53 protein-coding genes, 6 tRNA genes and 2 pseudogenes (1 of these 61 cut by a window edge) are annotated in these 55780 nt (G+C 67.7%); 45 read left to right on the top strand and 16 right to left on the bottom strand.

The window, feature by feature from the left end; all coding sequences use genetic code 11:
* The 11 genes from AGI3411_RS24360 (at position 1) to AGI3411_RS24410 (ending at position 6378) form a co-directional block, all read left to right on the top strand.
* Positions 1-76, top strand: a tRNA-Ala gene (locus AGI3411_RS24360).
* A gap of 40 nt (positions 77-116) precedes the next feature.
* Positions 117-192 (top strand) — tRNA-Glu (locus AGI3411_RS24365).
* Positions 193-261: 69 nt separating this feature from the next.
* Positions 262-338, top strand: a tRNA-Asp gene (locus tag AGI3411_RS24370).
* Between the two features lie 103 nt (positions 339-441).
* Positions 442-517: transfer RNA gene (locus AGI3411_RS24375), tRNA-Ala, on the top strand.
* Positions 518-553: 36 nt separating this feature from the next.
* Positions 554-629, top strand: a tRNA-Glu gene (locus AGI3411_RS24380).
* A 69-nt stretch (positions 630-698) separates the two neighbouring features.
* A tRNA-Asp gene (locus AGI3411_RS24385) sits at positions 699-775 on the top strand.
* Positions 776-1023: 248 nt separating this feature from the next.
* The gene (gene dctP, locus AGI3411_RS24390; protein ID WP_129529904.1) at positions 1024-2079 is read left to right on the top strand and encodes a TRAP transporter substrate-binding protein DctP; all 1056 of its coding nucleotides are present in this window, start codon (positions 1024-1026) and stop codon (positions 2077-2079) included.
* Between the two features lie 19 nt (positions 2080-2098).
* The gene (locus AGI3411_RS24395) at positions 2099-2614 is read left to right on the top strand and encodes a TRAP transporter small permease subunit (RefSeq protein WP_043544402.1); all 516 of its coding nucleotides are present in this window, start codon (positions 2099-2101) and stop codon (positions 2612-2614) included.
* Complete coding sequence (locus tag AGI3411_RS24400; protein WP_129529905.1) at positions 2614-3933, top strand: TRAP transporter large permease; 1320 nt, start codon at positions 2614-2616, stop codon at positions 3931-3933. Before AGI3411_RS24395 ends, AGI3411_RS24400 begins: the two co-directional genes overlap by 1 nt.
* Before the next feature lie 77 nt (positions 3934-4010).
* On the top strand, positions 4011-4886 hold the full coding sequence (dapA, locus tag AGI3411_RS24405) for a 4-hydroxy-tetrahydrodipicolinate synthase (protein WP_129529906.1): 876 nt from the start codon (positions 4011-4013) through the stop codon (positions 4884-4886).
* Between the two features lie 10 nt (positions 4887-4896).
* Positions 4897-6378 (top strand): aldehyde dehydrogenase, encoded by a 1482-nt coding sequence (locus tag AGI3411_RS24410; RefSeq protein ID WP_129529907.1) that lies wholly within the window; start codon positions 4897-4899, stop codon positions 6376-6378.
* A gap of 53 nt (positions 6379-6431) precedes the next feature.
* Here the strand turns inward: AGI3411_RS24410 and AGI3411_RS24415 are convergent, their stop codons facing one another.
* Complete coding sequence (locus AGI3411_RS24415; protein WP_129529908.1) at positions 6432-7088, bottom strand: GntR family transcriptional regulator; 657 nt, start codon at positions 7086-7088, stop codon at positions 6432-6434.
* 269 nt (positions 7089-7357) lie between these two features.
* Between AGI3411_RS24415 and AGI3411_RS24420 the strand changes: the two genes are divergently transcribed.
* The 3 genes and pseudogenes from AGI3411_RS24420 (at position 7358) to AGI3411_RS24430 (ending at position 10959) form a co-directional block, all read left to right on the top strand.
* On the top strand, positions 7358-8851 hold the full coding sequence (locus AGI3411_RS24420; RefSeq protein WP_129529909.1) for a helix-turn-helix transcriptional regulator: 1494 nt from the start codon (positions 7358-7360) through the stop codon (positions 8849-8851).
* A 244-nt stretch (positions 8852-9095) separates the two neighbouring features.
* The gene (gene bioB, locus AGI3411_RS24425; protein WP_129529910.1) at positions 9096-10115 is read left to right on the top strand and encodes a biotin synthase BioB; all 1020 of its coding nucleotides are present in this window, start codon (positions 9096-9098) and stop codon (positions 10113-10115) included.
* Positions 10112-10959, top strand: a pseudogene (locus AGI3411_RS24430) (EamA family transporter). The gene bioB and the pseudogene AGI3411_RS24430 overlap by 4 nt, the downstream one beginning before the upstream one ends.
* Before the next feature lie 16 nt (positions 10960-10975).
* On the opposite strand, the gene AGI3411_RS24435 reads toward AGI3411_RS24430, so the two are convergent.
* Together AGI3411_RS24435 and AGI3411_RS24440 are read right to left on the bottom strand one after the other, a co-directional pair.
* Positions 10976-12337 (bottom strand): MFS transporter, encoded by a 1362-nt coding sequence (locus AGI3411_RS24435; RefSeq protein ID WP_129529986.1) that lies wholly within the window; start codon positions 12335-12337, stop codon positions 10976-10978.
* Between the two features lie 86 nt (positions 12338-12423).
* Positions 12424-12927, bottom strand: a complete 504-nt coding sequence (locus tag AGI3411_RS24440) for a peroxiredoxin (RefSeq protein ID WP_129529911.1) — start codon at positions 12925-12927, stop codon at positions 12424-12426.
* 239 nt (positions 12928-13166) lie between these two features.
* On the opposite strand from AGI3411_RS24440, the gene AGI3411_RS24445 reads away from it, so the two are divergent.
* Positions 13167-13589, top strand: a complete 423-nt coding sequence (locus tag AGI3411_RS24445) for a hypothetical protein (protein WP_129529912.1) — start codon at positions 13167-13169, stop codon at positions 13587-13589.
* Positions 13590-14113: 524 nt separating this feature from the next.
* Here the strand turns inward: AGI3411_RS24445 and AGI3411_RS24450 are convergent.
* Positions 14114-14992 carry a dienelactone hydrolase family protein gene (locus AGI3411_RS24450; protein ID WP_129529913.1) on the bottom strand — a complete coding sequence of 293 codons (879 nt, stop codon included), beginning with the start codon at positions 14990-14992 and terminating at the stop codon, positions 14114-14116.
* Between the two features lie 60 nt (positions 14993-15052).
* Entirely contained in the window at positions 15053-18631 is a 3579-nt protein-coding gene (locus AGI3411_RS24455; protein WP_129529914.1) for a DUF748 domain-containing protein, read from the bottom strand.
* A gap of 171 nt (positions 18632-18802) precedes the next feature.
* Between AGI3411_RS24455 and moaC the strand changes: the two genes are divergently transcribed.
* From moaC to AGI3411_RS24480, 5 genes and pseudogenes are all read left to right on the top strand, one after another.
* Positions 18803-19291: a cyclic pyranopterin monophosphate synthase MoaC gene (gene moaC / locus AGI3411_RS24460; RefSeq protein WP_129529915.1), complete on the top strand. Its 489-nt coding sequence runs from the start codon at positions 18803-18805 to the stop codon at positions 19289-19291.
* A complete protein-coding gene (locus AGI3411_RS24465) occupies positions 19272-19523 on the top strand; it encodes a MoaD/ThiS family protein (protein ID WP_129529916.1) in 252 nt (83 codons plus the stop codon). The genes moaC and AGI3411_RS24465 overlap by 20 nt, the downstream gene beginning before the upstream one ends.
* Positions 19524-19528: 5 nt before the next feature.
* Positions 19529-19981 (top strand): annotated as a pseudogene (locus AGI3411_RS24470) (molybdenum cofactor biosynthesis protein MoaE); the annotation flags it as partial.
* A gap of 107 nt (positions 19982-20088) precedes the next feature.
* Positions 20089-20610 (top strand): molybdenum cofactor biosynthesis protein B, encoded by a 522-nt coding sequence (moaB, locus tag AGI3411_RS24475; RefSeq protein ID WP_129529917.1) that lies wholly within the window; start codon positions 20089-20091, stop codon positions 20608-20610.
* A gap of 3 nt (positions 20611-20613) precedes the next feature.
* Entirely contained in the window at positions 20614-21819 is a 1206-nt protein-coding gene (locus AGI3411_RS24480; protein WP_129529918.1) for a molybdopterin molybdotransferase MoeA, read from the top strand.
* Between the two features lie 64 nt (positions 21820-21883).
* Here the strand turns inward: AGI3411_RS24480 and moaA are convergent, their stop codons facing one another.
* Positions 21884-22987: a GTP 3',8-cyclase MoaA gene (gene moaA / locus AGI3411_RS24485; RefSeq protein ID WP_129529919.1), complete on the bottom strand. Its 1104-nt coding sequence runs from the start codon at positions 22985-22987 to the stop codon at positions 21884-21886.
* A 7-nt stretch (positions 22988-22994) separates the two neighbouring features.
* Positions 22995-24095, bottom strand: coding sequence for a substrate-binding domain-containing protein (locus tag AGI3411_RS24490; protein ID WP_129529920.1), 1101 nt, complete (start codon positions 24093-24095; stop codon positions 22995-22997).
* A gap of 136 nt (positions 24096-24231) precedes the next feature.
* Here AGI3411_RS24490 and AGI3411_RS24495 point away from each other — a divergent pair, with 136 nt between their 5' ends.
* The 6 genes from AGI3411_RS24495 to AGI3411_RS24520 all read left to right on the top strand — a co-directional run bounded on the left by AGI3411_RS24495 (position 24232) and on the right by AGI3411_RS24520 (position 31603).
* Positions 24232-24789, top strand: a complete 558-nt coding sequence (locus AGI3411_RS24495) for a formate dehydrogenase subunit gamma (RefSeq protein WP_165359263.1) — start codon at positions 24232-24234, stop codon at positions 24787-24789.
* The gene (locus tag AGI3411_RS24500; protein WP_129529921.1) at positions 24786-26357 is read left to right on the top strand and encodes a formate dehydrogenase beta subunit; all 1572 of its coding nucleotides are present in this window, start codon (positions 24786-24788) and stop codon (positions 26355-26357) included. The genes AGI3411_RS24495 and AGI3411_RS24500 overlap by 4 nt, the downstream gene beginning before the upstream one ends.
* 13 nt (positions 26358-26370) lie before the next feature.
* Positions 26371-29247 (top strand): formate dehydrogenase subunit alpha, encoded by a 2877-nt coding sequence (fdhF, locus tag AGI3411_RS24505; RefSeq protein ID WP_129529922.1) that lies wholly within the window; start codon positions 26371-26373, stop codon positions 29245-29247.
* 29 nt (positions 29248-29276) lie between these two features.
* On the top strand, positions 29277-30101 hold the full coding sequence (fdhD, locus tag AGI3411_RS24510; RefSeq protein WP_129529923.1) for a formate dehydrogenase accessory sulfurtransferase FdhD: 825 nt from the start codon (positions 29277-29279) through the stop codon (positions 30099-30101).
* A gap of 17 nt (positions 30102-30118) precedes the next feature.
* The gene (locus AGI3411_RS24515) at positions 30119-30376 is read left to right on the top strand and encodes a formate dehydrogenase subunit delta (protein WP_129529924.1); all 258 of its coding nucleotides are present in this window, start codon (positions 30119-30121) and stop codon (positions 30374-30376) included.
* Between the two features lie 108 nt (positions 30377-30484).
* The gene (locus tag AGI3411_RS24520) at positions 30485-31603 is read left to right on the top strand and encodes a methyltransferase (RefSeq protein ID WP_129529925.1); all 1119 of its coding nucleotides are present in this window, start codon (positions 30485-30487) and stop codon (positions 31601-31603) included.
* Between the two features lie 18 nt (positions 31604-31621).
* On the opposite strand, the gene AGI3411_RS24525 is transcribed toward AGI3411_RS24520, so the two are convergent.
* The 3 genes from AGI3411_RS24525 to AGI3411_RS24535 form a co-directional block, all read right to left on the bottom strand.
* On the bottom strand, positions 31622-32308 hold the full coding sequence (locus tag AGI3411_RS24525) for a DUF1345 domain-containing protein (protein WP_129529926.1): 687 nt from the start codon (positions 32306-32308) through the stop codon (positions 31622-31624).
* Positions 32309-32378: 70 nt separating this feature from the next.
* Positions 32379-32903 (bottom strand): chromate transporter, encoded by a 525-nt coding sequence (locus tag AGI3411_RS24530; protein ID WP_129529927.1) that lies wholly within the window; start codon positions 32901-32903, stop codon positions 32379-32381.
* Positions 32900-33475, bottom strand: coding sequence for a chromate transporter (locus tag AGI3411_RS24535; RefSeq protein WP_129529928.1), 576 nt, complete (start codon positions 33473-33475; stop codon positions 32900-32902). Before AGI3411_RS24535 ends, AGI3411_RS24530 begins: the two co-directional genes overlap by 4 nt.
* Positions 33476-33671: 196 nt before the next feature.
* Between AGI3411_RS24535 and AGI3411_RS24540 the strand changes: the two genes are divergently transcribed.
* The 4 genes from AGI3411_RS24540 (at position 33672) to AGI3411_RS24555 (ending at position 36434) form a co-directional block, all read left to right on the top strand.
* Positions 33672-34592 carry a LysR family transcriptional regulator gene (locus AGI3411_RS24540; protein ID WP_129529929.1) on the top strand — a complete coding sequence of 307 codons (921 nt, stop codon included), beginning with the start codon at positions 33672-33674 and terminating at the stop codon, positions 34590-34592.
* A 62-nt stretch (positions 34593-34654) separates the two neighbouring features.
* Positions 34655-35458 (top strand): glutamate racemase, encoded by an 804-nt coding sequence (gene murI, locus AGI3411_RS24545; RefSeq protein ID WP_129529930.1) that lies wholly within the window; start codon positions 34655-34657, stop codon positions 35456-35458.
* 104 nt (positions 35459-35562) lie between these two features.
* Positions 35563-35988 (top strand): universal stress protein, encoded by a 426-nt coding sequence (locus AGI3411_RS24550; RefSeq protein WP_129529931.1) that lies wholly within the window; start codon positions 35563-35565, stop codon positions 35986-35988.
* 17 nt (positions 35989-36005) lie between these two features.
* Positions 36006-36434, top strand: coding sequence for a universal stress protein (locus AGI3411_RS24555; protein ID WP_129529932.1), 429 nt, complete (start codon positions 36006-36008; stop codon positions 36432-36434).
* Positions 36435-36449: 15 nt separating this feature from the next.
* Here AGI3411_RS24555 and AGI3411_RS24560 read toward each other — a convergent pair whose 3' ends face one another.
* From AGI3411_RS24560 to AGI3411_RS24575, 4 genes are read right to left on the bottom strand one after another with little or no spacing between them, the layout of a single operon-like run.
* Positions 36450-37829 carry a sensor histidine kinase gene (locus AGI3411_RS24560; RefSeq protein ID WP_129529933.1) on the bottom strand — a complete coding sequence of 460 codons (1380 nt, stop codon included), beginning with the start codon at positions 37827-37829 and terminating at the stop codon, positions 36450-36452.
* Positions 37826-38488, bottom strand: a complete 663-nt coding sequence (locus AGI3411_RS24565) for a response regulator transcription factor (protein ID WP_129529934.1) — start codon at positions 38486-38488, stop codon at positions 37826-37828. Before AGI3411_RS24565 ends, AGI3411_RS24560 begins: the two co-directional genes overlap by 4 nt.
* Entirely contained in the window at positions 38488-38835 is a 348-nt protein-coding gene (locus tag AGI3411_RS24570; protein ID WP_129529935.1) for a PepSY domain-containing protein, read from the bottom strand. Before AGI3411_RS24570 ends, AGI3411_RS24565 begins: the two co-directional genes overlap by 1 nt.
* Positions 38822-39028 carry a hypothetical protein gene (locus tag AGI3411_RS24575; RefSeq protein WP_129529936.1) on the bottom strand — a complete coding sequence of 69 codons (207 nt, stop codon included), beginning with the start codon at positions 39026-39028 and terminating at the stop codon, positions 38822-38824. Before AGI3411_RS24575 ends, AGI3411_RS24570 begins: the two co-directional genes overlap by 14 nt.
* Position 39029: 1 nt before the next feature.
* Here AGI3411_RS24575 and AGI3411_RS24580 point away from each other — a divergent pair, with 1 nt between their 5' ends.
* The 5 genes from AGI3411_RS24580 to AGI3411_RS24600 all read left to right on the top strand — a co-directional run bounded on the left by AGI3411_RS24580 (position 39030) and on the right by AGI3411_RS24600 (position 44581).
* A complete protein-coding gene (locus AGI3411_RS24580; RefSeq protein ID WP_208748167.1) occupies positions 39030-39341 on the top strand; it encodes a PepSY domain-containing protein in 312 nt (103 codons plus the stop codon).
* Between the two features lie 57 nt (positions 39342-39398).
* Positions 39399-40715: a PQQ-dependent sugar dehydrogenase gene (locus tag AGI3411_RS24585; RefSeq protein WP_129529938.1), complete on the top strand. Its 1317-nt coding sequence runs from the start codon at positions 39399-39401 to the stop codon at positions 40713-40715.
* A gap of 104 nt (positions 40716-40819) precedes the next feature.
* Positions 40820-41524, top strand: coding sequence for an SDR family oxidoreductase (locus AGI3411_RS24590; protein ID WP_129529939.1), 705 nt, complete (start codon positions 40820-40822; stop codon positions 41522-41524).
* A 100-nt stretch (positions 41525-41624) separates the two neighbouring features.
* Positions 41625-43193, top strand: a complete 1569-nt coding sequence (locus AGI3411_RS24595; RefSeq protein ID WP_129529940.1) for a DUF1800 domain-containing protein — start codon at positions 41625-41627, stop codon at positions 43191-43193.
* A gap of 14 nt (positions 43194-43207) precedes the next feature.
* Positions 43208-44581, top strand: coding sequence for a DUF1501 domain-containing protein (locus AGI3411_RS24600; RefSeq protein ID WP_129529941.1), 1374 nt, complete (start codon positions 43208-43210; stop codon positions 44579-44581).
* On the opposite strand, the gene AGI3411_RS24605 is transcribed toward AGI3411_RS24600, so the two are convergent.
* Entirely contained in the window at positions 44578-45546 is a 969-nt protein-coding gene (locus AGI3411_RS24605; protein WP_129529942.1) for a Bug family tripartite tricarboxylate transporter substrate binding protein, read from the bottom strand. The genes AGI3411_RS24600 and AGI3411_RS24605 overlap by 4 nt on opposite strands.
* A 108-nt stretch (positions 45547-45654) precedes the next feature.
* Positions 45655-46770, bottom strand: coding sequence for a 4-oxalomesaconate tautomerase (locus AGI3411_RS24610; RefSeq protein WP_129529943.1), 1116 nt, complete (start codon positions 46768-46770; stop codon positions 45655-45657).
* Positions 46771-46831: 61 nt separating this feature from the next.
* On the opposite strand from AGI3411_RS24610, the gene AGI3411_RS24615 reads away from it, so the two are divergent.
* The 10 genes from AGI3411_RS24615 to AGI3411_RS24665 all read left to right on the top strand — a co-directional run.
* Positions 46832-47758 carry a LysR family transcriptional regulator gene (locus AGI3411_RS24615; RefSeq protein ID WP_129529944.1) on the top strand — a complete coding sequence of 309 codons (927 nt, stop codon included), beginning with the start codon at positions 46832-46834 and terminating at the stop codon, positions 47756-47758.
* Between the two features lie 9 nt (positions 47759-47767).
* A complete protein-coding gene (locus AGI3411_RS24620; RefSeq protein WP_129529945.1) occupies positions 47768-48229 on the top strand; it encodes a GNAT family N-acetyltransferase in 462 nt (153 codons plus the stop codon).
* A 97-nt stretch (positions 48230-48326) separates the two neighbouring features.
* Complete coding sequence (locus AGI3411_RS24625; protein ID WP_129529946.1) at positions 48327-48695, top strand: COG4315 family predicted lipoprotein; 369 nt, start codon at positions 48327-48329, stop codon at positions 48693-48695.
* A 26-nt stretch (positions 48696-48721) separates the two neighbouring features.
* Positions 48722-49234, top strand: a complete 513-nt coding sequence (locus AGI3411_RS24630) for an RNA polymerase sigma factor (RefSeq protein WP_129529947.1) — start codon at positions 48722-48724, stop codon at positions 49232-49234.
* Between the two features lies 1 nt (position 49235).
* Positions 49236-50051 carry an anti-sigma factor family protein gene (locus AGI3411_RS24635; RefSeq protein ID WP_129529948.1) on the top strand — a complete coding sequence of 272 codons (816 nt, stop codon included), beginning with the start codon at positions 49236-49238 and terminating at the stop codon, positions 50049-50051.
* A 654-nt stretch (positions 50052-50705) separates the two neighbouring features.
* The gene (locus AGI3411_RS24645; RefSeq protein WP_129529949.1) at positions 50706-51119 is read left to right on the top strand and encodes a DUF2946 domain-containing protein; all 414 of its coding nucleotides are present in this window, start codon (positions 50706-50708) and stop codon (positions 51117-51119) included.
* A gap of 179 nt (positions 51120-51298) precedes the next feature.
* Positions 51299-53500, top strand: a complete 2202-nt coding sequence (locus AGI3411_RS24650; RefSeq protein WP_129529950.1) for a TonB-dependent receptor — start codon at positions 51299-51301, stop codon at positions 53498-53500.
* Between the two features lie 24 nt (positions 53501-53524).
* Complete coding sequence (locus AGI3411_RS24655; protein WP_129529951.1) at positions 53525-55057, top strand: PepSY domain-containing protein; 1533 nt, start codon at positions 53525-53527, stop codon at positions 55055-55057.
* 65 nt (positions 55058-55122) lie between these two features.
* The gene (arsC, locus tag AGI3411_RS24660; RefSeq protein WP_129529952.1) at positions 55123-55551 is read left to right on the top strand and encodes an arsenate reductase (glutaredoxin); all 429 of its coding nucleotides are present in this window, start codon (positions 55123-55125) and stop codon (positions 55549-55551) included.
* A gap of 91 nt (positions 55552-55642) precedes the next feature.
* Positions 55643-55780, top strand: partial view of a phosphatase PAP2 family protein gene (locus AGI3411_RS24665; protein WP_129529953.1) — the start only. 468 nt of this gene lie beyond the right edge of the window; the window shows 138 of its 606 coding nt (coding positions 1-138); the start codon lies at positions 55643-55645; its stop codon lies beyond the right edge, outside the window.

The following is a 55780-nucleotide window of genomic DNA, read 5'->3' on the forward strand; positions in this document are numbered from 1 at the left end:
GGGGGTATAGCTCAGCTGGGAGAGCGCTTGCATGGCATGCAAGAGGTCAGCGGTTCGATCCCGCTTACCTCCACCAGCCCAAAGCGAAGAACGCAGTACGAGTTTTGCAGGTCCAGGTCCCCTTCGTCTAGAGGCCTAGGACATCACCCTTTCACGGTGAGTACAGGGGTTCGAATCCCCTAGGGGACGCCAGTTCGCTGGCACGCAGTACGCAGTACCTAGATGCAGTTGAAGTGACCAAGTTGTTGAGTAAGCCGCTGCGGAGCGGTAGTTCAGTTGGTTAGAATACCGGCCTGTCACGCCGGGGGTCGCGGGTTCGAGTCCCGTCCGCTCCGCCAAAAGCTCTCGTTCAGGGTCTTTCAAGAGCTCCGTATTCGGGGCTTTTTGCTTTTTAGGGTGTAAGGCCTGGTTGCCGGCAGTTTGAGGCAGCAAGGATTCCTGGGGGGTATAGCTCAGCTGGGAGAGCGCTTGCATGGCATGCAAGAGGTCAGCGGTTCGATCCCGCTTACCTCCACCAGTAAGCAGTACGGTAGTAACATTGCTGTTTGTTCAGGTCCCCTTCGTCTAGAGGCCTAGGACATCACCCTTTCACGGTGAGTACAGGGGTTCGAATCCCCTAGGGGACGCCAGCTTGCTGGCACGTAGTACGCAGTACCTAGATGCAGTTGAAGTGACCAAGTTGTTGAGTAAGCCGCTGCGGAGCGGTAGTTCAGTTGGTTAGAATACCGGCCTGTCACGCCGGGGGTCGCGGGTTCGAGTCCCGTCCGCTCCGCCAAAGATCAAAGAAAGCCTTGTAAGCCGTTGCTTACAGGGCTTTTGTCATTTCCGGGCCCGATTCGCGCGGCAAGCCCCCCCCCCTCCCCGGCTTACCCCTCCCTCCCTCTCGCAGGCCGCGCTGCCGGCATCGGCACGGTTCAAGCCCGCGCCTAGGGCTTACCCTTAAATATGTTGTTAATATATTTAATGGATATTAGACTGTGCCCGCAAAGACCGGTTCGATGTCCACATCCACAAGGGGAAACCATGAAAACACTGATCCGCGCACTGGCCGCCACCGTCATTTCGGCATGCGCCGCCGGCTCCGCCGCCGCGGCGGAGGTCACCTGGCGAGTGCCGACCTCCGTTCCGGAGGGCTCGCCTTTCTACAAGAATTTCCTTGAACGCTTTGCTTCCAATACCAAGACGCTGACGGGCGGACGGGTGGAGATCCAGCCGTTTGGCGCAGGCGTGATCGTGCCAGCGCTGAAGGTTTTCGATGCCGTGCAGGATGGCGTGGTCGAGGCAGGCCATTCCACGTCCAGCTATCTGGTCAACCAGAATCCGGAAAACGCCATCTTCTCGGGCTTCCCGGGCGGCATGGGCCCGGATGCCTACAAGGCCTGGCTGTACGAAGGCGGCGGCAGGCAGAAACTCGAAAAGCTGCGCGCCCATCAAGGCTTGAAGACCATGATCGTGGGAATCGGCTCCTCCGAGATCATGGCGCACGCCAACAAGCCGATCCGCAATGCGGAAGACCTGAAGAACCTGAAATACCGCACCTCCGGCCCCTGGGCGGAAGTGATGCGCGACTACTTCGGCGCGGTGCCGACCGTGGTGCCGCCGGGCGAAACCTACACCCTGCTGCAGCGCAAGGGCGTGGATGCCGTGGAATGGGCACCGCCGTCGGCCAACATGCCCGAAGGATTTCACCAGGCCGCGAAGTACATCGTGGTGCCAGGCGTGCACCAGCCCACGTTCATGTGGGAAGTGGTGGTGAAGCAGGAGACCTGGGACAAGGTGCCGGCCGACCTGAAACCGCTGATCGAAGCCGCCGCCGAGCTCACCACGCAGCAAGGGCTGGACTCGTTCTACGACGCCGACATGAAGGCCATGGCGAAGTACCGCAGCGGCCGCAACGAGATCATCACGCTCGGCCCCGAGTTCGTGAAGCAGCTTTCCGATGCGGGCAACGACTGGATGCGCAAGACCGCCGAAGCGCAGAAGGCCGCCGGCAAGCCGGACATGGCCGAGGTGCTGGCTGATTACCAGGCCTATCACGAGCGCTGGAAGGCCGAGAGCGGCTACCTGGTTCGCAACTGACGCGGCGGGGAAGGCGATCATGCTCGATGTCCTGGCCCGGTTTGCCAACGGTGTGTCCCGATTCGCTTCTCTGCTGGCCAGCATATCGGCGGCAGTGCTGACCCTGGCGATGGTGTACGAAGTCTTCGCGCGCTATGTGTTCGATGCGCCGACGGTGTGGGCGTTCGACATCGCCTATATGAGCAACGGCGCGGTGTTCCTGCTGGGCATGGCCTATGTCCTGCGGGAAGACGCCCATATCCGCATCGACGTGCTGCGCAACCGCCTGCCGGCCCGCTTCAACAACGCGGTCCAGGGCGTCGCCTACCTGCTGATCCTGGCGCCGCTGTTCGGCGTGCTGTCCTCGATCGCCGTCTCGCACACCTGGCGCGCCTGGGTGCGCCACGAAGTCGAGACGGTCAGTCCCTGGGCGCCGGTGATGTGGCCTTTCTATCTGCTGATCGCGATCGGCCTGATCGCGATGACCCTGCAACTCGCGTCCGAGGGCCTGCGCGCCTTTGCCGGCCAGCGCTCCCCCGCCGCGAAGGAACATTGATGAATCCGACTGTCGCAGCGCTGATGTTCCCGGGGATGTTCCTGCTGATCTTCCTGGGCATCCCGGTTTCCCTTTCCCTGATCATCCCCGCCCTCATCGCCGGCTGGTTCGCCTTCGGCGGGAATGTCTTCAACCAGCTCTACGGCGGGCTTTACTCGGCCGCCACCAACTACATCCTGTCCGCGATTCCCATGTTCGTGCTGATGGGCGCGATCCTGGAACGCTCGGGGATCGCGGCGCGCCTGTTCCGCACCATGCAGCTCTGGCTGGGGCGCCTGCCGGGCGGTCTGGCCGTGGCGACCATCGCCATGGGCGCAACCTTTGCGGCGGCCGCCGGCGTGGTCGGCGCGGTCGAGGTCATGGTGGGGCTGATGGCCATCCCGGCGATGCAGCGCTTCCGCTACGACAACTCGCTGATCGCGGGAACCATCTGCGCCGGCGGCTCGCTGGGCACGATGATTCCGCCGTCGGTGGTGGCTGTGGTGTATGCCTCGCTGGCGCAGGTTTCAGTGGGCGAACTGTTCGCCGCCATGCTGTTCCCCGGCCTGATCATGGTGGGGCTGTTCGTCCTGTACATCATCGGCGTTTGCGTGCTGAACCCGAAGAAAGGCCCGCCCGCCGACGCCGAGGACATGCGACTGCCGCTGGCGTCCAAGCTGCGCATCACGCTGAGCGGGCTCGTGCCCACGATGCTGCTGATCTTCGCCGTGCTGGGTTCGCTGATGGCGGGCATCGCCTCGCCCACCGAGGCGGCCGCCGTGGGCGCCGTCGGCGCCTTGATCCTGTGCATCTGCTACGGCCAGTTCAGCCTGTCGATGATGCGCGAATCCCTGGCGATCACGGTCCGCATTTCGGCGATGATCCTGCTGATCGTGGCCGGCGGCATCATGTTCACCGGCATCTTCGCGGCCAACGGCGGCTCGCGCCTGATCCAGGGCCTGACGGCGGACCTGGGCCTGGGCGTCAACGGCACGCTGGTCCTGTTCCTGTGCATCGTCTTCCTGCTGGGCTTCGTCCTGGACTGGACGGCCAACGTGCTGATCTGCGTGCCGCTGTTCCTGCCCGTCCTCACGGCCGCGGGCGTCGATCCGATCTGGTTCGGCGCGCTGGTGATCATCGTGATCCAGACGAGCTACCTGACACCGCCCATGGCCTCGTCGATTTTCTACCTGCTGTCGATCGCCCCGCCGGACATGAAGTACGGCCAGGTGTGCAGGGGCGTGTTGCCCTTCATCCTGGTGCAGTTCGTGACGCTGGCGATCGTGGCGCTGTTCCCCGCCTTGGCGACCTGGCTGCCGCAGCGCATCGTGGGCTTCTGAACAAACCTGGTTTGCGGGCCCGCGGGGCCTCGCTTTTGCCCGGCGATACGGGCGCTTTTTCTGCAATAGGAAGACGTATGAATATCGAAGGAGTCCTGGTACCCATCGTGACGCCGTTCGGCGCGGACGGCCGCGTGAATGCCGATGCCCTGCGGCAGCTGGTGGAACGCTTCGTGGAAGCGGGCGTGGCCGGCATCGTGGCCTGCGGCACGACCGGCGAGTTCTACGCCCTGGAGGACGCCGAGCGCGAGCTGGTGCTGCGCACGGTGGCGGAGGCCGCAAGCGGACGCATCACGCTGATCGCCGGCATCAATGCGCTCTCCACGCCCGAAGCGATCCGCAACGCCCATCAAGCCCGGGAACTGGGCTATGAAGGCCTGATGCTGACCGCCCCGCCGTACAGCCTGCCCGAGCAGGCGGGCATCCTGCAGCATTTCCGCACCGTGGCGGCCGCCACGCCGCTGCCCATCATCCTTTACGATTTCCCGGCCCGCATCGGCGTGCAGATCGCAGTGGAAACGGTGATCGAACTGGCCCGCGTCCCCAATATCATCGGCATCAAGGAAAGCAGCGGCAACTTCAACCGCGCGCTCGCGCTGATCCAGGCCCGCATTCCGGATTTCCAGATCATCAGCGGCTCCGACGACATGGCCGCCGACTTCCTGTTCTGGGGCGTGCGCAGCTGGATCAGCGGCGGCGCCAACGTGTTCCCCGCCGAACAGGCAGCTATGGTCAAGGCGGCCGCCGAACAACGCTGGGATGACGTCCGCGCGCTGATGAGCGGCATGTACCCGGTGATCCAGGCGATGGAATCCGGCGACTATAACCAGAAGGCCAAGCTCGGCTGCCGCCGCCACGGCGTCGACGCCGGGACGGTGCGCCTGCCGCTGGCGCCCTTGTCGGCCGAGGACGAGCGCGCGTTCCTGGCCATGCTCGATGCCTACCAAGGATAGGGGAACCGCCATGCCGCAAGCCAAAGAGCAGATTTTCGAGCAGGCCCGCGCCGGGCAGCTATGGGCGGGCAACCTGATTCCCGGCCATGCTGCGCCGGGGGCCCGTCTCGAGAACACCACGCCCATCGACAACAGCGTGATCGGTTCGATCGAAGCCGGCACGGCTGCCGACGTGGACCGCGCCGTGCAGGCCGCCCGCGCCAGCTTCAAATCGGGCGAGTGGTCGGGCCTGGCGCCGGCCGAACGCAAGCGCATCATGCTGGCCTGGGCCGGCCTGCTGGCCGAGCACGCCGAAGAACTGGCCGCGCTGGACTGCGTCGACGCCGGCAAGCCGATCACTGAATGCCTGAATACCGACATGCCGGCCACGCTGGACACGTTCCGCTGGTATGCCGAAGCCGTGGATAAGTGCTTCGGACGCATCTCGCCGACGGGGCCAGAGGCGCTGGGCCTGATCGTGAAGGAACCCATAGGCGTCGTGGGCGCGGTGCTGCCGTGGAATTTCCCGGCGCAGATGTATGCCTGGAAGGTGGCCCCGGCTCTGGCCGCCGGCAATTCGGTGATCGTCAAGCCCGCCGAGCTGACCTCCCTGAGCGCCTACCGCATGACCCAGCTCGCCCATCAGGCCGGCGTACCGGCAGGCGCCCTGATACTAGTCACGGGTTTGGGCGAAACCGTCGGCCAGGCCATCGGCCGCCATATGGGCGTGGACGTGGTGTCGTTCACCGGTTCGACCGAGGTGGGAAGGTATTTCCTCAAGTATTCCGCCGAGAGCAATCTCAAGGAAATCGTGCTGGAATGCGGTGGCAAGAGCCCTCAGGTGATTTTCGACGACGCCGACCTGGACGGCCTGGTCGATCACGTGCTCGCCGCGGCCTTCTGGAACATGGGAGAGAACTGCAGCTGCGGTTCGCGCCTGATCGTGCAGGCCGGAATCAAGGACGCCCTGCTCGACCGGCTGCGCCAGCGCCTCTCGGAATGGAAAGTAGGCCTGCCCACCGAGGCCGACGTCAAAATCGGCCCGCTGATCGAGCGCGCGCATTTCGACAAAGTGCGCGGCTTCCTCGAAGGCGCCGCGGCCGAGGGCGCCCGGCTGGCGCATGGCGGACGCATTCATTCGGAACTAGGCAGCGGCTGGTACGTCGAACCGACGATCTTCGACGCGGTGTCCGCGAGCTCCCGGCTATTCCAGGAAGAGGTTTTCGGCCCGATTCTCGCGGTTACGGCGTTCGACACCGAGGCGGAGGCCATCGAACTGGCTAACGACAGCCAGTATGGCCTGGCCGCTTCGCTGTACACCCGCGATGTGCGCCGCGCGCAACGCGTGGCGCGAGCCATCCAGGCCGGCACGGTGTCGATCAATGGATTCTCGGAAGGCGACATCACCACGCCCTTCGGCGGCTACAAGCAGTCCGGCTTCGGCGGCCGCGACAATGGCCTGGAAGCGCTGGATCAATACCAGCAAGTCAAGACCATCTGGTACGTGAACTGACCTTCATGCGCTAGGGCGCGGACCCGACCCCAGAGGCCGGGCCCGCGCCGCCATCACCCTTCGATCACCGTGTGGGTGAATTCCATCAGGTAGCTCATCAATGCGTCCGCTCCGGCCATGGCCCGCTCCGGGTCATTGGCGTAGATGCCCTCGGCCTCCATCAGGTGGCACTGGGCGCCGCGCTCCAGATCGCCTTCATGCTGGAAGGCGTACCAGAACCGGCGGCACTGAATGATCATGGGAATGATCGCCTGCACCGCATAGGGATTGCGGCTGGCTTCGTGATTGACCCGGTCCAGGGCCTGGTCGGCGTGCATGTAGCCGGCCAGGTCTCCGCGCCCGGCGGCATCAACCATATCGTGCGCATGCTGGAGCAGTTTGGCGCGCTGCTCCGGCGTGGCGCGGCGCGCCGAGGACATGGCGATCAGGCGCTCCAACACCCGGCGGGTTTCGATCAGGATCAAGTGCTCGGCGATGCGGATCTCGCTCACGCGCAGGCCGCGGCGCGGCTGCTGCTCGATCAGCCCGCTGGCGACCAGGCGCATCAACGCCTCGCGGATGGGCGTGCGGCCCAGGCCGGTCAGCTGGATCAGGTCGCTTTCGACGATCGGCTGATTGGGTTCGAGCTTGAGCGTTGCGATCATTTGCTCGATCGCATCGTAGGCGGCTTCGGTGGCGCGTGTTTTGACGATGGGAGGGGAGTGATTCATGAAAACAATGACCAGGATCCTGCGAGAGTGGGCACGCCTCGCGGAAGCCGGCAAGCCCCCTGCAGCGATCGTTAATATTTTTTTAGTATATTAGATTACAGCGCGCCACGCCTAGGCACTCTCGCAAACTATCGCGCCATCGCCGGACGTGAGGCCGCCGAAGGGTGCGAACCTCCCCTACCCTCAGACTCGTCCATTTCGCTATCTGGACAGCGGAACAGCGTGCCTTCATTCTTTGCGTTCGTGCCCAGCGAAATGAAGAGGACTACGTGACCGCGAACGCCGACGCCCACCATGCGCACCGCCAGCATTTGCAGAGCATCATCGCTGGATTGAACGAAGGCATCATCCTGCTGGAACCCAACGGCACCATCGCCTGGGCCAATGCCAGCGCTCTCGGCCTCCATGGCACCGACAGGCTCGAAGACCTGGGCAGCACGCCATCCGGCTACCGCAAGCGCTACACCCTCACCAGCCGCAGCCATCACCGCGTGCCCGCCCGCCAGTATCCGCTGGACCGTCTGGCGGCGGCCGAACCGTTCGACGACCTGCAGCTGAACCTGCGGCGCAAGGACGATGGGGAATTCCTGCGGCACGTGCGCGTGCGTGGCCTGCACCTGCGAAACGGCGACGGCGCGGACTACCGCGTGCTGATCCTGCACGACCAGACCGGCAAGCCCCGCGCCGAAGCGCACTTCGACTCCGACTTTGGCAGCAATCCCGTTCCCGCCGTGGTCTGCCGACTGCAAGACCTGCGCTGCGTGAAAGTGAACCAGGGCTTTCTGGACATGACGGGCAGCACGCGCGAAGCGGTGCTGGGAAAGTCGGCCCGTGAACTCGACTTGCTGGGCGGCGGCGAGGACAAGGGAGATGCGATCGCCCGGCTCAACAAGGGGCAGGCCATCTCGCAGCGCGAAGGCGTGGTGAAACGGGCGGACGGCGGCGACAACGCCGTGATCGCGACCGGGCAGCCGATCGACATGGACGGCGAGCCCTGCATGCTGTTCACCTACCTGGACCTGGAGGCGCGCACGCGCACCGAACTGGCCTTGCGCGAAAACGCGGAGCGCTTCTCGACGGCCTTTCGCCTGGCCCCCGTGCCCATGGTGCTCTGTGAAGGCGACGACCTGCTGACGCGGGAAGTCAACGACGCCTTCGCCGTGGCCATCGGCGTCAGCGCCGAGCACTGCATCGGACAGCCGCTGGCCGAGCTGGGCCTGCAAGCCTGCGCAGACATGGCCGCGGACCTGAAGCGCGGGGAACGCATCCGCAACCGGGAAGCCGCGCTGGTCACGCGGGCCGGCGGGCAGCTGGACTGCCTGGTGTCGGCCGAATCTGTCACGATCGGCGGCCTGCCACAGGTACTGGCCGCGATGCAGGACATCACCGAACGCAAACGCTCGGAGACGGAATTGCTGACCGCCATCGAGGCCGTCATGCAAGACACCTCCTGGTTCAGCCGCAGCATCATCGACAAGCTGGCGCAGCTGCGCCAGCCCGCGCCCGCCACGCGCGACGTCGCGGACCTCGCCCAGCTCACGTCGCGCGAGCGCGAGGTGCTGGGCCTGATGTGCCAGGGCCACGACGACGACGGCATCGCCAAGAGCCTGAAACTGTCGCGCAACACCGTGCGCAATCACGTGGCGACGATCTACAGCAAGATCGGCGTGCATCGCCGCAGCGCCGCCATTGTCTGGGCGCGCGACCGCGGCATCACCGGCCACGAATCGCCGCGCAGAAGAGACAAGCCTCAGGCGGGTTGATCGCAACGGGTTGTTTACAATTTGATTCAAAATAATCGGACCCACCCCGTCGCCGAAGATGAGGCCGCGTTAGCGATATGCGACCATTAAAATCGCTTATTTCCGGCGAAAATAACTACTAATATCCATTAATTCCGCCCATACCGGCTGCATTGCGCAAACCCTGCGCAGCTTCTTACGATCCGCCGATCCTGCCCTTGCCTAGCAAGCGGCTCGATTCCGCAAGACCGACAGGAGCCCGTTCATGCAGACCGCCTACATCCCCGTCCCGACGGCCGCCAAGCCCGCGTCCGCCCCCGCCTGGAGCGCCGCCGACATCATGGCGCTCTACGAGCTGCCGTTCATGGACCTGGTTTTCCGCGCCCAGCAGACGCACCGCGCCCATTTCGATCCGAACGCCATCCAGCTCTCCAGCCTGCTGTCGATCAAGACGGGCGGCTGTCCCGAGGATTGCGCCTATTGCCCGCAATCCTCGCACTACGACACCGGCCTGGACGCCGACAAGCTGATGCCGCTGGAAGACGTGGTGGCGGCAGCGCGCGCCGCGCAGGCGGGCGGCGCGCAGCGCTTCTGCATGGGCGCCGCCTGGCGCAGCCCCAAGCCGCACCACCTGGACGCGGTGGCCCAAATGGTCAGCGCCGTCAAGGCGCTGGGCCTTGAAACCTGCGTCACCCTGGGCATGCTGCGCGAGGGGCAGGCCGAACAGCTCAAGCATGCCGGGCTGGATTACTACAACCACAATCTGGACACTTCGCCCGAGTTCTACGGCAAGATCATTTCCACGCGCACTTACCAGGACCGCTTGGACACGCTGGACCGCGTGCGCGACGCAGGCATCAGCGTGTGCTGCGGCGGCATCGTGGGCATGGGCGAATCGCGGCGCGAGCGCGCCGGCCTGATCGCCCAGCTGGCCAGCATGGAGCCCTATCCCGAATCCGTGCCGATCAACAACCTCGTCCAGGTAGAAGGCACCCCGCTGGCTGGCGGGGAAGCGCTGGATCCCTTCGAATTCGTGCGCACCATCGCGGTGGCCCGTATCGCCATGCCTCGCGCCGCCGTGCGCCTGTCGGCCGGCCGCGAAGCGATGGATGACGCGCTGCAGGCCCTGTGCTTCATGGCTGGCGCCAATTCCATGTTCTACGGCGATGCGCTGCTGACCACCGCCAATCCCCAGATGGAAGCCGACCAGCGCCTGCTGGCCCGCCTGGGCATGCGGGTCGACGCTGCCCAGCATTTGGGGCAGGAAGCCGCGACGTGCCGCTGACCCCAGGCCTGCTCTACCTCCTGGCCAGCGTCGCCTGCAGCGTGACCGTGGCCGTACTGCTGAAGCTCGCCAGGCGCTACCAGGTGGACGTGCGGCAGGCCATCGCCATGAACTACCTCGTAGCCGCCCTACTCTGCTGGGCCGTGCTGCGGCCGGATCCGGCCGGCCTGCTGACGCCGCGGACGCCCTGGCTGGTGCTGGCCGCGCTGGGCGTGCTGCTGCCCAGTGTGTTCCTGGCGATGGCGGCGGCCGTGCGCCATGCCGGCATCGTGCGCAGCGACGCGGCGCAGCGCCTGTCGCTGTTCATCCCGCTGCTGGCGGCGTTCCTGCTGTTCGGCGAACCGCCCAGCGGCCGCAAGCTGGCCGCGATCCTGCTGGCCGCCGGCGCGTTGTTCTGCCTGCTTCGCCGCGCGGCGCCGGCGCAGGAGCCCGCCGGCGGCGAGCCCGGCAACGGCCGCGCGACGTGGCTTTGGCCGCTGGCCGTGTGGCTGGGCTACGGGGTCATCGACATCCTGTTCAAACAGATGGCGCGCGCGGGCACCGCTTTCGCGGGCGGCCTGCTCCTGGCTTTCGTGATCGCCGGCCTGCTGATGCTGGCATACCTGCTGCTGCGCCGGGTGCGGTGCCACCCCCGGCATCTCGCCGCCGGCGTGGCGCTGGGGCTGGCGAACTTCGGCAACATCCTGACCTACATCCCGCGCTGGTGTTCGCGTCGATGAACATGGGCGTGATCACCCTGGGCACACTGGTCGGCGCGCTGGCCTTCCGTGAACCGCTGTCGCGGCTGAACCTGCTGGGCATCGCCCTGGCGCTGGCCGCCATCGTGCTGATGGCGCCCTGGTAAGGGCGCCATCCCGGACTCAGGTGCCGGTGCGGACCTGCCGGCCCTCGCCTGCCTCGTCCTCGGCAGGCGCTTGCGGAACGGGCTCGGCCGCCGGCGCGACGGCCGCCGGATCGGGCTGCGCCATTTCCATGGAGATGTCGTTCTCGGGATCCACGCGAGGATCCAGCACCGCCGCGGCGGGCGAGCTCTGCAGGGTGTCGGGCATCGGCACGAAGTGCGTCGGCGCCTCTTCCACCTGGTGGGCGCCGGTGACCCGCGTGGGACGCACATGCCAGACCAGGATCACCGCGCATGCCGACGTGAACACGTAGTACATGCTGGGGCCGGCCACGGACATCAGCACGCCCGCGATCATGGGCCCCACGCAGGCCCCCACGCCGTAGGTCATGAGCAGCACGGCCGACAGGCTGACGCGGCGCTCGGATTCGACGTGGTCGTTGGCGAACGCCGCGCCCAGCGGATACAGGGTGAACTGCAGCATGCCGAAGACGCAGGACATGGCGACCAGCGCCCAGTACGGCAGCGCGATCCAGCCCCACATGACGGCGGGCAACAGCACCAGCAGCAAGGCATTAAAGCGTATCAGGCCCGCCCGGTTGATGCGGTCGGACAGCCAGCCCATGGGCCATTGCGACAAGAGGCCCGCGGTTACCGCGGCGGCCACGAAGATGGCCGCCTGCGACGTGGAAAGCCCGTGCTTGGCGGCATAGACCGCGGCCAGGCCGTAGAAGGCGCCGGAAAGATTGCCCGCCACGAACAGCACCGTCATCGACAGCGGCACGCGCCGCATGAAGAAACGGATGTCCAGCGGCGCCGGCAGCGGCGTCGGCGGGTGGGAGCGCGCCGTGACGGCGATGGGCACCAGGCACAGCACCAGGCACATCGCCACCAGGGTCAGCGGCCGCAGGTCCAGCGTGGCATACGCGGTCAGGGCCAGCTGCCCCAGCACCGTGCCCAGGCCGGACACGACCATGTAGACGGAAAAGACGCGCCCGCGCTGGTGGTTTTCGGTCTGCTCGTTGAGCCAGCTCTCGATCACCATGAATTCGGTCACCATGACGATGCCCGAAATGACGCGGAACACCAGCCACAGTGGCATGGAGTCGACCAGCGTCTGCGCCAGGATCATGCTGGTGGCGATGGCCGCACAGGCGACGAATGCCCGGATGTGGCCCACGCGGATGATCAACCGGTGGCCTAGCCGCGCGCCGCAGACCAGGCCCAGGTAGTAGCCGGCGATCAGGGCGCCGATCCACACTTCGCTGACGGATTGCGCCGTCAGCCGAAGCCCCATATAGGTATTGAAAAGACCTGTGCCGATCAGCATCAGCAAGGTCGCGAAGTACAGCGACGAGAATGAGGAAAGGGTGGCAAGCATGGCGTCGGCAACCGCTGCTGGCGGTAGCATTGCGGGCCGCCAGGGCGGCCCGCAACGTTGAGCGGTAAAACAGGAACTGCGTTGGGTCAGACTTGCGACAGCATCGTGGCGGCGTCGCTGACTTCGAACTTGCCAGGCGCTTCGACGTTCAGCTGCTTGACCACGCCGTCGACGATCAGCGCCGAGTAGCGTTGCGAGCGCACGCCCATGCCGCGCTGGATCAGGTCCAGCTCCAGGCCCAGCGCCTGGGTCCACAGCGCGGAACCGTCGGCCAGCATGCGGACCTTGCCGTCCGTTTTCTGTTCGCGGCCCCAGGCGCCCATGACGAACGCATCATTGACGGACACGCACCAGATTTCATCGACGCCCTTGGCCTTCAAGGCCGCGGCCTGTTCCACGTAGCCCGGTAGGTGCTTGGCGGAGCAGGTGGGCGTGAACGCGCCCGGCACGGCAAACAGCGCGATGGTCTTGCCGCGGGCCAGATCGGCGACCTGGAACGCGTTGGGGCCCAGCGAGCAGCCGGCGGTTTCGGTTTCGATGAATTCGGTCAGGGTGCCATCCGGCACGCGGTCGCCGACTTTGATCGTCATGGAGATCTCCAGGGGAAAAGGGGCAATGCATTGGGGCAGGATCGCCCCACAGGCTCCATCATAGTTCTTGCGGAGCCGCCCTGCTGCATTGGGCGCCCCGGGAAAAGAAGATGCACAGTCTGAAACGACTCCACACCGCCCCCTCATGGCCTGGAAACGGCTGATTGCCATAATGTGGCGGAAATCCTTGCCCGCGGACGCCGCCAGCAGGCGAACGGGCGCCAAGCGGAGATTCACCGATGCGCAAGATCTTGACCGGCCTGGCCTGGGTGCTGGGCGCAGCCGCCCCGGCCTGGGCGGCCCCGGACGCTAGCGAGCAGGTCCAGTACGACGCCTTCGTCATGGCCGCGGGCGCATCCAATGGCGCGGCCCGCGCCTGCGGCGCCTCCGAACCCGACCTGGCCCAGCACCAGGCCACCTCCCGCAAGAACCTGCTCCAGTACGCCCAGGAATACGGGTTTTCGGCGAACGGCTACGACGCGCTGTTCCAGAAGGGGCAGGCGGAAGGCAAGACGATGATGGACGAAATGAAACGTTCCGGCGTGGACGGTTGCCGGGGTGTGCTGGGCGGGTTCCAGAATGAACGCGTGATGGGGTATGAGGAGATGAAGGGTGCGTTGGCCGAGGTGAATGATGGGTTGCCGGGGGAGAGTGCTAAGTAAGGGGTAGTTTTTTTGCGAGGGCTGACGGTTCTTGGTTCTGCTGGTTCTGCTGAGGCTGCTGAGGTTGCTGAGGCTGCTGAGGCTGCGGGGCCTTGAGGCGCCTGGCGTGCCGGGGCCCGGGGCGCGCGGGTCAACGATTGCGGCCCGGAGCCTTCGCTCCGGGCTTCCCCATCGTCAACCTCGTCCGCCTCCGGCTCCCTTCGGTTTCCCTCGGGCTTATCGACTCCCCGCGCACCCCGGGCCCCGGCACACCAGGCTCTGCCACTTGAAACTTCGCGGCCGCTGGGGGGAATGGCGTGCTTGGCATTTTTCTGCCGGCACAGGGAGGGGGGGCGGAAGATCTTGCGGTGCCCGCCCCAGGTCGGCCGCGCGGGCGGCCTTTTGGGGCTTACGCGGTGTCTTGCGTCGTGATGGTGCCGCTCGCGCGCTGTTGACGCTGATTGCCAGCCGGTGTCTGACACCAACGCGACAACACCACCCCCGCCAGTGTCTGCCCCCCGGCTTGCGATGCCAGCAAAAAAAGCTCAGAGCCCGTTCTGCTTGAACCAGTCCAGCATCCGGGTCCAGGCCTGCTCGGCCTCGGCCTTGCGGTAGGACGGCCGATAGTCTGCGTGGAAAGCGTGCGGCGCTTCGGGGTAGACGTCGATCCGGGATGCCTTGGCTGGCGCCGGCCCCTGGGCCAATGCGATCCGCATGCGGTCCACGTCGGTCTGCGGGATCCCCGCGTCCTTGCCGCCATAGGCGCCCAGCACCGGGGCCTTCAGTTCGTTCACCAGGCTGAGCACGGACTTGGGTTTCAGGTCGCTTGGCTCGCCCGCCAGCTGCCCGTACCAGGCCGCGCCGGCTTTCAGCTTGGGATTGTGCGCGGCATACAGCCAGACCTGGCGGCCGCCCCAGCAGAAACCCAGGATGCCCAGTTTGTCCGGGTCGCCGCCGTTGGCCGCGGCCCATGCCGCCGTGGCGTCCAGGTCGCCCTGGACCTGGGCGTCCGGCACCTTGCCGATCACTTCCGCCTGCAGCTTGGGGATCTCGGTGTATTTGGACGGATCGCCCTGCCGCGCGAACAGCTCGGGCGCGATGGCGAGGTAGCCTTGGTGCGCCAGGCGGCGGCACACGTCCTGGATGTACTCGTGCACCCCGAAGATTTCCGACACCACCATCAGGGTGGGCAGGTTCTTTTTGCCCTGCGGCGCCGCGCGGTAGGCGGGGATCTTGCCGTCCGGGGCAGGGATATCGATCTTGCCCGCCAGCAGGCCGCCGGCATCGGTCGAAATGGCGGTTTGCGCCACGGCCTGGCCGGCCGCTAGCGAAAATCCTGCCGCCACCGACGTGGCGATGAACCCCCGCCGGTCCAGCCGCAGGGGCGGAAGCAGGCTGTCGAACTGCGCGTCCTGGTCTTTCATCGAGCATCTCCTGGCAAAGGCCGGCCGAGAGCGTCCGGACGCCCCCGCGGCCAGCCGGGTTCACTTCAGGGAGAAGTCCACGCGCGAGGGCTGCCCCTCGTCCTTGATGCCTTCGGCGTCCAGTTGCGACGCAACGATGAACACCCGTTCCGCGAGTCCTTCCTGGGCTTGCAGCTTCTCATAAACCGCCTGCGCGCGGGCATCCGCCAATTGCCGCAGCTGCTCTTCGCCTACGGGCGCCACGCTGCGCAGCATCTCCTCCATCTGCTCCGCCGGCACGGACTTGGCCATGCCGATGAAGTTGCGCGGCTTGTCCTTGATGTCCGTGTCGTCGTAGACCTCTTCCAGGTACTTGGCGCGCTCGGCGTCCGATACCTGCACGCCCGCCGGATTCGGCTTCTTGCCGCGCGGCGCGGTGTCGGCGGCTTTGGCGGCCCGGATCTGGCCGTCGACCCAGGCCTGGCGCAGGCCTTCCATGTCGGTCTTGGGGTCGGCGCGGCCGCTGATGTCCATTTTCAGCGCGGGACGGTCCAGCAGCGCCTTGGTCAGCGTGTCGATGCGCTGCACGCTGTCTTCCGTGAGCGCCGCGCTGCCGGGCGCGAATTCCACATAGGACAGCTCTTCGCCGCCGCCGAAGGCCGAGGCCAGCAGGCTGAAGGGCGAGGTCACGGCCTTGACCACCAGGTTCATCAGCACGCGGACGACAATGCCGCCTACCGAGAACTCGGGGTCGTCCAGCGATCCGGAAATCGGCAGGTTGATGTCGATATTGCCGCGCGAATCCTTCAGCAAGGCCACCGCCAGCAGCACGGGCAGCTTGGTCGCATCGGGGCTGTTCGTCTTGTCGCCGAAGGTCAGCTGGTTGAGCACCACGTGGTTGGTCGCCTGCAGCGCGCGGTCCTTGATCTTGTATTCCAGGTCGACCGACAGCTTGCCGCGCTTGATCGGATAGCCCACGTACTTGGCGGAATAGGTATTGAAGCGCGGCAGGTCCACGCCCTTGGCCGAAGCCTTCAGGTCCAGCGACAGGTACTTGGCGAACGGCTGCACGATGCCGCTGATCGACAGCGGCGCGGTCGTGTAGACGCGGCCGGTGACCTTCACCTTGGCCGGCTGGGGATTGGTGGACGAGACCGCCGTGATCGCCCCCTCGACGCTGGACAGTTCGGCCACGTAGTTGGGCTTCACGAAGCGGTCGGTGAAGGTCATGCGGCCGCGCTTCAGGGTGACGCTGTTGACCGCGATATCGGGCATGGCGCTGCCCCCGCCGCCCTTGGCGGACGGCGCGGGCGGCGGCGCTGCGTTGCGGCCCGGCGCTTGCGTGTCCTGCGTGATGGACCCGCCCGCCTGGCCCGGCGCCGCCACCAGGTCCATGACGTTCAGGCGCCCCTGCGCATTGAGCAGCACACGGCCGTAGAAATCCTCGAGCGCGATGTCGCCCAGCCTGGCGCCGATCTTGTCGCCCGCCACCGAGATGTCCATGCCCGAGAAGCCCAGCCGCTTCCAATTCAGGAAGTCGTCGTTGTTGACGCGGTCCTGGAGGTCGACGCCCGTGACTTCGACGCCCCCCTTCCAGCTGGCCTTCAGCGGCGTATTGCCGGCCGCCGCCGCGAATTCCGCGTCGCCCTTCGCGCCCAGCGTGATGGCGCGCACAGTGGCGTTCAGACTGGAGGCCGCGTACGGCGCGAAGGACGCGACGTTCAGTTCCGACAAATCCACCGACGTCTTCACGGCCAGGGGCTGCGGCGTGAAAGCGCCCTTCAGGTCCAGCTTGCCGTTGCCCTGGATGCCCGCCGCCGCCAGCGTGAAATTGCTCTGGCCAGGCCCCATGGCAAGGCGGTCGGCGGTCACGTGCAGGCTTTGCAGGACAATGTCCAGCGCGGGCTTGAGGGATTCGTCGCGCGCCTTGAATTGGGTGAGATCGGCCTGCACCGCGGTCGCGGATGCATCCACCGCGCCGTTGCGCTCGCGCACATGCACCTGCGCCGCCGCGCCCAGGCGGCCGTCCAGCAGCGCGATCGGCGCCGCGCTGCGAACCGCCGGAGACAGGGGCGCCAGCGCGATGTTGCCCAGACGCACGCCCAGTTCCAGCGACAGCGGCTTCAGCACCAGCGGCCCCTTGGCGCGCAGCCAGCCGCCGTCGGTGCTGTTGTCCATTGTCAGCCACAGGTTGATGGGCTCGTCCTTTACCTGCGGCAGGGCCACGCCCTCGACCGTGGCCGCCAGGCCCGTCATGACGTAGTCCAGCTTGCTGATCGCATCGGTGACGTACACCTCGCCTTCGTGCAGGTTGAAGGCGTCCAGCGCCACCGTCCATTCCGCGGGAGCCGCCGGCGCGGCAAGCGTGGTGGGTGCCGCGGGCGCACCCCCGGCGCCCGCCACGGCTGGAGCAGCCGGAGCGACGGCACCAGCGGGAGCAGCCGCGGCCGGTTCCGGCGCCGCGGCCTGGGCGGCGGCCGGCGCGGCGGCCGGGGCAGCCGCCGGGTCCGCCGCCTTCTTTGCCGACGGATTCAGCCCGCTGGCCTTCCTGAGCTTGTCCGCCACGGGCGTGGCGGTGGGCTCGACGCCGCCTAGCTGTTTCAGCTGGGCGACCACGTCCAGCCAGTTCAGATGTTCGTTGGCGTAGCGGCGCACGTGGATCTGCGGCGCCCAGAGCCCAACCTCGCCCACATAGACGCGGCGCGCGATCGGTTCCAGTTCCAGGCGGCTGACGGTCAGCGCGCTCCATGCCGCCAGGCCCTGGCCCGCGGTATCGCGCAGGTCGAGCCGGCGCAGCCCCAGGTCGCCCACGACGCGGATCTTGGGCGGCGCGTCCTTGGGCTGTTCGAACACGACCTGCAGGTTGGAATCCAGCAGCGCGCTCTCGACCTTGAACGGCAGCGGCATGGGCCAGACGTCGGCCCACTTTTCCAGCTGCAGGCCGTTGAACGCCACCCGCAGGGTCGACGACGGCACCACGTCGAAAGGACGGGCCACGCCGGTCAGGTCGAAGGGGCTGCCGTTGATGCGCAGATGCAGGCGGGGCTGCACGTCGATGTCGGTGGCGTAGCCGAAGGTCGAAATGAACGGCACGCCCACGCCCAGCTCGTCCATGACCTGCTTGCGGCCGGTGACCTTGTCGTCCAGCGTGATGGAGCCGTTCTCGATGACCATGTTGTTCAGCGAGAAGCGGGGCAGCCCTTCGTCCGGCTTGGGCGGCTCCTCGGGCTTGGCGGCCGCCAATTCGGCCACGCGTTGCTGAATATCAGAGAAGTTGAACCGGGTGACGTCCTCGCGCACGATGGCGATGTTAGGCTCGCGCAGCGTCAGGCGATCGACGACGGGCGCGAACCAGAACAGCGAGGTCCAGGCGGCGCTGGCGTCCAGTTCGGCAAGCGTCAGCAGCGGCGTCTGCGAGCCGGGCTGGGCCACGGCCAGGTCGCGTGCGCGGACGGTCAGCGTGAAGGGATTGAACGTGATCTTGCCGACGGAAACGTCGCGGCCGATCATCTTGGAGACGTCTTGCGTCAGGACGCTGCTCAGGACCTTGGGGACTTGCCAGGCTGCGACGCCGAAGAGGATCAGTATGAATGCCGCGATGCCCAGAAGAATCTTGCCGACCCGGCGTGTCAACCGAAGCTTTGGCATCCGCAAGGGCATTGCGCGTCTCCTGATACGAATTGAAGGCCGTGCGATTCCGTCCTTCTAATGACTACAGGCGCGATTATCGCGCCCCCTTCACTGCTCGTCTATCATAGGCGTATCAGCGGCCTTGCCCAGCCGGACGGGGCCGCTCTTTTCAAACATTAACAATTCTCGCTCCCGATTCCCATGTCCACGTCCACCCCCACCTTGAGCCATCTGGATGAAAGCGGCCAGGTCCGCATGGTCGACGTCATCGCCAAGACGGACTCCGAACGCGTGGCGATCGCCACCGCCGGGATACGCATGAACGCCGTGGCCTACGGCCTGCTGACCCAACCGGGCCGGGGCAAAGGCGAGGTCCTCAATACCGCGCGCGTGGCCGCCATCCTTGCCGCCAAGCGCTGCGCCGAGCTGATCCCGCTCTGCCACAGCCTGCCGCTGTCTTTCGTCGGCGTCGAGTTCGCGCTGGACGACGCCGCGCACCGCATCGACATCCTGGCCACCTGCCGCACCAGCTACAAGACGGGCGTGGAAATGGAAGCCATGATGGCCTGCAGCGTGGCCGCGCTGACCATCTACGATATGTGCAAGGCTGCCGACAAGGGCATCGTGATCGAACAAGTTCGCCTCAAGTACAAGGCGGGAGGAAAAAGCGGTGAGTGGCGCAACGATTAATCTTCTCTACTTCGCGCGCGTGGCCGAACTCGTCGGCAAGCGCTCCGAAACCTGGCCCGTGGAAGGCGATTCCACCGGCGCGCAGTTGCTTGCCGCCCTGGGCGAACGCTATCCCCAGCTGGCTCCCGCCGCGCGCCTGAAACTGGCCATCAACCAGACCCACGCCAAGCCGTCCGCCCCCATCCGCGCGGGCGACGAGGTCGCGGTATTCGAACCCGTCACCGGAGGTTGAACGCCATGATCAGCGTCCAGGAAGCCGATTTCGATGGCGCCGCGCTCACGGCCGCGCTGCGGGAACGCGCGGGGCCGGGCGTGGGCGGCATTGTCACGTTCGTGGGCTACGTGCGCGACTACACGCCCGACTCGCCCACCGACACGCTCTTTCTCGAGCACTACCCCGGCATGTGCGAACGCGAACTCGAAGAGATCGCCGAAACCGCCCGCGCCCGCTGGAACCTCGACGGCACGGTGATCGTGCACCGGGTAGGCGCGTTGCCGCGCAACGCCCAGATCGTCTTCGTCGCGGCGGCCAGCGCCCACCGCGGCGATGCCTTCCGAGGCTGCGAATACATCATCGACGCGCTCAAGACCCGGGCTCCCTTCTGGAAACGCGAAACCCTCGCGGACGGCGACAGCTTCTGGGTGGAACAACGCCAATCCGACCAAGACCGCACGCAGTCCTGGGATGAAAAGGCCCCCACGCCGCACGCTACGCGCTTGCTGCCCCCCAAGGAGGCCGTTTTTGCCTCGGGGCGGCCCAGCGGCAAAAAATCCTCAACGACAAAGAAGGAGCATCCATGAGCGACGAAAGCCCCGTTTCGCTGGCCTGCGCCGTGCTGACGGTCAGCGACACCCGCAGCGCGGGCGACGACACGTCCGGCAACCTGCTCGCCCAGAACCTGGCGCGCGCGGGCCATCAATGCGTGCGCCGCGACATCGTCAAGCACGACCTCTACCAGATCCGCCGCATCCTGAGCGAATGGATCGCCGATCCGGAAGTCCAGGTCATCATCACGACCGGCGGCACCGGCTTCGCGCCCCGCGACCAGACGCAAAAGGCGGTACTGCCGCTGCTTGACCACGATGTGCCCGGCTTCGGCGAGCTCTTCCGCCAGCTCTCCCACGCCGACATCGGCAGCTCGGCCATCCAGTCGGGAGCCTTCGCGGGCTCCGCCAACCGCACGCTCATCTTCTGCCTGCCCGGCTCCAACAACGCCTGCGAGACCGCCTGGGAACAGATCCTCCGCGAGCAGCTGGACAGCCGCCACCGCCCTTGCAATTTCGCCACGCAATTCAAGAACCGCGAAGAAGACAACTGACCCATGCTGGATTTCGATCAAGCCCAGACCCTGCTGGCCAATGCCGCGGGTCCGCTGCAACGCAGCGATGAAGTAAGCCTGGCCGACGCCGCCGGCCGCGTGCTGGCGGCCGACCTCCAGGCGACCGTGGACATCCCGCCTGCCGACAACAGCTCCATGGACGGCTATGCGCTGCGCACGGCCGACTGGGGCCCCGGCGTCCGCCTGCCCATCCAGCAGCGCTGCTACGCCGGCGACGTGCCGGAACCGCTCAAGCCCGGCCACGCCATCCGCCTGTTCACGGGCAGCCTGATTCCCGACGGCGCCGATACCGTCGTCATGCAGGAAGACACGGTGGAAGCCGACGGCCAGGTGGAGATATCGCGCCAGCCCGTGTCCGGCCAGCACATCCGCCGCCGCGGCGAAGACACCATGGCCGGCGCGCCGCTGCTGGCCACGGGCACGCTGCTCGAGGCCGCGCACGTGGCGCTGCTGGCCTCGCAAGGCCTGGCCAACGTGCGGGTCTTCGGCCGATTGCGCATGGGCATCCTGACCACCGGCGACGAGCTGGTCCTGCCCGGCCAGCCGCGCGCAATGGAACAGATCTACAACTCCAACGGGCCGATGCTGGCCGCGCTCGCGCGCGGCATGGGCGCCCTGCCCGTCCACGTGCTGCATGCGCGCGATACCGAGGCAGACCTGCTCGCGGCCTTCAAGACGCTGCTCGCCGACTGCGACCTGGTGCTGACCGTGGGCGGCGTGTCCGTCGGCGAGCGCGACCTGGTCAAGCCCGCCCTGGCCACGCTGGGCGGCGAACTATCGTTGTGGAAGGTGCGCATGAAGCCGGGCAAGCCGGTGGCGCTGGCGAAGATCGACGGCAAGCCCGTGGTCAGCCTGCCCGGCAACCCGGTCTCGGCCTACGCGGTGTTCGCCATGCTGGTCTCGCCGCTGGTGCGCCGGATGCAGGGCCGCGAAACCCTCTTCCCGCCGGTCAGCCGATTGCCCTTGCGCACGGAGCAGCCCCGCCAGGACGCGCGCGAGGAATTCCTGCGCGTGCAGCGCCGCGCGGCGGATGACGGCAGCGGCGAACTGGTGCCTTATGGCAACCAGGGGTCGGGCGTGATCAGCTCGCTGCCCTGGTCGACCGGCCTGGCCCGCCTCCCGGCGGACGTGCCGGTGCAAGACAAGGACCGGGTCCCCTACTACGACCTGCGCCACTGGCTGGCATAGCCGCCGGCCGTCCGGACCGCAGGCGCACAGGCGGCTTGCACCGGGTTCGGGCGCACCGGCGGCGTCAGCCGCCGATATAGCTCATTTCGATCTTGCGGGACGGGTCGGCCATGTTGCGGCCGCGCAGTTCTGAATAGTTGTCGCCGCGCCCGGCCCAGATGCCCGCCAGGATGCGCGCCAGTTCGTCATCGCTTGCGCCGTCGCGCAGCGGGGCCCGCAGGTCATAGCCTTCGTGCGCGAACAGGCACAGGAAGAGCTTGCCCTCGGGCGACAGGCGCGCGCGCGTACAGCCGCCGCAGAAGGCGTGCGTAACGCTGGAGATAACGCCGATTTCGCCGCCGCCGTCCAGGTAGCGCCAGCGTTCGGCCACGCGGCCCATTTCGCCATCGGTGATGGGCTCGATCGGATAGGCCGAACCGATGCGGTCCAGCACTTCCTGGCTGGGCACCACTTCGGCAAGATTCCAGCCGTTGGTGTTGCCGACATCCATGTATTCAATGAAGCGCAGGATATGGCCGGTGTTGCGGAAGCGCTCGGCCATCGGCAGGATCTGGCCGTCGTTCAGGCCGCGCCGCACCACCATGTTCACCTTCACCGGCGCCAGGCCGGCCTCGGCGGCGGCATCGATGCCGCGCAGCACGTCGTCCGGCGTGAAGCCGCTGTCGCTCATGCCCTGGAACATGGCGGAATCCAGCGCGTCCAGGCTGACCGTGACGCGCGTGAGCCCCGCCCGCGCAAGATCGGCGGCCTTGCGGGCCAGCACGCTGCCGTTGGTGGTCAGGGTGAGATCCAGCGGGCGGCCTTGCGGCGTGCGCAATCCGGCCAGCAGGCCCACCAGGTTCTCGAGGTGCTTGCGCAGCAGCGGCTCGCCGCCCGTGAGGCGGATCTTTTCCACGCCCAGGCGGGTGAAGATGCCCGCCAGGCGACTGATTTCTTCGAAGGAGAGCAGCGCCGAATGCGGCATGAAGGTATAGCTGCTGTCGAACACTTCGCGCGGCATGCAGTACGTGCAGCGGAAGTTGCAGCGGTCCGTGACCGATATCCGCAGATCGCGCAGGGGACGCGCGCGCAGGTCGAGCGCGGGCTGGCCGTCGGGCGGCAGTTCCCCGGGCACGACGGAAGCCGGGCGGCCGGTTCGGTGATCGGCAAGGAGTATCACTTTGCTCATGGGGACATCATATCCCGGCGCCCGGCGCCGATGGGAAGGCTTCTTCAAGGGTTTGCAGCCGCCCGGTGTCGCGGGCGTCGTAGCCTACGAGTTGGCCGACGTAACCGACATAGTCGGGGCTGCGCATGATGGACAGCAGGTCGCGCATGGCGGGCGTTTCGAGCGCCGACTTGCGGACGGCGAAGAAATAGCGTTCGCGCACGAGCGGGATGAAGTCCAGCCCGAAGCGGCAGGCGGCCGTCTCGACGCCCATACCCGTGTCCGCCATGCCGCTGGCGATATGCGCGGCGATGGCCATATGGGTGAATTCGTTGGTTTCATAGCCCTGGACCTCGCCGGTCGAAACCCCCGCGCGCTGCAGCATCAGTTCCACCAGGTAGCGCGTGCTGGAGCCGATCTGGCGGTTGACGAAGCGCACGTCCGGGCGCGCCAGGTCCGCCATGCCGCGTATGCCCTTGGGGTTGCCGGCGGTGACGAACAGGCCGGCATTGCGCACCGCAAGGTGGATGAGCACGTTTTCGTCCGGGTGCAGCCATTGCGCGTAGCGCCCCATGATGGGCGCCTCGAAGTCGCCTAGCGGCACCTGGAAGCCCGCCAGGTCGCATTCGTGGCGCTCCAGCGAGGCCAGCGCCTCGATTGCGGTGCGGTAGCGCAGTTCCAGGCCGGGCTTGCGGCTGCCCATGTGCTGCATCAGCGACTCCACCGCGAAACCGTGGCTGGCGTGCAGCCGGAGGTGCGGGCCGCTCTCGGGCAGCAGGCGCTCGAGCTCTTCCTGCAGTTCCGACGCCATGCTGTCCAGCGTGGGCATCAGGCGCGCCTCGATGCGCCGGTTGGCCCACAGCAGGCGCTGGGCGAACGGCGCCAGCTGGGTTCCCTGGCGGCGGTTGGTAATGAGCAGCTGCGTGCCGAAGATGCCCTCGAAACGCCGCAGCACGCCCCAGGCATGCCGGTACGACAGCCCGCAGGCGCGGCAGGCGCCGGCGATGTTGCCCGTGGCGTCGATGGCAGCCAGAAGCGCCAGCATGTCCTGCAAAGGCACGGGGACCGACTCGTCGCCGCTGCCCAGCATCCACTGCGGGCGCAGGCCGATACGGAACTTATATGTCATTTATTTCTTATTGAAGACGCGCGATTACCTGGATAAAGTACAAAAATAACACGGGGCCGAGGCTATTTATGTGCTTTTTAAAACATATAAATCCCGCACAGCACCCCGTCCAGCACAACAGCAGGAGGAGACCGACGTGCAACAGCGCGAGGCAACATCCGATCTGGCGTCCAGCGGCGGCGCCCGCGGCGGCCAGATGGCCCTGGACGCGGCCCAGGCGTCCCCCACCCCGGCCATCGCGGCCACCGCCCGCATCCTTGCCCGGCTGAAAGACCAGCCAGGCCCCCTGCTTCCCGTGCTGCACGCGGTCCAGCACGAATTGGGCTGTATCCCGGCCTCGGCGGTGCAAACCATCGCCGAGGCCCTGAACCTGTCCCGCGCCGAGGTCCACGGCGTCATCACGTTCTATCCGCATTTCCGCAGCGAACCCGCTGCGCGCCACAAGCTGGAGGTCTGCCGGGCCGAATCGTGCCAGGCCATGGGCGGCGACCGCCTGGCCGATCACGCGCGCGAGGCGCTGGGCTGCGATTTCCACGCCCGTTCGCCCGACGGCAATTTTTCGCTGGAGCCGGTGTATTGCCTGGGGCTGTGCGCCCAGTCGCCGGCCGTCATGATCGACGGCCGCCCGCAGGCCCGCGTCACCCCCGAGAAACTGGACCGCCTGCTGGCCCGCACGCTGGAGACCACGCCATGAGCGCCCCCATCGTCATCTATGTGCCGCGCGACGCCGCGGCCCTGGCCATGGACGCGGACGCGGTGGCCCGGGACATCGAACGCATCGCGGATCAGCGCGGCCTGCCCGTGCAGATCGTGCGCAACGGCTCGCGCGGCCTGCTCTGGCTGGAACCCCTGGTCGAGATCGCCACGCCGCAAGGGCGCGTCGCCTACGGCCCCGTGCAGCCCGAAGACGTCGCCGGGCTGTTCGATGCCGGCTGGCTGGCGGGCGACGAACACGCGCTGCGCCTGGGCCTGACGGAAGCCATTCCCTACCTGAAACATCAAGAGCGCCTGACCTTCGCGCGGGTCGGCGTGACCGACCCGTTGTCCCTGCAGGACTACGCCGCGCACGGCGGCCTGCAAGGGCTCAAGCGTGCCCTGGCCATGGCGCCGGAACAAATCGTCGAGGAGCTGGTGGCGTCGGGCCTGCGCGGCCGGGGCGGCGCGGCGTTTCCGACCGGCATCAAATGGAAAACCGTGGCCGCGGCGGCCGCCAGCCAGAAGTACATCGTCTGCAACGCGGACGAAGGCGATTCCGGCACCTTCGCCGACCGCCTGCTGATGGAAGGCGACCCCTACGTGCTGATCGAGGGCATGACCATCGCCGGCCTTGCGGTGGGCGCCACCTACGGCTATATCTACGTGCGCTCGGAGTATCCCCAGGCCATCGACACGCTGGAAGCCGCGATCGCGCGGGCCCGCAGCGTGGGCTGGCTGGGCGGCGACGTGCACGGCAGCGGCCGCCGCTTCGACCTGGAAGTGCGCGTGGGAGCAGGCGCGTACATCTGCGGCGAAGAAACCTCCCTGCTCGAAAGCATCGAGGGCAAGCGCGGCGTGGTCCGCGCCAAGCCGCCGCTGCCCGCCGTCTCGGGCCTGTTCGGCAAGCCCACCGTCATCAACAACGTAATTTCGCTGGCCACCGTGCCGATCATCCTGGCCAAGGGCGCGGCCTACTACCGCGACTATGGCGTGGGCCGTTCGCACGGCACGCTGCCCTTCCAGCTGGCGGGCAATCTCAAGCACGGCGGGCTGGTGGAAAAGGCGTTCGGCCTGACCCTGCGCGACCTGCTGTACGGCTTCGGTGGCGGCAGCGCCTCCGGACGCCCGCTGCGCGCGGTGCAGGTGGGCGGGCCGCTGGGCGCCTACCTGCCGGAGTCGCAATGGGACGTGCCGCTGGACTACGAAGCCTATGTCCAGATCTCAGCCATGATCGGCCACGGCGGGCTGGTAGCCTTCGACGACACGGTCGACATGGCGCGCATGGCGCGCTACGCGATGGAGTTCTGCGCCATCGAATCCTGCGGCAAGTGCACGCCCTGCCGCATCGGTTCCACACGCGGCGTGGAAACCCTCGACAAAATCGCGGCAGGCGGCCCCGGCCGCGAACAGCAGGTGCACCTGCTGCGCGACCTGTGCGACACCATGCTGGCCGGCTCGCTCTGCGCGCTGGGGGGCATGGCGCCCTACCCCGTGCTGTCCGCCCTGAACCATTTCCCGCAGGACTTCGGCATCCCCTCCTCCCAGCCTGCCGCGCACGCGGCCTGACCCCGAGACCGTCATGCTAGAAACCGTCATCAAGCGCGATCGCGACATGGGCACGCCGGCGCGCGAGTCCGTCGAAACCGTCACCCTTTCCATCGACGGCCAGGCCATCACCGTACCGGCCGGCACGTCGCTGATGCGCGCGGCCGCGGAGGCCGGCATCAATATCCCCAAGCTGTGCGCGACGGACAGCCTGGAAGCCTTCGGCTCGTGCCGGCTTTGCCTGGTGCAGATCGAGGGCCGCCGGGGCTACCCGGCCTCGTGCACGACGCCGGCTGAAGACGGCATGGTCGTCTACACCGAGACGCCGAAGCTGCATGATTTGCGGCGCGGCGTGATGGAGCTCTACATCTCCGACCATCCGCTGGACTGCCTGACCTGTCCGGCCAACGGCGATTGCGAACTGCAAGACATGGCGGGCGTGGTGGGCTTGCGCGACGTACGCTACGGCTACGGCGGCGCCAACCACCTGCAAAGCGAAAAAGACGAGTCCAACCCGTACTTCAGCTACGACCCGTCGAAGTGCATCGTCTGCAACCGGTGCGTGCGCGCCTGCGAGGAAACGCAGGGCACGTTCGCGCTGACGATCTCCGGCAAGGGCTTCGACTCGCGCGTATCGCCAGGGCAGGACCAGCCGTTCCTGGACAGCGAATGCGTGTCCTGCGGCGCCTGCGTGCAGGCCTGTCCCACCTCGACCCTGCAGGAAAAGACCGTCATCATGATGGGCCAGGCCGAGCACTCGGTCATCACCACCTGCGCCTATTGCGGCGTGGGCTGCGGCTTCAAGGCCGAGATGAAGGGACAGGAAGTGGTGCGCATGGTGCCCTGGAAAGACGGCCAGGCCAACCGCGGCCATTCCTGCGTGAAGGGCCGCTTCGCCTGGGGCTACGCCACGCACAAAGAGCGCGTGTTGAAGCCCATGATCCGCAAGCACATCACCGATCCCTGGAAAGAAGTGTCCTGGGACGAGGCCATCGGCTACGCGGCCGCCGAATTCCGCCGCATCCAGGAAGAACATGGCCGCGACGCGGTCGGCGGCATCACCTCGTCGCGCTGCACCAACGAAGAAACCTGGCTGGTGCAGAAGCTGGTGCGCGCGGCGTTCGGCACGAACAACGTCGACACCTGCGCGCGGGTCTGCCATTCGCCTACCGGCTATGGCCTGAAGCAGACCCTGGGCGAATCCGCCGGCACGCAGACGTTCGACTCGGTCATGCATACCGACGTGGTGATCGTCATGGGCGCCAACCCCAGCAGCGGCCACCCGGTGTTCGCCTCGCGCCTGAAGCGCCGCCTGCGCCAGGGCGCCCGCCTGATCGTGATCGACCCGCGCCGCATCGAGCTCGTAAGCTCGCCGCACATCAAGGCCGACTTCCACCTGCAGGTCCGTCCGGGCACCAATACCGCGCTGCTGTCCTCGCTGGCGCACGTGATCGCCACCGAGGGCCTGATCGACGAGGCCTTCGTCGCCGCACGCTGCGAAGCCAAGTCCTTCAAGGAATGGCGCGACTTCGTATCCCTGCCTGAGAACTCGCCGGAAGCGATGGAAGAAATCACAGGCGTGCCCGCGCAGTCCGTGCGCGGCGCGGCGCGGCTGTACGCCACGGGCGGCAACGGCTCCATCTACTACGGCCTGGGCGTGACGGAACACAGCCAGGGCTCGACCACCGTCATGGCGATCGCCAACCTGGCAATGGCCACCGGCAACGTCGGCCGCGAAGGCGTGGGCGTGAACCCATTGCGCGGACAGAACAACGTGCAGGGGTCGTGCGACATGGGGTCGTTCCCGCACGAGTTGCCGGGCTACCGCCACATCTCCGACGACGCCGTGCGCGGCGAGTTCGAGCGGGACTGGGGCGTGACCCTGCAGCCCGAGCCGGGCCTGCGCATCCCCAACATGTTCGAGGCCGCGCTCGCAGGATCGTTCAAGGGCCTGTACTGCCAGGGCGAAGACATCGTGCAGTCCGATCCCAACACACAGCATGTGGCCGCTTCGCTCGCGGCCATGGAGTGCATCGTGGTGCAGGACCTGTTCCTGAACGAAACCGCCAAGTACGCGCATGTGTTCCTGCCCGGTTCCTCGTTCCTGGAAAAGGACGGCACCTTCACCAACGCCGAGCGCCGCATCTCGCGGGTGCGCAAGGTGATGGCGCCCAAGAACGGCAAGTCCGATTGGGAAGTGACGGTGGCGCTGTCCAATGCGCTGGGCTACCCCATGAACTACCGCCATCCCGGCGAGATCATGGACGAGATCGCCCGCCTGACGCCGACGTTCGCCGGCGTCACCTACGACAAGCTGGACAAGCTGGGCAGCCTGCAATGGCCGTGCAACGGCGAGGCGCCGGAAGGCACGCCCATCATGCACATCGACGAGTTCGTGCGCGGCAAGGGCAGATTCATGATCACCAAGTACGTGCCCACCGACGAACGCAGCACGCGCCGTTTTCCGCTGCTGCTGACGACGGGCCGCATCCTGTCGCAATACAACGTGGGCGCGCAGACCCGGCGCACGCCCAACGTGGTGTGGCACGGCGAGGATCTGCTGGAGCTGCATCCGCAGGACGCCGAAGACCGCGGCGTGCGCGACGGGGACTGGGTCGGCGTGCAGAGCCGCGCGGGCGAGACCGTGCTGCGCGCCACGCTGACCGACCGGGTGCAGCCGGGCGTGGTGTACACCACCTTCCATTTCCCCGAGTCCGGCGCCAACGTCGTCACGACCGACAGCTCCGACTGGGCCACCAACTGCCCCGAGTACAAGGTGACCGCCGTGCAGGTCACGCGCGTTTCCCAGCCCTCGGAATGGCAGCGCCAATGGTCGCGCTTCGCGGACATCCAGCAAAAGCTCCTGCATGAACGGGAGCGCGAGAACGAAGCGGCGCTGACCGGGAAGTGACCGCCTTACAGAACCGCAGCAACGCATCCATGCCCCCGCCTCTGCCTTCCTCCCGTTCCGACTGCGCGCAGGTCCAGGTCACCCGCCTGCGCGCGGGCGCCCTCGAGCCCGGCGCCGAACCCGACTACGTCGCCCTGGAAACGCCGGTGGCGCTCGAGTTCAACGGCGTCAGCCACGCCACCATGCTGGCAACGCCCGCCGATCTCGAAGATTTCGCCGTGGGCTTCTCGCTGTCCGAAGGCATCATCGGCGGCATCGGCGACGTGCGCGGCATCGACCTGCTGCCGCAGCCCGACGGCATCGTGGTGCAAGTGGAAATCTCCACGGCCTGCGAGGTACGGCTGAGATCCCGGCGGCGCGCCATGGCCGGCCGCACGGGTTGCGGGCTGTGCGGCGTGGAAACGCTGCCGGAAGTGCTGCGGCCGGTGGCGCCCGTCGCCAACCCTGCGCCCGTCAGCTTCCAGGCGGTGCTGGCCGCCATGCGCGACATCCGCGCGCGCCAGGCGCTGCACGACATCACCGGGGCCACGCACGCCGCGGGCTGGGCCGGCGCCGAGGGAACGGTGGCGTTGGTGCGCGAGGACGTAGGCCGCCACAATGCCCTGGACAAGCTCGTCGGCGCGCTCGCGCGCCAAGGCGTGCGCGCGGGCGACGGCATCCTCGCCGTATCCAGCCGGGCCAGTTTCGAGATGGTGCAGAAAACGGCGGCGGCCGGCGTCAGGGTGCTGGCGGCCGTGTCCGCGCCCACCTCGCTGGCCATCCGCCTGGCGAACGACGCCAACGTGACGCTGCTCGGCTTCCTGCGGGGGGACGACGCCACGCTGTACTCCCACCCTGAACGCATCATTACCTGAACCGGATCTCACGCAGCATGGAAATCGGCAACCTCATCCGCATGGCCAACCGCATCGGCCAGTTCTTCGAAGCGATGCCCGACCGGCAGGAAGCACAGGAAGGTGTGGCCAATCACATCCACAAATTCTGGGAGCCGCGCATGCGCAACGAACTCCTGGGCTTCCTGGCGCGGCAGCCCGACGGCGACGCCGGCCACGAGCACCTGCACCCCCTGGTGCTGGAGGCGGTGACGCAGAACCGCCAGCGCCTCACGCCGCTCGCCCGCGCGCAGTAACGCGGCGCGGCGGGGCGCGAAGCTGCTACATTGGCAACCCGCGCCCCTTTTCTCTTGCGTCCCGATGAATTCCCTGCCCCGCGCGCCCCAACCTGCTGGAGCGATACGTTGACCCTTCCTGAAATCCGCTGGGAAGAAAACCAGACTCCGCACGCCGCCCGCTGGCGTTCCGAAAGCGGTGCCGCGCCGCCCAAACGCGTCGTGGTCGTGGACGACACCCTGACCGCCGACATGGCGTACCGCCAGGCCTGCGAAGGCGTCGGCCTGCTGTGGCGCGGCGATTACCAGAATGCGCGGCAGCTGCTTCAGGCCATGACGCGCCGCGTCGACAAACGCCCCCGCAAGCCCGTGGACACGCTGCTCGACGCCTTCAACCAGCACCGCCAGATCCAGTCGCAGCGCGCGCGCATCCTCGGCATGCTGCTGATTCCCTTCGAGGCCGGCCACGGCATCCCCCTGCGCCGCGCGCCCGACGCGCGGCAGGCCTGCGAAGCCGCCCACGGCCCCGCCGCCGAGCCCTATGTGGCGTCCCTGCGGGAACTGCTGGGCCTGATCGGCGCCTTCGAGTGGCGCAAGAAGGGCGTGGAAATCCCCGCGCTGGGCGCCCGCATTCACCCCCACTACGGCGTGTTCTCGCCCGTGCGCGGCGAATACGTGGACCTGGTGGCGCGCGCGCCGCTGCCGCCCGGCGGCACGGCGTTCGATATCGGCACGGGCACCGGCGTACTGGCGGCCGTACTGGCGCGGCGCGGCGTCAGGCGCATCGTCGGCACGGACCAGGATCCCCGCGCGCTGGCCTGCGCCCAGGACAACCTGGAGCGGCTCGGCCTGCAAAACCAGGTGGAGCTCGCACGCGTCGACCTGTACCCCGAAGGCCGGGCATCGCTGATCGTCTGCAATCCGCCCTGGCTTCCCGCGCGCCCCAGCTCGCCCGTGGAGCACGCCGTCTACGATCCCGACAGCCGCATGCTGCGCGGCTTCCTGGACGGCCTGGCCGCGCACCTGGCGCCGGCGGGCGAAGGCTGGCTGATTTTGTCCGACCTGGCCGAACACCTGGGCCTGCGCAGCCGTGAACAGCTCCTGGAGATGTTCCGACTGGCGGGCCTGCGCGTCGTGGACCGGATGGATACCCGGCCCACGCACGGCCGCGCCAAGGATCCGTCCGACCCGCTGTATGCGGCGCGCTCGAAGGAAGTCACGTCGCTCTGGCGCCTGGCCGCCGCATAAGAAGCCCGGCGCGCCCCGCTACACCCGCCCCGCCGCCACGTTCACGCTGATGGCGATGATGAACACGTTGAAGAAGAAGGCGATGACGCTGTGCGTCAGGGCGGTGCGGCGCAGCCGCCGGTTCACGATCTGCACGTCCGATACCTGGAACGTCATGCCCAGCACCAGCGCGAAATAGGCGAAATCCCAGTAGTCGGGGTCTTCCGTGCCCGGGAAGTCCAGCCCCTTGTGCATGGCGTTGCGGTGGCCGTAGTAGCCGTGGGCGTAATGCAGTGCGAAGATCATGTTCATGTAGAGCCACGACAGGATGATGGTGGCGGCGGCCGCCAGCACGGCGACGGCGCTGCCCGCCCCGCCCGCGGCCCTCAGTTCCACCCACAGGGCCATCATCACCATGCAGGACAGCGCCACGCTGCTCCACAGCACCCCGGTGCGCCCGACGTCCTGCTCCTGCGCATGCTGGCGCATGGACGCGGCGCTGGTCCGGCCGAACACGCGCGCCGTCAGCACCAGGAAAACGAACGCCCCGGCGTCAAAGCCCAGCAACAGCGCCAGCACCAGCGGCACGCCCGCCGCGTACAGGCCGCAGGCCGCCGCCAGCAGCAGGACCGCGCACAGCACCAGGCGCCGGTGCGCATGGAAGAACGGCAGGCTGGCGGCGGATGAAGCGGCGTTCTCGGGCTCGAAGTCCTTGAGCGGCGGCATGGCGGGCTCCTGCGCGCGGCGCCCCCGGGCGTTGCGCCCGCGGGCCCCTTTCCGGGTTGAAGGCCCTACCCTAACCGATGCCGAGCAAACCGGCCAGCGCGCCGCCGAACAGCAACCACAAGGGATGGATGCGGGTGACGCTGCCCAGCAATGCCACCACTGCGGTAATGGCGCCCAGCAGCCAGGTATGCACCGACGCCTCGGTGATGAGCGCCGCGCTGGCGGCCACCAGCCCGACCGTCATCGGGAAAATGCCGGCCTGGATGACGCCGCGCCACGGACGGTCCTTGAACCGTTCCCACAATCCCAGCGCGATGACGGTGATCACCGAAGACGGGCCGAACTTGGCGATGGTGGTGACAATCAGGCCCAGACCGCCGGCCACGTGCCAGCCGACCAGCGTAACCACCATGAGGTTGGGACCCGGAGCGGCCTGCCCCAGGGCGAACAGCGCGGAAAAATCCGCTGCCGTCATCCAGCCGTGCACCTCCACCACCTGGCGCTGCATCTCGGGCAGGATGGTGTTGCCGCCGCCGAACGCCAGCACCGACAGCTCGGAAAAGATCAGGGCCAGGGCTATCAGGGTATGGATCATCGACGTTGCCTCCAGACCATCAGGATGCTCAGAGGCGTCAGCACGGCCATGGTGGGCAGCAAGGGGATGCGCAGCACGGCGATGGCGATGAAACAGGCCGTGGCGACCACGCCGGCCAGCCAGTCGCGGCGCTTGACCACCGGCGTGCCGATCTTCACGGCCATCGAGATCAGCAGCCCCGCCGCGGCGGCGGCCAGCCCGGCGAACAGATGCTGGATGTGCGGGTCGTTCTGGAAGCGCTCGTACACCATGCCCAGCAGGACCACGATCGCCGACGGCGCCAGGATCAAGCCCATCAGCGCGGCAAAAGCCCCGCGCGGCCCCCGGAACTTCATGCCCAACGCAACCGACAGATTGATGATGTTGCCGCCGGGCAGGAACTGGCACAGCCCCAGCAGATCGGTGAATTCCGGTCCGCTGAGCCAGCGGTGCTTCTCGACGACCATGCGGCGCGCCAGCGGCAGCGCGCCGCCGAATGCGGTCAGGCCCAGCATGAGAAATCCGTAGAACAATTGCCCGCAAGTGGGCGCAGGCCGGAGTCCGGCCTCGGGGGTGGAAGGTGCTGCGTTCATCGTTGTTATGCCGTGGCCTCCCGGGACGCGCCCGCTGTCCGGAAGCGGCGCGGGCGTCTGTTGCGCACCGGCAGGGCCGGTGCGAGGGAAAGGACACGAAGGGGTGCTCGGGGGGGTGGATAAAGAGATTGCAGCCTACTCCTCTCACTAGATAATGTCTAATATATGACTACCTCATAAAACATATCTATTGAATATGGCAACCGTCGACTTGCGCCTGCTCCGCTACTTCGTGGCCGTGGCCGAAGAATCCCACCTGACCAAGGCCGCGGCGCGGCTGGGCATCCGCCAGCCGCCGCTCAGCCAGCAAATCCGCGTGCTGGAACAGGAACTGGGGGTCACGCTGTTCCACCGCCTGCCGCGGGGCATGGAACTGACCGAAAGCGGCCGCGCCCTGCTGGACGACGCGCGCAACATCATCGCGCTGACCGAACAGGCAGTGGAAGGCGTGCGCCGCGTGTCGCAGGGCGAGGCCGGACGCCTCACCGTCGGCTTCACCGGGTCCGCCGCCTTCCACCCCTTCGTGCCTTCCGTTATCCGGCGCTTCCGGGAAAGCGCGCCGAACGTGCGGCTGGTGCTCGAGGAAAGCAGCACCGGCGAACTGATGGAGGACGTCAGCGAGGGCCGCGTGGATGTGGCCTTCATCCGCGGCGCCTATGGCCCGGATCGCGGCGTGGCGATGGAAACGGTGCTCGAGGAAACCATGCTGGCCGCGTTTCCGGCCGACCATCCCGCCGTCAAGGGACGCGAGCGCAAACGCATCGCGCTGTCCGAGCTGGCGGAGGAGTCCCTGATCCTCTACCGCCGTCACAGCGGCCCCGGCCTGTATGACGCGATCATCGCCGCGTGCAGCGCCGCCGGATTCAGTCCGCGCGTTGCGCAGGAGGCGCCGCGCATGCTATCCACGCTGAGCCTGGTGGCGGCCGGCCTGGGCGTGTCGCTGGTGCCGGCATCGCTGCGCCGCGTGAACATCGAGGGCGTGGTGTACGTCAGCGTGAGCCAGCCCTCGGCCCTGCGGGCGCCGCTGAACCTGATCTGGCGCGATGCCCCCCTGTCCGGCGCGGCCCGCCGGCTGATCGATGAGGCCCGCCAGCACCGGGAGGAGTCGCTGGCCTAGCGGCGCTGGCCCCCGGGCGTCCGGCGCTACACTGCCGGACACCGGCAACCCGCATTCCTTCCATGTTTTCCGAATCTCCCATCGGCATCTACGACTCCGGCGTCGGCGGGCTGAGCGTGCTGCGCGCCATCAGCGACGCCCTGCCCCACGAATCCCTGCTCTACGTGGCCGATTCCGCCCACGTGCCCTATGGCGAAAAAACGCAGGAGTACGTGGAGCGCCGCGCCAGCACGCTGGCCGATTACTTCGTGTCCCGCCAGGCCAAGGCCATGGTGGTGGCCTGCAATACCGCCACTGCGGCCGCCATCGCACAGCTGCGCCAGCGCCATCCGGGGCTGGTCATCATCGGGGTGGAACCCGCCATCAAGCCGGCGGCGCACCTGACCCACAGCGGTGTGGTGGGCGTATTCGCCACCACCGGCACCCTGGCCAGCCCCAAATTCGCCGCCCTGGTCCGGCGTGAAGCGCCGGAAGTCCGCATCCTGTTCCGGCCCTGCCCCGAATGGGTGCGGCTGGTGGAACAGGGGGTGCTGCACGGCCCCGAGGCCGACGCCGCCGTGCGCGCGCCCGTCGCGGAACTGCGGGAGGCCGGCGCCGACGTGCTGGTGCTGGGCTGCACGCATTTTCCGTTCCTGCGCGACGCGATCCAGGCGGCGGCAGGACCCGGCGTGCCGCTGCTGGAAACCGGCGTCCCCGTGGCGCGCCGGCTGCGCCATCAACTGCAGGAGCACGGCCTGCTACGCACCGGCGGCGCGGGCGGGCTGCGGCTGGAGACCAGCGGCGCCGCCGACGCCCTGGGCGGGCTGGCCGGCCGCCTGCTCGGCCAGGCGCTGCGCGCGGACACGCTGCCCGAACGCTGGCGTTGATCGGCCCTGGTTTGATCCCGCGCATTCCGCGCCGGCGGAATCCGGCGAATAATTGGGATACAGTGGACAACACCGCCGCCCGTAGCGCGCGCAAGGAGACGCTCTTGAAACGCATCCTGATCCCCGTGGACGGCTCGCAACCGTCCATCCACGCCGTCAAGGCCCTACTCGACGCCCGGCGCTACGACCCGGTCGAGCGCGTGGAACTCCTGACCGTCCAGATTCCCCTGCAGGCAGGCAAAATCGGCCGCGGCCTGTCCCAGGCCGAGATCGACGCCTATCACCAGGAAGAAGGCCAGGCCGCCCTGCAGGCCGCCAGCGCCCTGCTGGCCGAGGCCGGCGTGCCCTTTCAGGCGCGCGTCGAGGTCGGCGCGGCGGCGGACACCATCGTCCGGGTCGCCGACGAATCCGAAGCGGACGAGATCTACATGGGCTCACGCGGCCTGGGCTCGGTCTCCTCCTGGTTCCTGGGTTCCGTCGCAACCCGCGTCCTGCACCTGACGGAATTGCCCGTCACGCTGGTCAAGTAACGCCTCGAGGAGCAACCATGCTGAACATCCTGGTCCCCGTCGACGGCTCCGACAATGCCAACCGCGCCGTCCTGTACGCCCGCCAGCTTGCCCAGGGCGCCGTGCCCGCGCGCGTCCACGTCCTGAATGTCCAGACGCCCGTGCAAGGCCGGGCCGGCCTGTCGCGGCTGATCACGCAGGACATGATCGACGACTTCTACGCCCGCGAAGGCCGGGAAGCCACGGAAGAAGCGCGCAAGCTGCTCGACGTAACCGGCACCGATTACGCCAGCCACGTCGCGTTCGGCCACGTGGCGACCGAAATCGCCGGCTATGCGCGCGACCACGGCTGCGCGCGCATCGTGATGGGCACGCGCGGCAACGGCTCGCTGGCGAACATTCTGATCGGCTCCGTCGCCAATCAGGTGCTGCAACTGGCCGACGCGCCGGTCACGCTGGTGAAGTAAGGCGCGGCCGCGGCGTCAGGCCGCCGGCAGCCACAGCGACACCCGGAGCCCCCCCAGCGGGGAGCGCGCCGCGCGCACCTCGCCGCCATACGTGCCGGCCAGATCGCGCACGATGTCCAGCCCCAGGCCCGATCCCGGGCGTTGCTCGTCCATGCGCACGCCGCGCAGGAAAATGCGCTCGCGCTCGTGGTCCTCGATGCCCGGCCCGTCGTCATCGACGTGGATCAGCAAGCGCCCCGGGCCGTCCGGCTCCGCCGTGATCAGCACCTGGCCGGCCGCCCACTTGCAGGCGTTGTCCAGCAGATTGCCCAGCATTTCCTGCAGGTCCTGCTGCTCGCCGCGAAATACCAGGCCCGGCGCGACCGCCGCGTCGTCGATGCGCAGGCCGCGCTGGGCGTACAGGCGCCGCACCACCCGCAGCAACCCCTGCGCCGTTTCCGCCAGCGGCGTGCGCCCGTCGGCGGCGCTGGAAGACGCCGCGGCGCGGGCGCGGGCCAGGTGATAGTCGATCTGGCGGTTCGCCATGCCGACCTGCTCGCGCACCAGGCCCGCCAGGGGGCCGTCGTCGCGCGAGGCGGCATTGGCCAGGATGGCCAGCGGCGTCTTCACGGCGTGCGCCAGGTTGCCGGCCTGCGTCCGCGCGCGCTGCACGATCTCGGCGTTCATAGCCAGCACCTTGTTGAAATCATCGACGAGCGGCTGGATTTCGCTGGGAAAACGGCCTTCGATGCGGCTGCTGTCGCCCGCGTTCTGCGCGGCCAGTTCCCGCCGCAGGCGGGCCAGCGGCCGCAGGCCGACCAGCACCTGCACGATCGCGGCCAGGGTCAGCCCCGCCGCCAGCGCGCCCAGCGCGATCGCCAGCATATGGTTGAAGCGTCCGATGGGTTCGGCCAGCACCGCGCGGTCGGCGGCCACCAGCAAGCGCAGCGGGGCGGCGTTTTCTTCAGCGGGCTTCAGGACGCGCGCCAGCACGGCCAGCTGGCGCCCCGCCGGCCCGGCGACGTCGTGGATCTGGTCGCCCTCGCTGTCCGCGAGCAGCGACAGCTCCAGCGTCTGGTCCCATAGCGACCGCGAGCGCGCCACGCCGAAAGCGGCCGGCTGCCCGCCGTCGGCAAGCCGGTCGATCTGCCAGTACAGGCCAGACAGGGGCTGCTCCAGCCGGGGGTCGCTCAAGGGCGGCGCGACCACCGGCCGCCCGTCGGGGCCGATATTGACGGCGGCCGTGAGCTGGTTCAGGTGCAGCGTCAGTTCCGCCTGCAACTGCTGGGTAATGTGCTGGCGGAACAGGCTGGCCAGCCCCCAGCCCGCCAATGCCACCGACAGCAGGATCCAGGCCAGCGTGCCGGCCAGCAACCGCCACCGCAGGGAACCCGCCGGACGCCTCGCGGGCTTCATCCGCGGGCCGCCAGGCGGTAGCCCAGCCCGCGCACGGTTTCGATGGTATCGGGCGGCAGCTTCTTGCGCAGGCGGCCGATGAAGACTTCGATAGTGTTGGAATCCCGGTCGAAATCCTGCGCGTAGATGTGCTCGGTCAGTTCGCTGCGCGACACGACGTCGCCGGCGCGCTGCATCAGCACGGACAGCACCTTGAACTCGTGGCTGGTCAGCGTGAGCGGCCGGCCGTCGACGCTGGCCCGGGCCTGGCGCGTATCCAGCACCAGCGGACCGCAGCGCCATTGCGCGCTGGCGTGGGCCGTGCTGCGGCGCAGCAGCGCCCGCACCCGCGCCAGCAGCTCTTCCATGTGGAACGGCTTGGTCAGGTAGTCGTCCGCGCCGGCGTCGATGCCCGCCACCTTCTCGTGCCAGTTGTCGCGCGCGGTAAGTATCAGCACGGGCATGTTGCGCCCGCCGGTCCGCCAGGCCTTCAGGACGGTCAGCCCGTCCATCACGGGCAGCCCCAGGTCCAGCACCACCGCGTCGAACGCTTCCACATCCCCGAGGTATCGCGCCGATTCGCCGTCGGCGGCTGCGTCCACCGTGTAGCCTGCGGCTCGCAGCGCCTCGGCGAGCTGGCCGGCCAGCGTGGGTTCATCTTCGACCACGAGTATGCGCATCAGGGCTTGCCTTTGAATTTGATATCGCGGCCCTTGACTCCCAGCAACGTGCCGTCGCGCGCATCGATCTTCAGCTTGAGGATGCTGCCGCCGCTTTGCAGCACCCGGATCTCGTAGATGAATTCGTCGTCGTCCTCTTCGAATTCGACCTTGACCACCTGCCCCGGGAAATCGCGCTCGACGATGTCCAGCACCGCGCCCAGCGGCAATACTTTGCCGGCCTCCAGGGCCTGGCGCGCCCGTTCATGGTCGCTCTCGTCGGCCAGGCCGGCCACGGGGCCGGCGGCCAGCGCGAACGCCAGCGCGCAGGCCGGCAGGACAAGACGGCCGCGTTTATGCCAGATCATGCTGTTTTCCGCGGTCGCGCAACGCCGGGCCTCTCTTGAAACGGGGATGGATCAGGCTTCTTTTATACCGCGCAAAGGATGAACCTCGCATGAACGGCGGCTTCAGAACCGGTTCATGCGCCAACCCGAATAATGGCCGCATGGTCGTGAAAACGGCCTTGTCCACTTCGCAACCCAAGGAGATATCCATCATGATGACTCGCATTCAGAAAACCCTGGCAGTCCTGGCGATCGGCGGTTCGGCCCTGGCGGCAGGCGCCCCGGCCTTTGCCCAGGCGGCCCCGCAGCCAGCCCCCGCCACCGCCGCCGCGCCGGCGGCCCAGATGCTGACGATCCGCCAGGTCTACGACAAGATGGAAGCCGCCGGCTACCGCAACATCTCGGAAATCGAGCGATCCAACAAGCACGGCTACGAGGTCAAGGCTTACGATCCGCAGGGCCAGCGCGTCAAGCTCAGCGTGGACCCGCAAACCGGCGCCGTCACGCGCAGCCGCTTCGACGATTAAGCCCGTGCGGGCCGGGACCCGCCTGAGTATGATGGGGCATCGTCCTGGAGTCGCATCATGCAGATCCTACGAACCATGGCCGCGGCCGGCCTCGCGCTGGCCACGCTCAGCGCCTGCGGCGAAATGGCCAGGCTGCCCGTCGAGGCGGGCATGGGGCCCGCGCCCCAGATCCCGGCCCCCAACCCCACCATGATCCCCACCGTCAACACCGCCAAGGCGGTCGGCTGGCCCGCGGGCGCGCACCCGCTGCCCGCAGGCGGCCTGGCGGTGACTGCCTTTGCCAGCGGCCTGGACCATCCGCGCTGGCTGTACGTGCTGCCCAACGGCGACGTGCTGGTGGCCGAAACGAACGCGCCGCCCAAGCCGGAATCGGCCTCGGGCGGGCTGAAGGCGTGGGTCGCCGGACTTGCCATGAAGCGGGCCGGCGCCAGGACCGTCAGCGCAAACCGCATCACCCTGCTGCGCGACGCCGATCACGACGGCATCGCGGAAACGCGCCACGTGCTGCTGGAGGGCCTGAATTCGCCATTCGGCATGGCGCTCATCGGCAACCGCCTATATGTGGCCAATGCGGATGCGGTGATGCGCTTTCCGTATGAAACCGGACAGACCAAAATCGACTCGCCCGGCGAAAAGATCGCCGACCTGCCCGCCGGCATCAACCACCACTGGACCAAGAACCTGATCGCCAGCCCGGACGGCAGCAAGCTGTATGCGTCCGTGGGATCCAACAGCAACGTGGCCGAGAAAGGCATGGACATCGAGGAAGGCCGGGCCGCCATCTGGGAAATCGACGTGGCCAGCGGCGCCAAGCGGCTCTATGCCACGGGCCTGCGCAACCCCGTGGGCATGGCCTGGGCGCCCGACGGCAAGACGCTGTGGACGTCTGTAAACGAGCGCGATGAATTGGGCAGCGACCTGGTGCCCGACTACATGACCTCGGTGCGCGACGGCGGCTTCTATGGCTGGCCCTACAGTTATTTCGGCCAGCACGTCGACACCCGCGTCACGCCGCAGCGCCCCGACCTGGTGGCGCGCGCCATCGTGCCCGACTACGCGCTGGGGCCGCACACCGCCTCGCTGGGCCTGGCCTGGTCCGGCGGCGCGAAACTGCCCGAGCCCTTCGTGGACGGCATGTTCGTGGGCCAGCACGGCTCCTGGAACCGCGATCCGCGCAGCGGCTACAAGGTCATCTTCGTGCCCTTCCGCAAGAACGCGCCCGACGGCGAGGCGCGCGATGTGCTGACGGGCTTCCTGAACGAAAGCGGCCAAGCCCAGGGCCGGCCGGTCGGCGTGGCCATCGACCGCCAGGGCGGCCTGCTGGTGGCCGACGACGTGGGCAACGTGATCTGGCGCGTGAGCGCCGCGCCCTAGCCCGGACGTTTCCCGGAAGCCCTGCCCCCGGCTCGGGAACCGCCGCCCCGCGCCGGATGCACCCCTACAATGACCGGTCCCGAGCATTCGACACAGGAGCGAGCATGAGCATGGAAAAAGTGGCGATCGTCACCGCCGGCGGCAGCGGCATGGGCGCGGCGGCGGCGCGCAAGCTGGCGGCCGACGGCTTCCGCGTGGCCATACTGTCTTCCTCCGGCAAGGGCGAGGCCCTGGCGCAGGAGCTGGGCGGGTTGGGCGTCACGGGCTCGAACCGATCGCCCGAGGACCTGTCCCGGCAGGTGGACGCCACCCTGCAGAAATGGGGCCGCGTCGACGCCGTGGTCAATAGCGCCGGCCACGGCCCCAAGGGCCCGCTACTCGAAATCAGCGACGACGATTGGCACCTGGGCATGGAGTTCTACCTGCTGAACGTCGTGCGCATTGCGCGCCTGGTCGCGCCGGTCATGAAGCGGCAGAAGCACGGCGCCATCGTCAATATTTCCACCTACGCGACATTCGAGCCCGAAGCGCTGTTCCCCACCTCGGGCGTGTTCCGCGCCGGGCTTGCCGCCTTCACGAAAGTCTTTGCCGACGAGTACGCCGAACACAATGTGCGGATCAACAATGTGCTGCCGGGCTTCATTGACAGCCTGCCCGAAAAGGAAGACCGTCGCGTCCGGATCCCGATGGGCCGCTACGGCACGGCCGAGGAAGTCGCGGACCTGATCGCCTTCCTGGCGTCCGACGCCTCGTCCTACATCACCGGCCAGAACATCCGCATCGACGGCGGCATCACGCGCTCGGTCTGACCCTCACGCTTTTGGACTAGTCCCTCATCCGAATGACGGTATTGAAGCCCGCCCGAGGCTTCAGTACCGTAGGTTTTCGCATTCGACGAGGTGCCTGCGCATGTCCGCTACGCCGTCAGCGGCTGCGCCGCAGTCCGCCACCCCTTCTTCCCTCCGCCGTCCCACGCCGGGCCAGGCCTCGCGCTTCCTGGCGCAGGCGACCTTCGGACCTACGCCGGCCGACATCGACGCCGTGGTGCGCGACGGATACGCGGCATGGCTGGACGCGCAGCTGGCGCTTGCCCCATCGCAAACGCATTTCGACTGGTTGCTCCAGCAAGGAAAGAACACCGAGGAGTTCAAGGGCAACGGCATCAACGCGCCGCTGGAATCGACGCTATGGCGCAAGTTCATCAGCGCCCCGGACCAAGTGCGCACGCGGGTGGCTTTCTCGCTGTCCGAGATCTTCGTGGTGGGCGTGTCCTCCATCACGGCGTCGTGGCCGCTTTTCGGCGCGGCGGGGTTCATGGACCTGCTGGCCGAGCACGCCCTGGGCAGGTACGAGGAATTGCTGGCGGCGGTGAGCCAGAACCTGTCGATGGGCTGCATGCTGACCTATCGCGGCAACCGCAAGGAAGACCCAAAGACAGGCCGCCATCCCGACGAAAACTATGCCCGCGAAATCATGCAGCTGTTCAGCATCGGCCTGCTGGAGCTGGAGCCCGACGGCTCGGTCAGAATGATCAACGGCGCGCCCGTGGAGACCTATTCCAACGCGGACGTGCAGGGGCTGGCCAAGGTGTTCACCGGCTGGGACATCAACGGCCCGGAAACGGATGTGGAGTTCCATCGCCGGCCGATGGCGCTGAACAATGCGCTGCACTCAATGGCCGAGAAGCGTTTCCTGGGCGCCGTCATTCCTCCGGGCACCGATGGCCATCTGTCTCTCAAGCGCGCCGTGGAAGTCATCAGTGCCCATCCCAACGTAGGACCCTTCATCGGCACGCAGCTGATACAGCGGCTGGTCACCAGCAACCCCAGCCGCGCCTATGTCGGGCGCGTGTCCGCGGTATTCGACGACGACGGCGCGGGCGCTCGCGGCAACCTGAAGGCCGTGGTGCGCGCCATCCTGCTGGATCCCGAGGCTCGCCATCCGGATCCGGCCGCGCCGGACTGGGGCAAGGTGCGCGAGCCCATCCTGCGCTTTTCGGGATGGGCCCGGGCCTTCGAAGCCCGGTCCACCAACGGCGCCTGGGCCATGCCCGACACCACCGACAACACGATACGGCTGGCCCAGAGCCCGATGCGCTCGGCCAGCGTCTTCAACTTCTTCCGCCCGCGCTACGTGCCGCCGGTGACGGAGCTGGCGCGCCGGCGCCTGGTGGCGCCCGAACTGCAGATCACCGACGAAACCAGCGTCGCCGGCTACCTGAACTTCCTGGCGATCTACGTCGACCGCGGTTGGGAAGACCTGCAGACGCCCTACACCGCCGAGATCGCGCTGGCGAGCGACCCCGCCGCGCTGGTGGCGCGGGTGGCGCTGCTGCTGGCGGGCGACGCATTCTCGGATCAGACCGCCGCCGCGATCGCCCAGGCAGTGTCCTCGATCCCGCCAGAACGCCCCCGCGACCGGGTGCGCGCCGCAATCACGCTGGTGGCCGCCAGCCCTGAATACCTGGTGCAGAAATGAACCGCGGCCCGACGATGAAAGGCTCCTCCCGTCGCGAATTCCTGCTGCGCGCGTGCGCGCTGGGCGCGAGCCACGCGGCTGCGCCGATGGCGCTGAACCTGGCGGCGCTGGGCGCCGCGGCGGCGCAGTCCGCGCCCGGCGACTACAAGGCGCTGGTGTGCGTGTTCCTGTATGGCGGCAACGATCCCTACAACTCCGTGGTTCCGTATGACGCGGCGGCATACCGGGCCTACGCCCAGGCGCGCGGCGACATCGCGCTTGCGCGCGATGCCTTGCAGGCAACGGCGCTGCGCGGCAAGGAGGCCGCGCCGGGCGGAGCCCAATTCGCGCTGGCGCCCTCTCTGGCACCGCTCAAGCCCCTGTATGAAGCCGGCGACATGGCGGTGCTGCTGAATATCGGCCCGCTGGTCGTGCCGACGACGAAGGCCCAATACATCGGCGCGCGCGTGCCCCTGCCGCCCAAGCTGTTCTCGCACAACGACCAGCAGTCGTATTGGCAGGCGCTGGCGCCGGAGGGGGCGTCTTCCGGCTGGGCAGGCAGGCTGACGGACCTGTTCGCCAGCGCCAACGCGCAGCGCACATTCACGGGTATCACGGCAGGCGGCAGCACCGTGCTGCTCGCCGGCCGCCGGGTCGCGGGCTACCGCGTCGGCATCCATGGGTCGACTCGCATGGAACTGCTGACGCGCGATATGTATGGCTCCAGCGACTGCACCGCGCTGCTGCGCAAGCTGATCACCCAGCCGCGCGAGCACCTGATGGAGCGCGAGCTGTCGCGCATCGCCGCGCAGTCCATCGACGCCGACACGAAGCTGCGCGCGGCCCTGGCCGATGTGGCGGTGCCGGGGGATTTTTCATCGCCCCTGGCCCAGCAGCTGAAGATCGTCGCCCGCATCATCGGCGCCCGCCAGGCGCTCGGAGCGCGGCGCCAGGTGTTCTTCGTGTCGCAGAACGGCTACGACAACCACGCCGGCCTGAATGACACCCACCCGGCCCTGCTGCGCGAACTCGGCCAGTCGCTGGCCGCCTTCCAGCATGCGCTGTCCGCGATGGGCGTGGCGGATCAGGTCACGACATTCACCGCGTCGGAATTCGGCCGCACGCTGGGATCGAATGGGAACGGGTCCGACCATGGTTGGGGTTCGCATCATTTTGTGCTGGGCGGCGCGGTCAAGGGGGGCCGCTATTACGGCCAGCACCCCGAGATCGCCCGGGACGGCCCCGGCTTCGTCGACAACGGACGCCTGCTGCCCACGCTTGCCGTGGACCAGCTCGGCGCGGCGCTGGGCGGCTGGTTCGGCGCCGGCCAGGACGAACTGCGGCTGGTGTTCCCGAACCTGCGCCACTTCGATGCCGCCGCGCTGGATACGCTGGCCGTTTCTGCCTAGAGCGCCGCGTGGATCGAGGACGCCAGGCGTTTCCACTTGACCGCTTCTTCGCGCACGAACGCCGCCAACTCGCCCGGCGTACTGGTGCGCACTTCGGCGCCCTGTTCGTCGATCTTGCCGGCTACGGCCGGATCATTCAAGGCGCCGTTGAGCGCCGCGTTGAGCTTGTCCACCACATCGGACGCGGCGTTAGCCGGCGCGAACACTGCATACCACTGCGCCACCTCCACTCCCTGCACGCCCAGTTCGGCCAGCGTGGGCGTATCGGGCAGAATGCCGGCGCGCCGGGAGCCGGCCACGCCCAGCGCGCGGATCTTGCCCGACTTCAGGTGAGGATAGGCGCTGAACAGGCTGGGGAACATGACTTGCGTCACACCAGCCAGCGTATCTGTCATGGCGGGCGCCGACCCCTTGTAGGGAATTTCCAGCATGGCAGCGCCCGTGGCCCGGTTGAACAGCTCTCCGGCCACCGCTGGCGCCGTTCCCGGTCCCGCCGACGCGTAGCTCAGCCCGTCGGGATGAGTCTTGCCGTACTCGAGCAGACCCGCAACATCGTGGACCCCGATAGTGCTAGACACGACCATCAGTGTGGGAGAGTCTGCGACCATGCCGATCGCAGTGAAGTCGCGCACGGGGTCATAGTTGAGTTTCTGCAGCGCCGGATTGATGCCATGCGTGCCGATGTAGCCCAGCATCAGCGTGTAGCCGTCGGCCGGCTGGCGCGCGACGTAATCCGCCGCGATGGCGCCCTGCGCGCCAGGCTTGTTGACCACGATGACGGCCTGGCCAAGCAATTCGCCCATCTTCTGCCCGATCACGCGGGCCAGTGTGTCATTGCCGCCGCCAGCAGCAGTGGGCACGACCATGGTGATAGCGCGCTCGGGGAACTGCGCATGGGCGGTCTGGCTGCCCAGGGCGAAGCACAGCGCGGCGGCGCTGAAAATGCTACGGGTGGGAAATGCCATGTCTAGTCTCCTTATGTGGATGCGGGCGGTCTCTGCGGACCGCTGCCTGCCATACCGTTACGCCGGACATCGCGGAATGCGAGCCTGACGTCTGTCTGATTCGAATACCTAAGCAACCGCCGCGACCGGCTCCCGCTGCGCAAGCGCATAGCGTTCCGGCACATACAGCAGGCCCTTCATAATCTTGCGCGCGGTGCGCACCAGGCCGGCGGCCTGCACCTCGCCACTGTCCGGATTCAGCTTTACGTGGATCTCCATGGCGCCCGAGGGGTGCTCGATACGCACGCCGCGATGGCCCGGCTGCGGAGCCGGACCGCCACAGTCGTGCGCCACCGTGCCCGGCATGAGGAAAGCCCCCGCCACACCCACCGCGCCGGTCGCGGCATGGGCGCGATGGCAGGAATGTGGCGTGAAGTAGCGCGATCGCAGCGACAGACCGGACGGATCCGCACCCGGCGCCAACAGCGCCGGTTTGGGAATGACGCTGTCCGAGACGTCGCCCAGCCCCATGCGCGCGCCGGCTACGCGGCGGATACGCTCCAGACAAGCCAGCAGCGCAACGTCGGCGTCCAGCTCGGCTGGCGATTCATCTCCGCGCAGCCCAAAATCCGCCGCGCGCAGCAACACCATCGGCATGGCGGCATCGATCAGCGTGGCGGCCATGCCGTCCACGGTCTCCTGGCGCCTGCCAGTGGGGAACAAGCTGCCGGTGACGGCTCCCCACGCGTCCAGGAAGTTCAGTCGCACTGGCGCGGCAGTGCCGGGCACGCCATCAATGCGCGCGTCGCCTTCGTAGGTCAGGCGGCCTCCCGGCGTCTGCACCACGGCTTCAATCACGGCGCCGGTGTTGACGTTGTGCACCCTCACGGAAGTCTCACCGTTCTTCGCTTGCACCAGGCCTTCATCTATGGCGAAGGGCGCGGCGCCAGAAAGCATGTTGCCGCAGTTCGGCCGGGTGTCGACGCAGGCGCGCTCCACCGACACCTGGGCGAACAGGTAATCGATGTCGCAATCCGGCCGGGTCGAGCGCGACACGATCGCGACTTTGCTGGTCAGCGAGTTGCCCCCTCCCAGTCCGTCGACCTGCAACGCATGGGGCGACCCCATGACCGTCAGCAACAACCGGTCACGCTCCGCGGGATCGGAGGGCAGCCAGTCGCCCAGGAAGAAGGGGCCGCGCGAGGTGCCACCGCGCATCAGTACGCAAGGGATGATCTTTTCCATGCGGTGCATTCTGCGACGGAGCGGCTACTATTTGAATTGCAACTTACGGATGAATTAATGCATGGCACGCATCAATTTTGATTTACAGGAATTACAGGCCTTCGTGGCGGTGGCCGAACGGGCCAGCTTCCGCGCCGCGGCCGAAGATCTCAACCTGTCGCAGCCCGCGCTCAGCCGCCGCATCGACAAGCTTGAGGACTTGCTGGGCGCGCGCCTGCTGGAACGCACCACCCGCCGCGTGTCGCTGACGCATGTGGGCCGCATCTTCCTGGAACGCGCTCGCGGCGCTATCGACGAACTGGAGCGCGCGGTGCTCAGCATCGGCGATCTGGCGGCGCAGCGCGGCGGCCTGGTAACCGTGGCCTGCGTGCCGTCCGTGGCCTATTACTTCCTGCCGGCCATCGTCTACGACTATGCCGAGCGCTTTCCCAGGATCCGGGTCCGCATCATCGATGAAACCGCGCACACCGTACTGAACAGCGTGGTGACGGGCCGGGCAGACTTCGGCATCAGCTTTTTCGGAACCCAGGAACCGGACGTGGACTTCAAGGCCGTGCTGCGCGAGGACTTCGTGCTGGCCGTGCGCCGCGACCACCCGTTGGCCGGCCGGCGCAGCGTTTCCTGGGAAGAGCTGTCGCAGGAACGCTTCATGACCGTGGCCAAGGAAAGCGGCAATCGCCTGCTGATCGACGACGCCCTGGCCAAGAGCGGCAAGCGCACCGTCAGCGCCTTCGAGGTCAGCCACGTCATGACCCTGCTGGGCCTGGTCGAGGCCGGCCTGGGCGTCGCCGCGGTGCCGCAGCTGGCCATGCCTCCCGCCGGCCACGCCACTCTGGTCGGCGTCAAACTCGAACACCCGCGCGTCACCCGCAGCCTCGGTCTGATCTCTCGCCGCGGCCGCCCCCTGGCGCCAGCGGCCCAACAGCTCTATAACCTGATCCACCAAGCCGGCAAAAACGCCAAGCGTGGACCCTCAAAGCAATCTTGAAACCGCAGCATGAACCTCCAGTCCCTGGCATTACAGCCCGCCACCGAAGACGACCTGCCATTCCTCCTGTCGCTGCGCAAGGCGACCATGACCGAGCATCTCGTGCGCGCCGGAGGGCCGCAAGACGACGCGCACCATATGGCGCGCATCCGCCACCGCTTCGAGAGCGCCCAGATCGTCCAACTGCACGGACGCCCTGCGGGCCTGTTCAAGACGCTACGCGAACCGTCGGGCTGGCGCGTGGTGCAGATCCAGATCGACCCCGCCTTCCAGGGCCAGGGACTGGGCCGGCATCTGCTTTCCGGCCTGCTGCGGCAGGCGGACCAAGCAGGCGCCCCCGTCACCCTGTCGGTCCTGAAGGGCAATCCCGCCCGCCGGCTCTACGAGTCACTGGGCTTCGCCGCCATGGAGGAAACCGAACTGGAAATAGAAATGCGCTACGAACCCGGGCAGCCCTCGCCGGCCGCGTGATTCCTGCAAATTCTTTTGGTCCGCCCGGAATAACCCAGCAGCGGCCGGCGTCTGTAGAGGGCAGTCCCCCAAACTTTCCCTATCCGCGAGGCACACCATGCGCAAACACATCGCCGCAGCCCTGGCCCTAAGCTCCGCCGCCCTGTTCTCGGCCGGCGTCCACGCCCAGGCAGTCAAGACCCAGAATGGCATTCTGGTCAACAGCGCCGGCATGACGCTCTATACCTTCGACAAGGACGCGGGCGGCAAGAGCGCCTGCAATGACCAGTGCGCCAAGATCTGGCCGCCCGTCATGGCCGCCGCCGACGCCAAGCCCATGGGCGACATGACCGTCATCACCCGCGACGACGGCTCCAAGCAATGGGCCAGCAAAGGCAAGCCGCTGTACACGTATGCCAAGGACGCCAAGGCCGGCGACAAGACCGGCGACAACTTCAAGGAAGTCTGGCACGTGGCCAAGCCCTGATCCGGCACCGCCCTGCGCCGTAACCCATGCGCGCCGACGACGAAGCCCTGATACTGGCCTGCATCCCCAGCCTGCGGCGCTATGCCCGCGGGCTGACGGGCGACCCCCACCGGGCCGACGACCTGGTTCAGGACACGCTGGAGCGCGCATGGAGCCGCTATTCGCGCTGGCAACGGCGCGGAGAACTGCGCGCCTGGATGTTCGGCATCATGCACAACCATTTCATCGACGGGGTGCGCGCCGCCAGCCGCAGGGCGGACCAGACCGCTCCGGGCGACCTGCCCGACGTGCCGGTTCGCGCCACCCAGACGGACCACCTGGAGGTGCGCGACCTGGAGCGCTGTCTGCAGATCCTGCCCGCCGAGCAGCGGGAAGTCCTGCTGCTGGTGTGCGTGGAGGACCTTTCCTATCAGGAAACCGCCCAGATCCTGGACGTGCCGATGGGCACGGTCATGTCGCGCCTGTCGCGCGCCCGCGAAAAGCTGGGCGCGCTGATGCAGGGGCGCGATACCGTCAACCGGCTCCACCGCGTGAAATGACATGAACGACATACGCCTGCACCCGGCGCCCGGCCCGGGCACCCCGATAACCGAAGCCGATCTGCATGGCTACGCGGACGGCCAGTTGCCGCCTGCCCGCCACGCCGAGGTCGAGGCGTTTCTCGCCGCCCACCCGCAGGACCAGGCGCGGGTGGACGGCTGGAAGGAACAGCGGCGCGCACTGCACGCCCTCCTGGACCCCGTGCTGGACGAACCGCTGCCGCTGCGCCTGCCGCTGGCGCCGCCCGAGCGCCGCTGGCCCTGGCGCGCCCTGGCCGCCGGCGTGGCGGTCGCCGCGGTCAGCGCAAGCGCGGCCTGGATCACGCGCGGCGCCATGGACGCCCGCCACCTGCAGGCGGTGCTCGCCACCGCTGCCCCGGACCGCATTGCGGGCGGCTACGCGCAGCGGGCCGCGATCGCCCACGCGGTCTACGCACCCGACATGGGCCGCCCCGTGGAAGTGGGCGTCGACAACGAGAAAGGCCTGGTGACGTGGCTGACCAAGCGCATGGGCGCGCCCGTGCGCGCGCCATCGCTGTCGCAGGCCGGCTACGAGCTGATGGGCGGCCGCCTGCTGCCCGGCGGCGCAGGGCCCGTCGCACTCTTCATGTATGGCGCGTCCGACGGCCAGCGGCTGACGCTGTACGTCACGCGCGAGGCCGTGGGCGAACAGACCGCTTTCCAGTTTACGCAGGAAGGGCCCGTCCGCGTGTTCTATTGGGTCGAAGGACAGTTCGGCTACGCGTTGTCCGGCGCGGTCAGCCGGGACGAACTGCAGCGCGTGTCGCAAGAGGTTTACCGGCAGCTTCAGGGGTAGGTACGCGAGCGATATGACAGATGAAAGTGTCAGACACCCGGGAAGCACTGTCGTCATTCCGCGACCGTCCCGTACGGGTGTCAGACACTGGGTCACGGATGCATCAGTGTCTGACACCCGTACGAATTGCGTGTCCAGGTGAAGATATTCTTGCCGGGTGTCTGACACAGGCCTTGGGTGTCAGACACCCGGCAAGCACCGTGGTCATTCCGCGACCGTCCCGTACGGGTGTCAGACACTGGGTCGCGAATGCATCAGTGTCTGACACCCGTACGAGTTGCATGTCCAGGTGAAGATATTCTTGCCGGGTGTCTGACACAGGCCTTGGGTGTCAGACACTGGGCCGCGGATGCATCAGTGTCTGACACCCGTACGAATTGCATGTCCAGGTAAAGATATTCTTGCCGGGTGTCTGACACAGGGTCGCCGGTATCAGACATCCTGCCAACGCTAGGACCGCCTCCCGTTCCCGGGCCTCGTGCAGCATGTGCAGCGTTATCTTGCGGATCTCGGCCTTGCTCATGCCGATATGGGACCGCACGGCGCGGCGAGGTGGTGGCCGGCGGCGGCCACGGCGAGATCGACGGAGAGGACGTGCGCCGGCACCTGTTGGTATAGACGGAAGGCGGATCTGCTCCGATATAATCGGGCGCCATGTGCTCCGCTGCCTTCCTGACCCGCCCCGCCCTGTGGATCGCGCTCGTCGCGATCCTGTGGGCGTCGTTGGCGCCGTCGTTGGCCCATGCGCTGAGCCTGTCGCCGGCCGGTCACAACGCCCAACGCATCAGCGTGGACTTCTGCACCAGCGAAGGCGCGGGCCAGGCCTCCCTAACCCTGGAGGTGCCAGGCGGCGGCAATGAGGGCACGCAGGCGGACGATCACGGCGACAGCCACCACTGCCCGCTCTGCCGCAACCCCAACGCCGATGTGGGCATCCTGCCCGCGCCCGTTCCCATCGTGCCCTCCCCCATCGGGCGCGCCATCACGTATCCGCCGCTGTTCTTCCTGGCGGCCCACCCCCTTCATGCCTGGAGCGCGGCCCAGCCGCGCGCGCCGCCCGCGGTCTGACCCGGCGCCCCCCCGCCGCCCGACGGCGGCTGATCCGCGCCCTCCGCTCCCCCGCCGCCACCATCCGCCCGCGCCGTTCGCGCGTCCGGACGCGTGCCGTCATTCAAGCCCTGGCGCCCGACCGCGCCCCGTTTTGCAGCGGGACGCCGGGCGCGCGGGCCGGACCACCGGTTCCAGACATGAAGAAAACCACGACCTACCCTCTGCTGCTGGCCGCGTTCGCCAGCGGCTCCGCCCAGGCACTGACCACGGAACCCGCCGTGGAAACCCTGGCGCCCACCATCGTGCATGGCGCCGCCCACGAAGAACCCGCCCCCAACGGCCCTATCGATCTGAACGTCCGCGACAGCACCGGCAGCCGCCTGGGATTGACCCTGCGCGAAACGCCCGCGAGCGTCACCGTAATCTCGCGCGAACAGATCGAGGCGCGGGGCTCGCTGAACACGCAGGAGATCGCCCGCGGCATACCCGGCGTGGACAACGCATCGCCCCCCGGCAATGCCGGCGCCGTCAGCTATCGCGGCTTCTCCGGCGGCCAGGTTTCGCAGCTGTTCAACGGCATTTCCGTGCAGTACGACTCCGTCGCCGGCCGGCCGGTGGACAGCTGGATCTATGACCGGGTCGAAGCGATAGGCGGCCCCGCCACCTTCCTGTTCGGCGCTGGCGCGGTGGGCGGCGCCATCAACTACGTCACCAAGCTGCCCGAGCGCGACACCTTTTATGACGGCCAGTTGCGGCTGGGTTCGTTCGACAGCCGGCAGATATCCGCCGGCCTGAACCAGCAGCTGGCGGGCGAACCTGGCGGCCGCGGCCACTATCTGCGCATCGACGCCAATACCGGATCCAGCCACGGTTGGGTCGACGGCAACCATTCCCGCGCCAGCCAGATCGCCGCCTCGCTCCTGTCCGACCTGGGTGATGACGTGACCCAGACCTTCGCCTTCGAATACCAGCACGAGCAGGTGGACCGCCCCTATTGGGGCACGCCCTTGAAAACAGACGCCGATGGCGTGGTGCGGAGCACGGGCCGCATCCTCGATGGCACGCGCTTCAAGAACTACAACGTGAACGACGGCCTGTACGAACAGTCCGTGCTCTGGGCGCGCTCGCTGACGGAGTGGCGCGCCGGCCCGAACCTGACGCTGAAGAACACGCTGTACTACTACCGCGCCGAACGCGACTACCGGAACCTGGAAAACTACCGCCTGAACGCCGGCAACAGCCTGGTGCTGCGGTCCGGCGCGCTATTGCAGCGCCATGAGCAAAGCCTGATCGGCAACCGGGTGGAAGGCCTGTACCGATCCACCCTGGCCGGCCTGCCCAGCGACTGGTCCTTCGGCGTCGACGTCAGCCAGAACAAGATCACGCGCTATCCCACCAGCCTGCCCGCCCAGGTGGACGCGGTAGATCCCTACGATTTCTCGCCCGGCGACTTCTACGACATCCCCGGCATGACGCGCGGCCACACCGCCGACCGCGACAACCGCATCCGCACGCTGGCGCTGACCCTGGAAAACCGCAGCGAGGTGCTGCCGGGCGTCGCCATCGTGTCGGCGCTGCGCAAGGACTTCATCGACGTGGACCTGACCAACCGCCGCGCCGTCACGGCGTCCTCGCCCGCCAGCGCCCAGCGCAGCTACTCGCCCCTGACCGGGCGGCTGGGCGTCAATTGGGAGCTGAGTCCGGAAGCCTCGCTGTACGCGCAGTACGCGACCGCCGCGGACCCTCCGTCGGGCCTGCTGGCCACCGCCTCCTTCGCCGACGTGCTGAACAATGACAAGCTCACCACCGGCAGGCAGGCCGAAGTGGGCGGCAAGTTCAACTTCTGGGATGGCCGGGGCTCGGCCACCGTGGCCGTCTACGAAATCAAGCGCAAGAACATGGCCACCGCCGACCCCGACAATCCAGGCGTCAGCCTGCCCGTGGGCGCGCAATCCGCGCGCGGTATCGAACTGGCCGGCGGCCTGCAATTGACATCCCAGCTTTCCCTGCAGGGCAACGTCGCGTTCGTAGACCCGAAGTACGACGATTTCTCCCAATCGGTCGGCGGGGTCTCGGTCTCGCGCAACGGCAATGTGCCGACCAACACGCCGCGCCGCCTCGCCAACCTCTGGCTCGACTATGCGTTCCAGCCCGGCTGGACCGCCAGCGTGGCCGCGCGCTACGTGGGCCGCATGTACGCGGATGCCGCCAACACCGTCTGGACGCCGTCCTACACGGTGTTCGATGCGGCGCTGTCGCACCGGATCAACCGCAATCTCAACGTGACGGCGCGCGTTCGCAACCTGACCGACAAAGTCTACGCCGCGAACGCGACCCCGACCATGTACTACCTGGGCGCGCCGCGCTCGGTGGAACTCACGTTGCAGGCTCGCTTCTGAGCGCCGCGCCAGGACAGACCCGCCATGAACCCGACACTCCCCTCTTCGTCCCGGCGCCCCGCCGGACCGCCGCTGACGGCCCGCGCCAAGCGATGGCTGTACCTGATCCATCGCTGGGCAGGCATCGTGCTGTGCCTGTTCTTCGCCATGTGGTTCATTTCCGGCGTGGTCATGATGTATGTGGGCTATCCGAAGCTCACGCCGCAGGAACGCCTGGCGCATCTGCCGCCGCTGGATCCTGCGGCCATCGCGGTGACGCCGTCGCAGGCGCTGGCCGCGGCGGGCGCGAAGGATGCCGCCGGACTGAGCCTGGTCGCCGCCCGCGGCGGCGCGCCGGTCTATCTGGTGCCGGGCGAAGCACGGCGGGCGCCCAGAATAGTGGACGCATCCAGCGGCGCCCTCCTGCCGCCCGCCGATGCCGCGACCGCTCTGGCGACCGCCAAGGCCTGGTCCCGCGGACAGTACGCCGCGCGGTACGAGGGAACGGTGGACGAGGACGTCTTCACCCATTCCCGCGCGCTCGGTCCCGACCGGCCGCTGCACCGGGTAGACCTGGACGACCCCGCGCGCACGCGGCTGTACATCTCGTCCGCCACCGGGATGGTGGTGCTCGACGCCACCCGCGCCGAGCGCGGCTGGAACTACGCCGGCGCCTGGATCCATTGGCTGTATCCGTTCCGCGGCAATGCGCTGGACGCCTGGTGGCACGACATCGTGGTGTGGCTGTCGGTAGCCGGTGTGCTGGCCGCGCTGACGGGCACGGTGGTCGGGATCCTGCGCTGGCGCTTTGCGCGGCCATACGCCAGCGGCAGCCGCTCGCCCTACCGCGAGCGCATGATGCGCTGGCATCACCTCAGCGGCCTGCTGTTCGCCGCCGTCACCATCACCTGGATCTTCAGCGGACTGATGTCGATGAACCCGTGGAAACTGTTCAGCGGCGGCGCGCCGCCGCTGGCCCAGGCGGCCTATGCCGGCGCGGCGGGCACGGCGCCGCTGGCCGCGCCTCGAGCGCTGATCGCGGCCCTGCCCGCTGCGCCCCGCGAGTTGCGCTGGACGCGCGCGGACGGCCACGACGTGGTGCTGGCGCGCACGGCCGCCGGCGCCCCTCAAGTGCTGTCCGCCCACGACGCGCAACCCCATGCCTTCGACCCGGCGGCGTTGCGCGCCGCCGCGGCCCGCCTGGTGCCGGGCGCCCGGCTCGCCCGCGTCGATACGCTGAATGCCTACGACTTCTATTACTACGCCCGCGACGAGCACGCGATGCTCGGCCACGTCGAAAAGCCGCTGCCCGCGTGGCGGCTGATCTACGACGATCCGCAAGCGACCTGGGCCTACCTGGATCCGCGCACGGGCCAGATACTGGGCCGCCAGGATCGCGCATCGCGCGCCAGCCGCTGGCTGTTCGCGTTTCTGCACAGCTGGGACTGGACCGGCCTGCTGGCCCGCCGCCCGCTTTGGGACGCCCTGCTGATCTTCCTTAGCCTGGGTGGCCTGGCGCTCAGTCTGACGGGCGTGGTCATCGGCTGGCGGCGCCTGGGAAAAAAACTGCGCGCCTGAAGCGCGGACGCGGATGCACTATGCTCAGTGCCTCGCAAGACGATTCACCGGAAAGAGGAGCCTTTATGTCCGACGTAACCATCTATCACAACCCCAAGTGCGGCACCTCCCGCAATACCCTGGCCATGATCCGCAACGCGGGCATCGAACCCAACGTCGTGCTGTACCTGGAAACGCCGCCGTCGCGCGCGACACTGCAGGCGCTGCTCAAACAGGCCGGCATCGGCGTGCGCGACGCCTTGCGCGAAAAAGGGACGCCCTACCAGGAACTGGGCCTGGACGACGCGTCCCTCTCGGACGACGCCCTGCTGGATGCCATTGAACAGCATCCCATCCTGCTGAACCGCCCGTTTGTCTCGACGCCGCTGGGCGCCCGCCTGTGCCGTCCGTCGGAACTCGTGCTGGACATTCTGCCGGCTCCGCAGCAAGGCGCCTTCGCCAAGGAAGACGGCGAAGCCGTGATCGACGCGCAGGGCAAGCGCATCCAGAAGTAAAACCACGGGATTCGGCGCATTTTGTAAGCGGACTGACGGGAATCCTCATTACCATCGCGGCTATTGGTTTGTTACGTTGCGATGACGCGTCATGAATTCCCTGGAAAGCCTCAACCAGTCCCTGTTTCTTCTGGCCAACGCCGATCCCGCCACCCCGGTATGGCGGATCCACGCCGCCATGCTGGTGGCCAACAAGCTGATCCTGCTCGTGCCCGGCGCGCTGGCCGCG

It is taken from the genome of Achromobacter agilis (genome assembly GCF_900496965.1).
GTDB lineage: Bacteria > Pseudomonadota > Gammaproteobacteria > Burkholderiales > Burkholderiaceae_B > Achromobacter > Achromobacter agilis.

Coding starts and splice junctions, on each gene's coding strand:
- AGI3411_RS24450 (WP_129529913.1), bottom strand. CDS start 14,992: ATGAAAGACCAGGACGCGCAGTTCGACAGCCTGCTTCCGCCCCTGCGG.
- AGI3411_RS24445 (WP_129529912.1), top strand. CDS start 13,167: ATGCGCAAGATCTTGACCGGCCTGGCCTGGGTGCTGGGCGCAGCCGCC.
- bioB (WP_129529910.1), top strand. CDS start 9,096: ATGCAGACCGCCTACATCCCCGTCCCGACGGCCGCCAAGCCCGCGTCC.
- AGI3411_RS24530 (WP_129529927.1), bottom strand. CDS start 32,903: ATGATCCATACCCTGATAGCCCTGGCCCTGATCTTTTCCGAGCTGTCG.
- AGI3411_RS24455 (WP_129529914.1), bottom strand. CDS start 18,631: ATGCCCTTGCGGATGCCAAAGCTTCGGTTGACACGCCGGGTCGGCAAG.
- AGI3411_RS24605 (WP_129529942.1), bottom strand. CDS start 45,546: ATGGCATTTCCCACCCGTAGCATTTTCAGCGCCGCCGCGCTGTGCTTC.
- AGI3411_RS24560 (WP_129529933.1), bottom strand. CDS start 37,829: ATGAAGCCCGCGAGGCGTCCGGCGGGTTCCCTGCGGTGGCGGTTGCTG.
- AGI3411_RS24590 (WP_129529939.1), top strand. CDS start 40,820: ATGAGCATGGAAAAAGTGGCGATCGTCACCGCCGGCGGCAGCGGCATG.
- AGI3411_RS24645 (WP_129529949.1), top strand. CDS start 50,706: ATGTGCTCCGCTGCCTTCCTGACCCGCCCCGCCCTGTGGATCGCGCTC.
- AGI3411_RS24615 (WP_129529944.1), top strand. CDS start 46,832: ATGGCACGCATCAATTTTGATTTACAGGAATTACAGGCCTTCGTGGCG.
- AGI3411_RS24500 (WP_129529921.1), top strand. CDS start 24,786: ATGAGCGCCCCCATCGTCATCTATGTGCCGCGCGACGCCGCGGCCCTG.
- AGI3411_RS24625 (WP_129529946.1), top strand. CDS start 48,327: ATGCGCAAACACATCGCCGCAGCCCTGGCCCTAAGCTCCGCCGCCCTG.
- AGI3411_RS24525 (WP_129529926.1), bottom strand. CDS start 32,308: ATGCCGCCGCTCAAGGACTTCGAGCCCGAGAACGCCGCTTCATCCGCC.
- AGI3411_RS24415 (WP_129529908.1), bottom strand. CDS start 7,088: ATGAATCACTCCCCTCCCATCGTCAAAACACGCGCCACCGAAGCCGCC.
- AGI3411_RS24595 (WP_129529940.1), top strand. CDS start 41,625: ATGTCCGCTACGCCGTCAGCGGCTGCGCCGCAGTCCGCCACCCCTTCT.
- AGI3411_RS24655 (WP_129529951.1), top strand. CDS start 53,525: ATGAACCCGACACTCCCCTCTTCGTCCCGGCGCCCCGCCGGACCGCCG.
- AGI3411_RS24565 (WP_129529934.1), bottom strand. CDS start 38,488: ATGCGCATACTCGTGGTCGAAGATGAACCCACGCTGGCCGGCCAGCTC.
- AGI3411_RS24575 (WP_129529936.1), bottom strand. CDS start 39,028: ATGATGGATATCTCCTTGGGTTGCGAAGTGGACAAGGCCGTTTTCACG.
- moaA (WP_129529919.1), bottom strand. CDS start 22,987: ATGAGCAAAGTGATACTCCTTGCCGATCACCGAACCGGCCGCCCGGCT.
- AGI3411_RS24585 (WP_129529938.1), top strand. CDS start 39,399: ATGCAGATCCTACGAACCATGGCCGCGGCCGGCCTCGCGCTGGCCACG.
- AGI3411_RS24635 (WP_129529948.1), top strand. CDS start 49,236: ATGAACGACATACGCCTGCACCCGGCGCCCGGCCCGGGCACCCCGATA.
- dapA (WP_129529906.1), top strand. CDS start 4,011: ATGAATATCGAAGGAGTCCTGGTACCCATCGTGACGCCGTTCGGCGCG.
- moaC (WP_129529915.1), top strand. CDS start 18,803: ATGTCCACGTCCACCCCCACCTTGAGCCATCTGGATGAAAGCGGCCAG.
- AGI3411_RS24540 (WP_129529929.1), top strand. CDS start 33,672: ATGGCAACCGTCGACTTGCGCCTGCTCCGCTACTTCGTGGCCGTGGCC.
- AGI3411_RS24620 (WP_129529945.1), top strand. CDS start 47,768: ATGAACCTCCAGTCCCTGGCATTACAGCCCGCCACCGAAGACGACCTG.
- fdhD (WP_129529923.1), top strand. CDS start 29,277: ATGCCCCCGCCTCTGCCTTCCTCCCGTTCCGACTGCGCGCAGGTCCAG.
- AGI3411_RS24435 (WP_129529986.1), bottom strand. CDS start 12,337: ATGCTTGCCACCCTTTCCTCATTCTCGTCGCTGTACTTCGCGACCTTG.
- AGI3411_RS24610 (WP_129529943.1), bottom strand. CDS start 46,770: ATGGAAAAGATCATCCCTTGCGTACTGATGCGCGGTGGCACCTCGCGC.
- AGI3411_RS24535 (WP_129529928.1), bottom strand. CDS start 33,475: ATGAACGCAGCACCTTCCACCCCCGAGGCCGGACTCCGGCCTGCGCCC.
- arsC (WP_129529952.1), top strand. CDS start 55,123: ATGTCCGACGTAACCATCTATCACAACCCCAAGTGCGGCACCTCCCGC.
- AGI3411_RS24480 (WP_129529918.1), top strand. CDS start 20,614: ATGCTGGATTTCGATCAAGCCCAGACCCTGCTGGCCAATGCCGCGGGT.
- moaB (WP_129529917.1), top strand. CDS start 20,089: ATGAGCGACGAAAGCCCCGTTTCGCTGGCCTGCGCCGTGCTGACGGTC.
- fdhF (WP_129529922.1), top strand. CDS start 26,371: ATGCTAGAAACCGTCATCAAGCGCGATCGCGACATGGGCACGCCGGCG.
- AGI3411_RS24600 (WP_129529941.1), top strand. CDS start 43,208: ATGAAAGGCTCCTCCCGTCGCGAATTCCTGCTGCGCGCGTGCGCGCTG.
- AGI3411_RS24580 (WP_208748167.1), top strand. CDS start 39,030: ATGACTCGCATTCAGAAAACCCTGGCAGTCCTGGCGATCGGCGGTTCG.
- AGI3411_RS24490 (WP_129529920.1), bottom strand. CDS start 24,095: ATGACATATAAGTTCCGTATCGGCCTGCGCCCGCAGTGGATGCTGGGC.
- dctP (WP_129529904.1), top strand. CDS start 1,024: ATGAAAACACTGATCCGCGCACTGGCCGCCACCGTCATTTCGGCATGC.
- murI (WP_129529930.1), top strand. CDS start 34,655: ATGTTTTCCGAATCTCCCATCGGCATCTACGACTCCGGCGTCGGCGGG.
- AGI3411_RS24410 (WP_129529907.1), top strand. CDS start 4,897: ATGCCGCAAGCCAAAGAGCAGATTTTCGAGCAGGCCCGCGCCGGGCAG.
- AGI3411_RS24395 (WP_043544402.1), top strand. CDS start 2,099: ATGCTCGATGTCCTGGCCCGGTTTGCCAACGGTGTGTCCCGATTCGCT.
- AGI3411_RS24555 (WP_129529932.1), top strand. CDS start 36,006: ATGCTGAACATCCTGGTCCCCGTCGACGGCTCCGACAATGCCAACCGC.
- AGI3411_RS24440 (WP_129529911.1), bottom strand. CDS start 12,927: ATGACGATCAAAGTCGGCGACCGCGTGCCGGATGGCACCCTGACCGAA.
- AGI3411_RS24515 (WP_129529924.1), top strand. CDS start 30,119: ATGGAAATCGGCAACCTCATCCGCATGGCCAACCGCATCGGCCAGTTC.
- AGI3411_RS24400 (WP_129529905.1), top strand. CDS start 2,614: ATGAATCCGACTGTCGCAGCGCTGATGTTCCCGGGGATGTTCCTGCTG.
- AGI3411_RS24630 (WP_129529947.1), top strand. CDS start 48,722: ATGCGCGCCGACGACGAAGCCCTGATACTGGCCTGCATCCCCAGCCTG.
- AGI3411_RS24570 (WP_129529935.1), bottom strand. CDS start 38,835: ATGATCTGGCATAAACGCGGCCGTCTTGTCCTGCCGGCCTGCGCGCTG.
- AGI3411_RS24650 (WP_129529950.1), top strand. CDS start 51,299: ATGAAGAAAACCACGACCTACCCTCTGCTGCTGGCCGCGTTCGCCAGC.